This is a genomic window from Erwinia sp. AnSW2-5 (assembly GCF_045107195.1).
GTDB lineage: Bacteria > Pseudomonadota > Gammaproteobacteria > Enterobacterales > Enterobacteriaceae > Erwinia.
The window spans coordinates 1-47,212 of record NZ_JBJGXA010000040.1; the positions used below are offsets into that span (position 1 = coordinate 1).

Below are 47,212 nucleotides of genomic sequence, written 5' to 3' on the forward strand. Positions count from 1 at the left end.
AGGTCAGCCCCTACGGCAGAATACGGATTAGTTTGGTGAAAAACAGGCAAAAAAAAAGTCTGAACGTGAGTTCAGACTTTCTCTTGAAATATGGTGGTGAGAGAGGGGGATCACTCGCGCCATCCCTGGCGCTCGCCCTGCGGGCAGCCTGCGGCTGTGCAAAACGGCTATCCTGCCGTTTTGTCGAACCCTGACGAGGGTTCTTCACTCCCTCTCTCCACGGAATTACATGCAAAAAAAAGTCTGAACGTGAGTTCAGACTTTCTCTTGAAATATGGTGGTGAGAGAGGGGTTCGAACCCTCGATACGTTGCCGTATACACACTTTCCAGGCGTGCTCCTTCAGCCACTCGGACACCTCACCATATTGTTGCCACAACCAGGTTGCTGACGGGCGCTAATGTAGGGAAAACTGCGGTTGCGGTCAACACTCATTCCAGAAATATGAGTGCGTTTAGTCAGTTTTAAATCACTTTGCTGTTTAAAACGGCAGTGGGAAGGTGTCATCCGCTTTTGCGGCGGGCTGTGCGCGGGTAACGGCATCAAAATTCGGCCCTGTGCAGGCAGGCGGGTCAACGCCGGGCTAAAGTTTCACTTGCCAGCCGTCGCATTTTCCACGAGCTTAAACAAAAAACAGGAGAAAAAACGTGGATATCATTTTTTATCATCCCTTTTTCAAGGCAGAGACCTGGATCAATGGATTGCAGCAGCGCCTGCCTCACGCCCGCATTCGTCAATGGCAGGCGGGTGACAACGGCCCGGCCGACTATGCGCTGGTGCGCCAGCCGCCCGTTGAGATGCTTCAGGGGCGTGAACTCAAGGGCGTATTTGCGCTGGGCGCGGGGGTGGATGATATCCTTGGCCAGCTGCGCGAGCACCCGGAGATGCTGGCAGCGGACGTGCCGCTGTTCCGACTGGAAGATACGGGAATGGGGCGTCAGATGCAGGAGTACGCGGTGTATCATGTGCTCGGCTGGTTCCGCCGCTTTCCTGAATATCAGAAACAGAAAACCGAAACGCTCTGGCATCACTTGCGTAACCGCTCGCGCCGTGAGTTCTCGGTCGGCATCCTCGGCGCTGGCGTACTGGGACGCAGCGTGGCGCAAAGCCTGCTGGCATGGGATTTCCCGGTCAGCTGCTGGAGCCGTTCACCGAAACAGATCGACGGCGTAACCAGTTTCCACGGCGAGCAGCAGTTAGGCGACTTCCTCTCTTCTACGCAGGTGCTGATCAATCTGCTGCCCAATACGCCGCAGACCGCAGGGATCCTCAATCGGCAACTGCTCAGCCAGCTTAAACCCGGTGCGTTTCTGCTGAACCTGGCGCGTGGTGCTCATCTGGTGGAAGCCGATCTGCTGGCCGCAATGGAAGCGGGCGAGGTCAGCGCCGCCGCGCTGGACGTGTTTAATCACGAACCGCTGCCCGCAGAGCATGCTTTCTGGTCGCATCCTGATATTGCGATCACGCCCCATAATGCGGCTGTAACCTTACCCGACGAAGCTATGGACTACATTACGCAGGCAATACTGCGATGTGAGAATGGCGAGATGCCGCAAGGGCGCGTGGATATCAGCCGCGGCTATTAATTTAAAGGAGAGAATCGATGTATCCAGTTGACCTGCATATGCACACTGTTGCCAGCACCCATGCCTACAGCACGCTGCGTGACTATGTGTTACAGGCACAAACCTGTGGCGTCAAACTGCTGGCGATCACCGACCACGGCCCGGACATGGCCGATGCGCCACACTACTGGCACTTCGTTAATATGAAAGTGTGGCCACGCGTGATTGATGGTGTTGGTATACTGCGTGGCATAGAAGCGAATATCAAAAATAATCAGGGTGAGATTGATTGCAGCGGGCCGATGCTTGACTCCATCGATATCATCGTGGCCGGTTTCCATGAACCGGTGCTGGCACCGCAGGATAAAGCGAGCAATACCGCAGCGATGATCGCCACAATGGCGAACGGACTGGTGCATATCATCAGCCATCCGGGTAACCCGAAATATCCCATCGATATTCAGGCGGTGGCCGCAGCGGCGGCGAAGTATGATGTGGCGCTGGAGCTGAATAACTCCTCGTTTACCACCTCCCGGGTGGGCAGTGAACCTAACTGCCGTGCCGTGGCCGCCGCGGTGCGTGATGCCGGTGGCCGTCTGGCGCTGGGGTCGGATTCGCATACCGCGTTTACCCTCGGTCACTTCGATCACTGCCTGCGCATTATGCGCGAGGTGGATTTTCCAGAAGATCGCGTGTTAAATGTCACACCACGTCGCCTGCTGGACTTTTTACAACAGCGCACCGGCAGGGAAATTGCCGAATTCGCTGATTTGTGACGGTGTCACATACTACCTCTAACGGAACTGAAACACATGAATGAGTTTTCCATCATCTGCCGCATCCTGGGCTCGCTGTATAATCGTCAGCCTGAGGATGCGCTGCTGGTCCCACTGTTTACCCTGCTGCGTGAAGGCAAATTGCAGCAGCACTGGCCGCTGGAGCAGGATGAACTGTTAACACGCTTGCAGCAGAACAGCGATCCTGCGCTGCTGACCGCGGATTACAATGCGCTGTTTGTCGGCCCGGAATGCAAGGTGTCACCGTACGGTTCTCAGTGGGAAAATGGCCCGCAGGAAGCCGATGTGCGCGCGTTTCTCAGCCAGCGCGGGATGCCGCTGACCGACGCACCTGCCGATCATATTGGTGCCTTGCTGCTGGCATCGTCCTGGCTTGAAGACCAGTCTGAAGCTGATGAGTTTCAGGCGCAGATCCAGCTGTTTGATGAGTTCCTGATGCCGTGGGTCGGCGCTTTCCTCGGAAAAATGGAGGCGCATGCAGGCGCCGCATTTTACCGCACGCTGGCGGCCATCAGCCGTGAAGCGTTGCAGGCGATGCGCGATGAGCTGGAAGATGAGCAGGAAGATGAACAGTCGTAAGCGCCAGGCAGCATGGCACAGGTCGAGGCATGCCTCGACCCTACGGTGAAGTGATAATCATGTAGGGGTCAGGCATGCCTGACCCGTGCTGACCACTCCGCTGCAGCAGAACCGAACGGCGAAGGGGCTGTTGACCAGTTCAGCGGTGTGCCCGGTAACCAGAAGGGCGCACGCAGACGGTAAGCAATCCCCCAGCGCGAAATCAGTGCTTCGGCGTCTTCGTCCTGAGTCTGTCGTGGGCCGAGGCCAGCAGGCTGCGCATCCTGTGGGTAGGGCGCATCCGTCAGCAGGCAGGCAGTGCGCGCCAGTGACAGACGGGCAGTAAACCCGGTGTTATGCAGCAGGCGCTGACGTAACCCTTCCAGTACGGCGGCCGCCATCATATACCCGGTGGCGTGATCCAGCGCCTGCACGGGTAACGGCACAGGCGCATCGCTGCCCTGCCACAGGCGGCCACGCTCGGCGATGCCGCAGGCCATCTGCACCAGACTGTCAAAGCCACGGCGGTTGCGCCACGGCCCGGTCCAGCCCCAGGCATTCAGGCTGACATCCACCAGTCCCGGCCTGATGCGTTGCAGCGTTTCCGTGTCATAACCCAGATTACTGAGCGCATCGGCGCGGTAACCCTGCACCAGCACATCGCTCTGGCTGAGCAATTGTTCAAACTGCTGCCGCCCTTCACTGGACTTCAGGTCAAGCCGCGCGCAGCGTTTCCCCAGGCTGATCTCCTCTTCCAGCGCAGGCTCCTGCCAGCCGGGTGGATCAATGCGTAAAACGTCTGCGCCCAGCCCGGCGAGAAAGCGGGTGGCAACCGGCCCGGCAATGATGCGCGTCAGGTCGAGCACCCGAACGCCAAGCAGCGGGCGGGCGGAAGGCAGACGCCAGGCCGGTGCCGGGCCGCAGGCCTGAAGGGTTTGTTCGATAAGCGCTTCCCGGCTGACGCTCTGGCCCTGAGCATGCTGCTGCCATTCGCTGAAACTGCGTAGCGCCGCAGCGCAGCCTCCGGCATCCACCACCGCCTGCTCCAGATCGCTGCTTTTCCATGTGGCTACGGTTGCCGCCAGCTGCTGACGATCGGCGTGCTGACCCAGTACCTTTTCCATGGCGGCACGGTGATGCGGGGCATTGGTGTGCAGGCGCAGCCAGCCGTTCTCCGTGGCGTAATCACCGGCAAACGGATCCCACAGCGGCGGCATCGGACGATTGACCGGGCGAACGGCACTCTGGAACCAGCGCGAGGCCAGCGTGCCGTCAACCTCCAGCGAAGCGGTATTTCCTGTCAGACTGGCTGCGGCCTGGGCTGCCAGCCCGATACTGGTGGCGGCCAGTTCGCTGACCGGGTAAGCCGACACCAGCGCCCGGTCGCCACGGAGGGTGAGTGCGGGCAGCGGTGTCGTGGTGTTACGCAGTCCTTGCCACAGCTGTTGCCATAACGCATCGCTCAGGCGGTTATCCATCTCACTCTCCTTGCAGGTTTTCAGGAACGGGTACGTTTTTTCCGGTGGCGGTCATAACGAAAACGCGGTAAACGCGCATGCATTTTCAGGTTGCGCAGGTTAATCACCGCAATTGCCGTACCGGCGATCACCAGCAGCGCACCGATCGCTTTGAAACTGTTAATGCTGTCGCCCAGCACCACCACGCCCATAATCACCGCCAGCACCGGCGTCAGCAGCGAGTACGGCATAATCAGGTTGACGTTGTAATGCTTCAAGAGGCTGTACCACAGCGAGTAAGCCACAATGGAAGAGCCAATCGCGCTGAACAGAATGCCAAACCAGCCACGCCATGAAGCGTGTAGCAGCAGAGTGATCTGGTCAGATTCGACCACCCAGGAGGCGCATCCCACCAGCGGAATAGCGAAGAATGAGAGCCAGCCGGTCAGCGTCAGCGGGCTGATGGCCGGGGATTTTTTCACAATCATATTGCTGATGGCCCAGCCGAAGGCGCTGAGTAACAGCAGCACCAGCACCCACCAGTTGGGGATGGTCGGGCTGCCGGCCAGCACCACCACGCCGCTGAGTGAAATCGTAATGCCCAGCAGTTGTACCAGACGCAGTTTTTCTTTCAGCAGCACCATCGCCAGCAACATAGCGATCGGCGTACCCAGCTGCACGATCACCGCCGCCGTTCCGGCATCGGTATAGTTCAGGCTGACAAACAGCAGGGCGAAATGCATAAAGCCGAAGGTAAAGCCGAGCGGCACCAGATAGAGGAGCTGCTGACGGGTGATGCGGGTAAAGGGCACGAGGATTAATGCCACCACCACAAAGCGCATCGTGATCATCAACAGGGGCGGCAGGTCAAGCAGCCCCCATTTAATCGCGATGTTATTAAATGCCCAAATGGACACCACCAGCAAAATCAGCAAAAAATGACGCAGAGCCACTGCACAGTCCTTAGCAAACGAAGTAGTCCTGATCATCATGGCATGAAATGCACCAAATGAGGCGCTGAACACCGTGATTTTTTTAGCAGCCTGTGGCGCAAAGCGGAGGGAAAACGGCAGGCTTAACCCGATGCTTTGTTTAAAGAATGCCAGAAAATGTTATGAGACAGTTTCGTGACAAGCTGCCATGATAATCACCGGGGTGAGCGACTCCGCCGGGATTTGAGGATTGAGCAAGATGACAGTGAGACTTCCGTTAGCCATTATCCAGCTTGAAACACCGCCACAGGCGGTCAGCGCCATTGTTGGGGAGCAGAAGCAGTGGTTCGTTGACGCGCTGGATCTGTCAGTGGATGACTATATCGTGGTACGCCCGGATCTTGGGGAACCTTTACCGCTGCTGGAGACGATTTCTGCGGCGATTTTGAGCGGCTCCTGGGCGATGGTCACTGACCACGCCGACTGGAGTGAGCGTACCGCTGCCTGGGTCCGCCATGCGGTGGCAGAACGGTTGCCGCTGCTGGGCGTCTGTTACGGACATCAGTTGATGTCTTATGCGCTGGGCGGTGAAGTCGGGGATAACCCTAACGGCTGGGAACGCGGCCTGACGGCACTGGAAACGCGCGCGGAGAGCCATCACGATCCGCTGCTGGCATCGCTGCCATCGCAGTTCTCTGCCTGGCTATCGCACCGTCAGTCGGTGCTGACGCCGCCGCCGGGTGCCCAGGTACTGGCAGCCTCTGCGCAGGACGGTTGCCAGATTATTCGTTACTCGGCGCAGGCATTATCGGTGCAGTTTCACCCGGAATTCACCGCAGAGATCATGACGGCTTGCCTGAAAAACAGTCTGAAAGAGGCGGAGATCGACCCGCTGGTGCCTGCGGATGCCGAACCGGAGTGGCCGCGTCAGTTACTGCGTGATTTCTGGCAGCAGGGGCTGCCGCTGGCCAAACGCGCCTGACCCATTGAAGCCGCCGGGATGGCCCTATCCCGGTGGCAGCACCCTCTCTTTCGGCAATAATGAACACCCTGTGCGCTACCTCACACCGCCTCGCTAAAATCCTGATTTCCTTTCGATGCCGTCACAGTTTATTGCTGCGCAATCTGACAATCTCACGCTTATCGATAATGTTAATGATGAGTTATTTTATTGTTAACAGATAAGTCGCTGCGGCGATGTCTTTCAACAGGAGAGCGATGATGCGCTATGCATATCCGGGCAGTAAAGAGTCACTGATTACCCTGAAGCAGCAGTATGGCAACTACATCAACGGAGAATTCTCCGCGCCAGTTAACGGTGCTTACTTCACTAATACCTCCCCGGTCAATGGATCGGTGATAGGCGAATTCCCCCGGTCAGATAAAGACGACGTGGAGAAAGCACTGGATGCGGCGCATGCTGCGGCTGATGCCTGGGGAAAAACGTCGGTGCAGTCGCGTTCTCTGACGTTGTTGAAAATTGCCGATCGTCTGGAACAACATCTGGAAACCCTGGCGGTGAATGAAACCTGGGACAACGGCAAGCCGGTGCGTGAGACGCTGGCCGCTGACCTGCCGCTGGCAGTGGACCACTTCCGCTATTTCGCCGGATGCCTGCGTGCGCAGGAGGGCACAGCGGCGGAGATTGATGAGTTTACTGCCGCCTACCATTTCCATGAACCGCTGGGCGTGGTGGCGCAGATCATTCCGTGGAATTTCCCGTTGCTGATGGCGGCGTGGAAACTGGCACCCGCGCTGGCGGCGGGCAACTGCGTGGTGCTGAAACCGGCCGAACAGACGCCGTTATCGATTACGCTATTTGTTGAGCTGATTGGCGACCTGCTGCCAAAAGGTGTGCTGAACGTGATCCACGGCTTTGGCCGCGAAGCCGGTGAAGCGCTGGCGTCCAACCCGCGCATCGCCAAAGTCGCCTTTACTGGTTCCACCGCCACCGGCGGGCATATTCTCGAACTGGCAGCAAAAAACCTGATCCCGTCCACCGTGGAGCTGGGTGGCAAATCCCCGAACATCTTCTTCGAAGACATTATGCAGGCCGAGCCGTCCTTTATTGAGAAAGCTGCCGAAGGGCTGGTGCTGGGCTTCCTCAACCAGGGCGAGGTCTGTACCTGCCCGTCCCGTGCGCTGGTACAGGAGTCGATTTACGAACCCTTCATGGCCGCAGTGATGAAACGGGTGAAAACCATCAAACGCGGTGACCCGATGGATACCGATACCATGGTCGGGGCGCAGGCTTCACAGCAGCAGTTCGATAAAATCCTCTCTTACCTGGATATTGCCCAGAAAGAGGGCGCTGAAATTCTGACGGGCGGCGGGGTGGAAAAACTGGAGGGTGATCTTGCCACCGGTTACTACATTCAGCCAACGTTACTGAAGGGGGACAACAGCATGCGTGTCTTCCAGGAGGAGATCTTCGGGCCGGTGGTGGGGATTACCACCTTTAAAGATGAAGCCGAGGCGATTGCGATTGCCAATGACTCTATTTACGGCCTGGGTGCGGGCGTCTGGACGCGTGATATCAACCGGGCTTACCGCGTAGGGCGGGCGATTAAGGCCGGACGCGTATGGACCAACTGTTATCACCTCTACCCGGCACATGCGGCGTTTGGCGGGTATAAAAAATCAGGCATTGGTCGTGAGACGCATAAAATGATGCTCGATCATTACCAGCAGACCAAAAACCTGCTGATCAGCTACAGCATCCAGCCGCTGGGTTTCTTCTGATTCACCTGGCCGGGGTTCCCCCGGCCATCTTCACATCCTACTTTCATCCATAACTAGCTGGCGTGACGCTGATTAATCAGCTGTGGGATCTTCTCTTTGGGCACGGCTTCAGAGAACAGAAAACCCTGAAGCTGGTTACAGCCCGCGTGGGCCAGCGCGGTCATCTGCCCATTGGTTTCCACCCCTTCGGCGGTCACAATCAATCCCATCGCATGGCCCAGCTTCACCACGGATTCGATAATGGCGCTGGAGTTACTGGTTACGCCGAGCGACTGGGTAAACGAGCGATCAATTTTGATTTTATCCACGGCAAAATTACTCAGGTGGTTGAGGCTGGAGTAACCGGTGCCGAAATCATCAAGGGCGATGCGGAACCCGGCTTCGCGCAGTTCATCGATAATCCCCTTCGTGGTTTTTTCATCGTCAATCAGCACCCCTTCGGTGATCTCCAGCTCAATATGTGACGGGGAAATCTGCTCTTTCCTGACGATAGCCTTGATGCGGTCGACAAAGCCGAGTGAGCGAAACTGCAACGGGGAGACATTGACGGCAATGGTTAAATCCGGCCACAAGCGGGCAACGCGGCAGGCTTCACGCAGCACCCATTCTCCGAGTTGAGTGATCAGCCCAATATCTTCCGCTATCGGGATAAATTCCGTCGGCGAGATCATGCCATGAAGCGGATGCTGCCAGCGTATCAACGCTTCCAGGCCCACGACTTTTCGCCCGCTGATATCCATCAGTGGCTGATAATAGACGTCAAGATCGTGTCGGGTCTGCAATGCATGCCGCAGGTCGGTGCCAATCTGTTGACGTGTTTTAAGGGATTCATCCATTGACCTTTCAAATATGCGGTACCGTCCGCGCCCCTGATTTTTCGCTTCATACAGCGCGATGTCGGCTTTACGCATCATCTCCATCTGTTCTGTGGCATCGTCAGGGGCCAGTACCACGCCAATGCTGATGGCCACCCAGGTTTCATTCCCCAGCAGAGTAAAGGGCTGGCTCATTGCGTCGATAATTCTCTGACACAGCACAGCGGCCTCCTGTGCTGATGCAATGTCTTTTTGAATAATGACAAATTCATCGCCGCCCAGGCGGCCCACGGTATCAATATGGCGCACCAGTCCGTTCAGGCGATGGGCGACCTCAATGATCAGCTCGTCACCGGCCTGATGCCCATATGTGTCATTGATGATTTTAAAGCGATCAAGATCGAGCAGCAGTAGCGCCACTTTATCCTTCTGCCGGGAGAGCCGCACCAGTGCCTGGATCATACGCTCTTCGACCAGTGCGCGGTTGGGCAAACCGGTCAGGACATCATGAAACGCCAGATGCTGCGCCTGTGCTTCGCTGGCACCCAGCTGGAGGAGGGAATCGGAGAGACGCATCGATGAGACCCACAACCGACGTATCATCAGAATACAAATCAGGGTGATCACCAGCGATACCAGCAGTATCAGCGGTGCCATCACCTTCAGCATACGTGAGCCGGGGCGATCGGCCTGCCATTGCAGATTGCCGATAGGGAAGCCTTCGAGAGAGGTCAGTGGAAAATGGCCGGACTCGGTCACAGGGGTGAGGCTGTCGGTAAAATGCAGGTCATGTAACAAATGGCGCTGTGTCAGTGTTTCCAGCCAGGTGCTGTCGAGACGGCGAATACTCAGCATCGAATATTGACCGCTGTCGGCGGCATCGCCGCTAATCTGCCCGATAGCGACAATCGCCGGGGCATTATCAATCAGCGCGTAGCCCACCCGGTCCCGGCGACCGCTATTGGGGGTGTGGGAGGGCAGCAGGCTTTGCTGAAACGGACGAACGGGGTAAGCAATGTGGCCAAACTGCTCCACGGGTACATTACGGCCATCCTCCCACAGATAGACGGGCTTGCCTGGGGCATCCAGCAGATAGATGAGTTGATGGTCAAACATGGTGGACAGCCAGGCACCGACATTCTCATTCAGCCATTCAAGGTCGTGCGTATCTTTTGCCAGACGGTCGGCCAGCGGTTGCCACTGCGTGAGGCTGCGCTGTTGTTTGAGCATATCGCTCAGGTTTTGTGACATCGTGCTCTGGATAATGTGCTGCTGCTGGATGGCTTCTTCGTTATTGGTCCGTGCGCTCGCCCAGTACAAGGTAAAAATGCCAGCACTGAAGGTGATAAACAAAACGACAATCAAAGGGAGCAGCACCTCTTTAATGAAATGCTGACGAAAATTGTCAGAAATCTTCATGATTTTAATCATCCAGGTTGCTCTTGAGTGTGACCGGAATCTCTTTAATGATGCTAGCATAAATGACACATTGCGCGGCTTCGGCGGCCTGGTGATTTGACGCGGGATTGATTTTTTAACCGATTGCTTGTTCAGTTTGTGTTAAGTAATAAATAAAGTTTATTAGTATTGCGAAAATAGGGGGGGTGGCGTCAGGTCTGTGCCTCACAGGCCCGGTATTTGGATGATAACTGATGTGGGGGAAAGGTCATCCGCTCTGCTCTCTTCACCGATGATAATGTCAGCATAACCCTTAACCGATATTTTTATCCTCTCTGCTGATGCTTTGTTGAATGAAGTTAAAGGGTTTTTCAATCGGAATTGTCTGTTTTTTAATCCGTTGCAATCGTTTTTATTCCCTTTCTCACTGGGGTTTTTTCGTCGCCCGGCAGCAAAAAGTGTAAAGAACCCTTTCATCAGATCGATCGGCTGTCCGACGGCCTGATAGTCTCTGCATGGCTAACATAACGATTTTATTAGGAAACAGGACCAGAGAAACCCAGCGCATTGACTCCTTACTAAGATAATCCTTATTTCGGTGTTACTGCGTGAAATATTCATTGCCTAAGATTTATCCTGGAGGCTGCACAGGTTTACAGGCGGTTGATGCTGTAGCAATGGTGTTTATTACTCGATGGCGTTGCGAGGAATTCATTAATTATTGATGAATGAATGTTTTAATATGTGACTTAATTCATTAGCCGTTGATGAACCGTTTATAAATAGATTAATTAATGATTGCTCATGTCTTGTTTACCTTTCGTTTGGCTTTTTCTTATGTGATTCTAATAATGTTCCAGGTATTTTCCTAAACCCTTGTTGTGCTCTGAAGGTACGTTGATCTTTACTGTTTTCTGGTGTTAATTAAACAGGTTCCCAAAACGGTGAGACAAATGTGATGACGCAAAAAAATCTGTCGGTGATTATCCCTGCGTATAACGTGGCGAATTATATTGTCGAGTGCATTGATTCGTTACTGGCACAAATCCCTGCGCCGAATGAATTAATTATCATTAATGACGGTTCGACGGATGACACCCTGGCGAAAATAGAGAAACGCTACGCCGGGGAAGAGCAGGTACGGATCTTCACCATCCCTAATGGAGGATTAGGGATGGCGCGTGACTACGGCATTGCGCTGGCGCAGGGGAACTATATCTTCTGTTGCGATCCTGATGATGTGGTCTGTGAAGGGTTCTATCAGGAGTTAAGTCAAACTATTTCACTTTATCCGGAGCTGGAACTGTTCTGTTTTAATTCACTGATGTTTGAAGACAGCGATCCGACACGTATCTATCCCAAAGTACAGCATCATCAATTTGGTTTATTGCGTGCGCAGGATATTTTCCGTGGTCTGCTCAATAGTGGTGCTTATACCTCGGCCACCTGGAATTATGTTCTGAAAAAAGAGATCATAGACCGGTTTCATTTGAAATATATTACTCGTCTGCATGAAGACCACAGTTTTACCGTCGAAGCATTTATGCGCTGCCGTATTGCCTGGGTGAGTCGGCATCTTTACTATCGGCAACGTATTCGCAGTGGGTCACTGACGAATAGCCATAAAAATGACAGTTTTTTTCGCCAACGCTATGACGCCTTTCTCGGCTCCTATGAGAAATTAGTCAAACTGACCGAGGGTGTGAATGAAAAGACCGAACTTCGTCGTCTTTATCTTATTCACTCATTCAGATTAATGATCCACCTCTCCCTGGCCAGCGGGCAGCGGGTTCCCGACTATGTAATGAATGCGATTTCGTATTTTGGCAGATCGCTGAAGCCGGAAGGGGCGGTCAACTGGCTGCTGTTACGACAGCCCGAATTATATTCACAGCTCATCAGGTTAAAGCGGAGTCTGCGTAAGGCATGAATGGAATCTCACACAGGATCAGAGACTGATGGCTAAAGTAATCGATAAAAGTCTGCTCATTAATGTGCTTTCGCTGCTGGCCTATCGCGGGACGTCCTTTATCTTCCCGCTGGTGACCCTGCCGTATTTGGCGCGGATCCTTGGCGTTGAACATATGGGGCTGCTGGCGCTGGGCCTGGCCTGCGTGATGTATTGCAGCACCGTTTCCGACTGGGGATTCAATGTTTACACCACCAAGGACATTGCTCAGCATCGCGACGATAAGCAGCGCGTGACGCAGCTATTTTGGTCGACGTTTAATGCCAAGCTGATGCTGGGCTGCTCAACGCTGGCGATACTGCTTCTGGTCACCTGGCTTAATCCGGCGTGGCACACGCTGTTCTATATCGTACTGGCGAACTCCACGGTGCTGTTTGGTCAACTGCTCTCTTTCGGCTGGCTGATGCAGGGGTTCGAAAAACTGGGTAAAACCTCGATTATTTCCACCCTCGGGCAATTCTGTTCCATCCCCCTGACGTTTCTGCTGGTGAAGACGCCGGACGATACCTGGCTGGCGGCGTTGATCCCCGGCGTGGTGGCCTTTATTACCGCTATCATCACCATCAGCCTGGTGGTGCAGATGCGGGTGATCGGTTTCTACCGCTTTGAGCCGCGCGAGATTATGCAGCGCATCAAAGACAGCCTGCATGTGTTTCTGGCGATCTTTGGTGCCAACATGTTCAACAACATTAACGTGCTGATCCTCGCCAGTCAGACCAGCACCTATATGGTGGGGCTGTATAACGGCGCCGACCGCCTGAAGAAAGCCGCTAACTCGGTGCCGGAACAGATAGGCAATGCGTTCTTTCCGCGCGTCAGTCATCTGTTTCATAAAGACCGTGCCGCCGCGATTGCAGCCACGCGGAAAAGCATCAGTCTGTCGTTTCTGATCAGCCTGTTTATCGTGGTATTCACCTTCTTTTTTGCCGATTATGTGGTGCGCATCCTGTTGGGGGCGGCGTTTCATGATTCAGCGAATGTGCTGCGCGTGGTGGTCTGTGGCTTTATCTTTGGCAATATCAGTTACCCGGCCGGGCTGCAAATCCTGATCCCATACGGACTGGCGAAGCAGCGTATGCATGTGATGTTTATTGTCGGGCTGATTAACATCCCGATCTGCTGCCTGCTGGCATGGCAATATGGCGCCATTGGCGCGGCCAGTTCGCTGGTGCTGTCGGAGTTCCTGGTGTTTATCGGCATTCTGCGCATTATGGTGAAGCACGATATTCTGAAGGTCTATCTTGCCCGGCCAGCGGGATTTAAGCAGCCGGGCAATGAACAGGCGTGAACCTGCGTCAGTCACGAGAGATCGGTTACCTGGCACTCTTTTTGATAAGATGGCGTTTTTTAACCGCACGAGAGGGAGGTTGGCACAGGCTGCAAATAAAACTCCCTGGTGGCTGATAGGTATGGTTAATGAAGTTGCCGCCACAGTATTTGCAACTGGTTAATTCCAACATATGGCTTTCAACGAATCGAACCAAAGTCCAGGCACGTGTCAGCGTTAATAACGGCTTCTCGTCCTGTTGCGGACACTGCTCAAGATAGAGGCGGTATGCTTTAATAACCGCTTCCACACCCGTACATAACCCACTTTTTACCATGTACTGCCAGGCATTACAGAACACAGACGCATGGATATTTTGTTCCCAGGTCATAAACCAGTCGGTAGAGAAGGGAAGCATGCCTTTGGGGGGAGGCGTGCCACGCAGTTCTTTGTATAATCTGATTAAGCGGCTGCGACTAAGATGAGTTTCACTTTCTAACATTTGTAAGCGTGCACCCAGGATAATAAGCTCCATCGCCAGCTGAATATCGCGCGCTTCCTGTACCATGCTTTTTTCTGCCATTGCTTCGCTGCCCTCTATTTTACTGTTTTATTATCTTTCGATAGATCGCGCAATAAACGGCTCGATAACAAGATACCCGCATGGATCTGTTGTAAGCCGTCCACGCGTGATTCCTGTGTGAGCCGGCGAATAGATTGAGGGTCACGAAATCGAAACTGGCACACCAGTTGGCTGGTTTCTGCCAGCCTGATCATTTCAGGCATATTCAAGCCTGCAAGGGCATCGGCCATTAACTCATCGATACCCAGGCGGAACATGGCCGACGCTTTTTCCTTATTAATTAAGCGCTGGGCGAAAAATAAATAAGACAAGTTAATGTCGTGAATTTTTTTGAGTAATTCCGTTGTACCCATATTTTTTCCTGACTGACGCTTTCAACGTATACGGCTTAAGCCGCTACCCAGATACAATGTTGGTTTTAGTTGTCGCTACTGAAAATTCATTGCATAGAAATGCCCTGGCCCTGGTGACGGCCGTTTATTGCAAGAGCCTCAGTGTTTTCTGTCATCATTTTTTTAAAGTGACAGTCAGTGGGCTGAATTAAAGGGTTTTTCCCTTTTTTTTGGAATTATTATTGGACTCATTGCTAATTAATTAACTGTTTTCACACATTTTCCTTGCGAGAAAAATACTGCCCTTAACCTTTCAGTATTTCGTGGCAATTCATGCTAATTAGAATTTTATGTAACGTATTGTGGTATCAGTAAGGGGATCTGCAGACAAAATAAGCGGAATTGAACGGCGAGTTAAATCGGGTGGGCGGATCTTATGGACGGTTCACACGCTGGTGCAGAAGGAATGTTTGTACTCTGAATGTGATACCGACGTTATGACGGTGAGGATATTTATCTTTCCTTTCCCGGCAAAGATTCTTTCCTCTGCCGGGGTCGATCTTAGCGACGCGCTGCCTGAGCCAGTGCTTCCAGTTGCACGGTCAGATGCTGACGGGTGCTTTCATCGGTGATGGTATCGCTAGCGGCATCAATACGACTGGTGGCCTGACCAATCATAATTTCCGGTTTATTCAGCACCTGGGCGTTAAGAAAGACCATGCTCTGACGCAGATGATACTGCGCACGCGCGCCGCCAATCATCCCCGGAGAGGCGCTCTGTATCGCCACGGGTTTGTTGGCAAACGGGTTTTCCGGCAGGCGCGACAGCCAGTCGATGGCGTTCTTCAGCGCACCTGGTACCGAATAGTTATATTCCGGCGTCACGATCACCACGCCATCGGCGTCAGCAATCGCTTTACCCATTTCCAGAACGGCTGCCGGGATGCCCTCATCCTGAATGTCGGCGTCATAGTGTGGAAAGTCGGCAATTGAGCCAAGTGCGTGGATCTCAACCCCAGCGGGCGCCAGTGCAGGCAGGCTGCGTGCCACAACCGCATTCAGTGAGGCTTTACGCAGACTGCCCAGCAGGGTGACAAACGTCAGTGTGGTGTGTTCAGACATCGTATTTTCCTTTGATCAGTGTGAGAACTGTGAATAATAAAGCGCCATCTGGCGCGATCTTTCAAGGATTACTGGCGCACGCAGTCAATAAAATGAATCATTCTGTGCCGGGTAACGGCGCAAGGATTGTCATCGCGCGCCCGGAGGTATAGTGTTAGCACACTATTCATGTTTATCATCATCGGTGAATATTACCGGTGCGTGACCCGCTAAACCGAGGTTGTTTTGTCCAGCTATTCTCCAGCCCAGCGCCCAAGACGCTTGCGTCAGTCTGCTTCTCTTCGCACCCTGTTCCAGGAAAATACCCTCAGCCTGAACGATCTGGCTCTGCCGATCTTCGTTGAGGAAGGTCTTGACGATTACAAACCCATTGCCGCGATGCCGGGCGTAATGCGTATTCCTGAAAAACGTCTGGCGTATGAAATTGAGCGCATCGCTAAAGCGGGCGTGCGGTCGATCATGACCTTCGGGATTTCCCATCATACGGATGCGGATGGCAGTGATACCTGGAATGAAAACGGCCTGGTGGCGCGGATGTCACGTATTTGCAAGCAGACAGTACCGGAAATGATCGTGATGTCCGATACCTGCTTCTGCGAATACACCAGCCACGGTCACTGCGGCGTGCTGCATGACCACGGCGTGGATAATGACGCCACGTTGATTAATCTCGGCAGGCAGGCGGTCGTTGCGGCGGCGGCGGGTGCTGATTTTATCGCGCCCTCGGCGGCAATGGACGGACAGGTGGCAGCGATCCGCCACGCGCTGGATGCCGCAGGCTTTACCGACACCGCGATTATGTCTTACTCCACTAAATTCGCCTCTTCCTTCTACGGTCCGTTCCGTGAAGCGGCAGGGACATCGCTGAAAGGGGATCGTAAAACCTACCAGATGAACCCGATGAACCGCCGTGAAGCCATTCGTGAGTCGCTGATTGACGAAAGCGAAGGTGCGGATGCGCTGATGGTGAAACCGGCAGGCGCTTATCTGGATATCCTGCGCGACGTGCGTGAGCGTACGCAGTTGCCACTGGCGGCTTATCAGGTGAGCGGTGAGTACGCGATGATTAAATTTGGAGCGCAGGCTGGCGCGATCAATGAACTTGATGTGACGCTGGAAAGCCTGGGGGCGATCAAACGCGCGGGTGCCGATATTATCTTCAGCTACTTCGCGCTGGATCTGGCCGAGAAGAAAATTCTTTCCTGATAAAACCGGGGCCAGTCTGGCTGGCCCGGTTTTTCTCGCTTACTCGACGCGCAGCACGTCGGAAACCAGCTTGACTGACTCAATATTAGAAAAATTCACCACATCGGCCACAAACTCCTCGCCGTGTTCAGCGATAACCTGTTCAAACGTCGCAATATCCGCACAATAAATATGACAGGCCGCGATAAACGGCGCGTTGTTATCCAGCGGCGTATCAATTTCATAGCTCAGGCAGCGTTCGCCCATCCGTGATTTGATCAGCGGCAGGTGTACATCGCGGTAATAATCATGGTCGAAACGGGCATCGGCCTGACGTGGGTAAAGTACGCTGAATTTGATCACTCATTTATCCTCTGGTTACGCAGCCACATCGGATGCTAAGAAAAGGATTATAGCCAGTGCCGGGCGAAGCGGGTTAGCGCATTGAGCCTGCGGGGGGTTAACGTGCTCTGAGCGTCCGCTGGATAAAGTCGTCGATATCCTGGGCTGCAGCGTAATGGGTGGCAACGGCGGGGGAGATGATCAACTGATCGGCATAACCATTCAGCATGGCCCCCAGCTGGCGTGTTACTTGCTCAGGATCGCGGTGGGTAAATTCCCCGTCACGGATGCCATCACGGATGATATCGGCCAGCATCGTCTGCCACTGCGCCATCATCGTCTGCGTCATCGCGGCCCATTCGGCGTCGTGGATGGCGAGCTGCCACAGGGAACTGTAGAGCGGCCAGGAGGCATCGGGCGTGGCGGGCAAATAGTTAACCACAAAGGCTGCCAGCCGTTGTTCTGCCGTCAGGCCGCTGATGTGCAGGGCGAAGTTATCCTGATCCTGCTGCATAAACAGCGACATTGCCTCTTTACACAGCGTTTCCCAGTCGCGGAAGTAGTGATAAATATGACTGCGTGAAAGGCCAACGTGTTCGGTCAACTCACGCGTGGTGACGCGTTCTATGCCTTTCTCCGCAAATAGCGCAATCGCGCCCTGAAGAATTCTGGTGCGCAGCGCTTCCCGGGTCTCTTTCATGATCTGTCCTGTGTTGACTTTGAGCGGGTGCTCAAATAGACTTCTTTCCAGTTTTGAGCGACCGCTCAAGCGCAATCCTACCAGAAAAGAGCACCATGCAAACCTGTAAAATACCGGAAACCGTTGTGGCTTCCGGCAGTGCCGTTATGACCCTGAAACGACTGGGGTATCGCCATCGTAAGAAACTGATCTTCACCTTACTGCTGGTGGTGGCAGAGAACCTGATGTATCTCCTTTATCCGCTGCTGGCCGGTTTTGCCATCAATGCCACGTTGCAGGCGCGGCCGCTGCACGCGCTGCTGTATGCCCTGATGGTGCTGGTGATGTGGGCCATCGGCGCGGCACGACGCAGCGTGGATACACGCACCTTTGCCCGCATTTATGCCGAACTGGCGGTGCCGGTGATCCTGCAACAGCGCGAGGATAAACATTCACACTCCACCATTGCTGCGCGCGTGGCGCTCTCAAGGGAGTTTGTCGATTTCTTTGAGAAGCATTTGCCGATGTTGATCACCAGCATCGCCTCCATTACCGGCGCAGCGGTGATGTTGCTGGTGATTGAGTTCTGGACGGGTATCGCCTGTCTGGCGATTTTGCTGTTCTTTTCGTTGTTCCTGCGCAGCTACACGCATAAGAACGAGCTGCTGTTTGGCCGACTGAATAACCGGCTGGAGCGTGAAGTCCGCTTTGTCAGCCATGCCACCACGCCATCGCTGGTCCGGCACTATCGGGTGCTGGCGGGACTGCGCATTCGTCTGTCCGATCGTGAGGCGCTGGGTTATCTCTCCATCGGCGCGCTGGTGGCACTGCTGTTTGCGTTCACCATCGTGCATATGGCGAACAGCGGCGGCAGCGATGCCGGGCATATCTACTCGGTGATGACCTATATGTGGATGTTTGCCATGAGTCTGGACGATGGTCCGCAACTGCTGGAGAAGTACTCCCAGTTGAAGGATATCGGCAAGCGGGTGAATACCGGGCAGGTGTAAGCGCGATCAACCGGACTCTCTGAGCACCAGCTCACCCGAGACAACAATGCGCTGAGGAGGCAGGTCGCTTTGCTGGATTTTACGCAGGATCAGCGCGGCGGCCTGTCGGCCCGTTTCATCGCTGGCAGAAGAGACGTAAGTAAATGAGGGGGAGCTGAGGTTAATCTGCAACATATCCTCAAAGCCAAGCAGCGACACTTGCTGGGTCAGAAACACGTCTTTCCCGACGGTGCGGCCCACCTGATGGATACCGTTCAGGCAGCCAATAATGGCATGTGATGAGTGGCACAGCAGGGCGGTGATCTTGTTATTACTTTCCAGTAAGCGCCGGGTCGCCAGGCGGGCTGCATTGGTCTCTTCCTGGCAGGACGGCGTAAACTCTTCTTTATAAGGTAAGCCGTAATGCTGTAACGCCATGCGGTAACCGGCCAGGCGCTGAGCGCGGATCTGGCAGCTCTCTTCCCCCCCGATGTAAGCAATATTGCGATGTCCACGCTCAATCAGATAGCGCGTGGCCTGGGCGGCGGCCTGGCGGTTATCGCGCATCACCAGATCGTACTGCCCTTCGATCATCGCCTGAGAAACGGTGACCAGCGGCAGCGAACAGTGGCGAACGGGATCGGGTAAGGTCAGCCGGGTGGCATTCGCCGTGAGATAAATAACCCCTGCCACACCCTGGCGGCTGAAGGACAACAGGCACTGGACCAGGCGCTCTTCATCATCCTGAGGGTGAGCAAGAAACACCATGTAACCCTGCTGCTCCAGCGCCTGAACGATGCTGGTGATCACTTTCAGGTTAAAGGTATCGCTAAAGTCACGGACGATCAGGCCAATCAGATTGGAGGTATTGGCGCGCAGGTTAGCGGCGGCAACGTTATGGACGTAGCCCAGTTCCGTGATGGCCTCTTTTACCTTTTCAATGGTTTGCGCTGAAATCTTTCCTTTTTGACGGAGTACCAGCGACACCGTGGAGACTGAAACTCCCGCCAGTTTTGCCACATCAATGATGCTGACCTTCTTCATTGCAATCCTTGTAAAAAACGCGTCTCCCGTAGCATACAGGAGACGACGATTTGTGCCAGTTACCGCCCGGTTAGCTGGGTCATTTGCTGGGCAATAAACTGCGCCCGTGCGCCGAAGATCACCTGAATACCGTTATCCCCGACAAACACCACGCCGCGAGCGCCCAGGTGATACAGCCCGTCTTTATCCACCAGTTCGCTGTCTTCCACTTCCAGGCGCAGTCGTGTAATACAGGAACCGACGCTGCCAATATTTTTGCTGCCGCCCAGCAGGCCGACGATCTCCGTTGCCAGCTCGATATCGCTCTTATCCCCGGCGTTAGCGGTGATATCGGCGCGGCCCGGTGTTTTAACGTCCAGACGGCGGATAACAAAACGGAACACCACGTAGTAGATCGCCGCCATCGGCACACCGACGATCACGGCGCTGAGGAAGTTCGTCTGGAAGCCATTAAAGGAAGGCAGAATGCCGAAGGAGATATAGTCAATCAGCCCGGCCGAGAACGATTTAGCGATATGCGCATGCAGCAGGTACATACACATATAAGAAAGACCCGCCATCACGGCGTTAAACACATAGAGGATCGGGGCGACAAAGATAAAGGTGAATTCTACCGGTTCGGTAATACCGGTCAGGAAACAGGTCAGCGCGGCAGAGAACAAAATACCGGCGGCAATTTTTTTGTTTTTAGTATTGGCTTCATGGTACATCGCCAGACACGCGGCGGGCAGGGCGAACAGCATCAGCGGGAATTCCCCCTGCATAAACTTACCGGCATTCTGATAGCTGTCGCTGCTGAAGGATTTGGTGCCTTCTTCCAGCATCTTGAACCAGATAGTCTGATCGCCGTGGATCAGCTGCCCGGCCTGGGTGGTGTAATCCCCGAACGAGTACCAGAAAGAGGGATACCAGATATGGTGGAGGCCCAGCGGGATCAGCGCGCGTTCGACCAGCCCAAAGATAAAGGTCGACAGCGCCTGGTTATCCCCATTGACGACAATCGACAGGGCATCAATCCCGGCCTGGATATGTTGCCAGATATAGGGCAACACCAGCCCGAGCAGGAAAGAGAGGAACGCGGTGGCGATAGCGACAAAACGCTTACCGGAGAAGAAACCGAGAAACTCAGGCAGCTGTAAGGTGTGAAAACGGTTGAAACACCACGCTGCGAGTACGCCGCACATCAGGCCGCCGAACACCCCCATTTGTAACGTCGGGATGCCGATCACCATCGCGTATTTTCCGCCGCTGGCCGCCATTTCTGGCGTAATCTGCATCACGGTGCCAATTGTCATATTGGTGATCAGCACGGAAACCGTGGCAGCCAGCGCGGCAATACCGGATTCAGACGCCAGACCGACAGCCGAACCGACCGCAAACAGCAGCGGTAGGTTATCGAAGATCACCCCACCGGCATTCATCATCAGCGGCAGATGGAATTTATCCCCGAAGGCCAGCAGCAGCCCCGCAGCGGGCAGCAGTGAAATGGGCAGCATCAGTGCGCGGCCTATCATCGACAGTTTTGAAAGCGATTTAACGAACCCGGTAAAAAAACGCATGGTGTCTCCTGCTGGGACAAGTTTTTAAGGTTTTAGTGTGCGTAATTAAAGTCAGTAGAACGTTTTAGTAGAACGTTCTACCTATAGTTGTGCAGTACGTTTATTTCCGCAACGAAAATGTCACATCGGGTCAGATCAAATTGTTATTTTATGACGCAGCTCTGAAAAGAACGGCGTCGGGGCAGGAGGGAAAAGGGGGATGTCGGGGAAGGAAACCGTGTTAGCGCCTGGCCATTTGCACGGCGATGGCAATTGAGCTGGTGGCGATCATCACCAGAAAACCGCCCACGGCGATCATTGAAGCGAAACCAAACTGATTAAACAGCAGCAGCCCCGCGATACCGCCCGTCAGGAATGAGAGGATGGTGATCAGATGGGTAATAAACTGTTTGCGCTGAACGTTGACCTCTTTTGACGGGTCGCGCCTGAACAGGGTTGCCAGCAAAGAACCCAGCGCAATACCGGCATCCGTCAGCGTGCCGGTAATATGCGTGGAGCGCACGCGGCCGTTTGAAAGCTGCGTGGAAGTGGCGTTATGGATCCCCATTAAAAAGCCGAGAAACACCAGCACCTCGCGATTATTGGCCGAGGAGTAAAACAGCAGTTCGAACGCCGACATCATCATGAGCAATACCCCTTCGGTTAGCAGGATAAGGCTGAAGATGGTGCGGATATTGTTTCTGATACCGACGATCACCATCATGCGGGCGGTGACGCAGCCGATCACAAAAGCGGTAATGATGGCGAGGAGAAAGGTCAGGTCACGGATATCCACGCGGGAGATTTCCGTGGAGAGCTGAGAGGTGTTACCGGACATATGCGAAGGAAAGACGCCGAATGCCCCGAGCGCCATCGCGTTCAGTAGCCCGGCGCTGGTGGCCAGCACCAGCGCCAGATAGCGGTCTTCAGTGTGTCGGCGTTCGCGCTTGCGCTTGATCATCATGTTTAACATTGTCGCCCCTTATGTTGCCTGCTGGCGCTTCAGTTGGACTGATGGCCTGTTTTTCTCAAAATGTTTTATCGCAATGTTTAACGCAATGTAGCGCATTGGCGTTGAATGTGTGCGCACGATAAACCGACTGGCTGATATTCCAGACAGGTCCGATGCTTATTCTGTGGTTTCCTTTATTTAGTTCAATTTTCGTCAATAAAAATCCGGCAGTTTGGCCGGGGTTTCTATTCTTAACCCTGCACTCATGCACAGGGCAACCGAATGTGCGCGGGGACACATCTGGCGTAAACGCCGGTTAATTTCCTGCTGATTTTTCCCGTCTGCACCGCAGGTTTTTTGTTCATGTGCCGATAATAATGGGGGAAGGAATTCACATTGTCAGGGGGAGGCCGAATGATCATAAGCATTACGGTGAATGAACTGCAAACGGGGATGTATTTGTACAAGCTGGATGTGTTCTGGCTAAAGCACCCGCTGGTACGCAATGAGATGCTGTTGTCTGATGCTGACCATATCTCTGCTATTCAGCAAAGCGATGTTCGTGAGGTGTGGATCGACCTGTCCCGTGGGCGCGGCCCTGAGGTGAAAACCCCTGAAGTGGTCTCGTTGCCGGAACCGGGCGAAGAGGTTCCCGCCGTTTACCAACCGCAGCCTGTTGCCGAAGATGCGCCGGTGAGCATGCAGAGTGAAATGGCACAGGCACAAAAAATCTGTCTGGCCGCTAAAGGTTCGGTGATGGCAATGTTCAGCGATGCGCGGTTGGGCAAAACCATTAATGCAGAGAGCACCGTTCCGCTGGTGAATGATATCGCCGGATCGCTTAACCGCCATCCAGCGGCCTTACTCAGTGTGGTGCGTCTGAAATCCCATGACGACTATACCTACCTTCACTCCGTGGCAGTCTGTGCACTGATGTTGTCGCTGGCATCACAGCTGGAACTGGACACCGAACAGGCAAAACGCGCCGGGATGGCGGGGCTGCTGCATGACGTTGGCAAAGCAGCGATACCGCTGGCAATCCTCAACAAGCCCGGCAAGCTGACGGACGAAGAGTTCGAGACGATGAAATACCATCCGGTAGCGGGGGCGGAGATCCTGCGCCTGAGCGGAGCCGAGGAAGATTTGCAGGATGTCGCATTGCATCATCACGAGAAAATGAATGGCAGTGGCTATCCGCACGGGCTGCGCGCTAATGGCATCAGCCTGTTATCACGTATGGCGGCCATCTGTGATGTCTATGATGCTGTCACCTCTGAGCGTCCTTATAAAGCAGGCTGGAATCCGGCCAGCGCCATGCACCAGATGGCCAGCTGGCCAGGGCACTTCGACCGCAAGCTGCTGTACGCCTTTGTTAAAGCCGTGGGCATCTACCCCGTTGGTTCCCTGGTGCGGCTGTCGTCCGGGCGTCTCGGCGTGGTGATCGAACCCGGAGAGCACTCGCTGCTGCAACCTAAAGTCTGCGTTTTTTTCTCACTGAACAGCGGAAAACGACTCACGCCGCACATCATTGATCTGGCCAGTCTGCGCTGTGCAGACAACATCGTGGGGCCAGAAGAGGTGAACCGCTGGCCGGAGTTAGATGTGAATTCTCTGTGGCAGCAGCCAGTTAGATCCTGATTTCTGGCGGTATCTGGAAACCCCGCTATACTTTTAGCTGATGTTGTCTGCACTGAGGGCCGACGCATGAGATTTTCTGCCCTCGACCACGTCTGACGACAGGTCCCGTTTACCCCTTACGTCAGGCACGCTGTCCCCCTCATTGTCAGCAGCATCTTCTGAAACCATCACTCAGGAGGAATGTGTGACAACGCAAACAGATTTCGTTCCCCCATTACAGGCAAATACCCGTTACGCCTTTTTCTTTGATGTGGACGGCACCCTGGCCGCGATTAAGCCGCGTCCCGATGAGGTCTCGATTCCGGCGCAGGTGCTGGACGATCTCAAACGGCTGGCACAGCGTTGCGAGGGGGCCGTGGCACTGATCTCCGGTCGTCCGATCGATCAACTGGATGCGCTGGCATCTCCGCTGGTATTGCCGATGGCGGGTGTACATGGTGCGGAAAGGCGCGACAGCGAAGGGCGTATTACGCGCATCGCTCTTGACCCCGCCACCGTCAGTACGCTCAGTCACGAACTGACTTCGGCGCTGGCCGCTCTGCCCGGTACTTCACTGGAAAATAAAGGCATGGCGTTTGCGCTGCACTATCGTCAGGCACCAGAGCATCAGCAGGCGGTGGAACAGCTGGCGGCGGCGTTGGTTGCGCGGTTCCCCGAACTGGTGCAGCAACCCGGCAAGTGCGTGGTGGAGCTGAAACCCCAGGGCGTGAACAAAGGTGCCGCGATTGATGATTTTATGCAGCAGCCTCCGTTTGCCGGGCGTGTCCCGGTGTTTCTCGGAGATGATTTGACCGATGAGGCAGGGTTTACCACGGTCAATGCCCTGGACGGCATATCCATTAAAGTCGGTGCCGGCCCCAGCAGCGCGCGGGGGCATCTTAGCGATGTTGCTGCCGTTTATGTCTGGCTGGAACAGGCACGATTAAAACTAGATGAAGACGTTTTAACGTCAGAAAGGAGTTAAGGTTATGAGTCGCTTAGTTGTTGTATCTAACCGTATTGCTATCCCGGATGGCAGTAAGGCCAGTGCAGGGGGGCTCACCGTCGGGATTGTCGATGCGCTGAAAACCACAGGGGGCGTCTGGTACGGCTGGAATGGAGAGATTAATGAAATTGGGGAGGATGACGACGAGCTGAACATGCTTGAGCAGGATGGCATCACTTACGCCTCGTTTGGTCTGAACCAGAACGATTATGACCTTTATTACCTCCAGTTCTCGAACGCCGTGCTGTGGCCTGCCTTCCATTACCGCCTGGATCTGGTGAATTTCCAGCGCGAAGCCTGGGATGGCTATCGTCGTGTCAATACCCAGCTGGCGGAGCGCCTGAAGCCGTTATTAAAAGAAGACGATGTGCTGTGGATCCATGATTACCATCTGCTGCCGTTTGCCGCGGAACTGCGCAAGCTGGGCGTGAATAACCGTATTGGCTTCTTCCTGCATATCCCGTTCCCGACGCCGGAAATCTTCAATGCGCTGCCACCGCACGCCGATCTGCTGGAGATGATGTGCGATTACGATCTGCTGGGCTTCCAGACAGAAAGTGACCGCATCGCGTTTCTGGAGTGTGTGTCGTTACAGACCTCACTCGCGACGGAAGGGAAGCAGCATCGGGCGTTCGGTAATCGCTTCGCCACCGAGGTCTATCCGATAGGGATCGAGCCAGACAGTATCAAAGAGATGGCTGAAGGCCCGTTACCGCCGAAAATGGTGGCGATGAAAAAAGATCTGGGTGATGCGCAGAACATCATTGCCTGTGAGCGGCTCGACTACTCGAAGGGATTGCCGGAGCGTTTTCTTGCTTATGAGGCGCTGCTGGAAAATTACCCGCAACATCATGGGAAAATCCGCTACTCACAGATTGCACCGACCTCACGGGGTGATGTGCAGGCTTATCAGGACATACGCCACCAACTGGAAACGGAAGCAGGGCGCATCAATGGTAAGTACGGCACGCTGGGCTGGACGCCTCTCTACTATCTGAACCAGCATTTTGACCGCCGGCTGCTGATGAAGATATTCCGGCTGACGGATATCGGCCTGGTGACACCGCTGCGTGACGGGATGAACCTGGTGGCGAAAGAGTATGTGGCGGCGCAGGACCCGGACGATCCTGGCGTGCTGGTACTGTCGCGTTTCGCCGGGGCCGCCAATGAGCTGACGTCGGCCCTGATCGTGAATCCTTACGATCGTGACGAAGTCGCTGCTGCACTGCACCAGGCAATGACCATGTCGCGCACGGAGCGTATATCGCGTTACAACGACATGATGACCGTACTGCGCCAAAATGACATCACCCACTGGCGAGAAACGTATCTGAAGGATCTGCGGGCGTTGCCGCAGGAAGGGCGGGTGCAGGAAAAGGAGAGTAACGTGGCTGCCTTTCCTAAACTTGCCTGATCAGACGGTCCAGCCTAAATAAGAATTGTTCGTAACAGGGGGCAGTGCCCCCTGATGTTTCTGCTCTCCGCTTAACCTTTTCTGATCACCACATCGCTATTTATGCGGTTAATTGTGGAAAAAACACCCATTCGGCTCACAGAAAGTAAAATAAATCTACTTTTCACTAAAGAAATTCGACCGTTTGTCGATACTCATAGGGTAATTCCTAAAACTACACCAAAACATTCACATCGCTTATGTAATGCTTATTTACATCTACTGTCACAGGCTGAACATAAGGCCCAGGCTGCTTACAAAGCGTTATCACTTCCTGTCAAAACCTTGCGCTATGTCACATTTTTGACTTCATGTAGCGATCAAATATTCACCGTAAGTAACTAACGATACTCACCTGTCTTGTAGTGTTATTTAGCATTAAATTCTTTTTGTTTTGGTTATTTAGGTTTTAAATTCCAGATAGTGCCGCTTCGCCTCACCCGCCTCGCTTTAATATACCAGGTCGTTCGCTTTTGGACTGGTAATGGTTACTCACTGTATAGAATTTACAAAAAATGACCGAAATGGTTAGTTAGTGAGCTAATCAACAGCATTGCTGATGGTTTTTTGGGAAGTATTTGCCTTAAAAGTGTGACCTGCGTCACACTTTATCTAAAATTCGGCTGGCTTCTCGTTGTATCCCACGAATAGAGGGGATAGAGTTGCCTTGTTTTCGGAATAGTCTTAAAAGAATGTAACAAGAAGTCACGGACGGAGTCAGGGAAGAGAGGGCTCAGGAAAGGCCACTGGCAAAATGAGTTCATGATTATTTCCTGGCTTGGTTTCCCGAAAAACAAGACAGCTTATTTATACGTTTGGCGTTTGCCACTAAATTTTTTGCCATCTTTAGATTTACCAACCAGCAACCATGGTAGCGGCTTAAGCCGCACACGTTAAAAGTAGTGTCAGTCAGGATGGAAAAAAATGGGTACATCAGAATTACTCAAACATATTTACGACATCAATTTGTCATACTTATTGCTCGCACAACGTTTAATTAACCAGGAAAAAGCTTCTGCAATGTTCCGTCTGGGTATCGATGAGCCAATGGCCGATGCTCTTGCAGGTTTAACATTGCCTGAAATGGTCAAGCTGGCCGAAACCAATCAATTGGTGTGTCAGTTCCGTTTCAACGACCACAAGTCAATTAGCCGTCTCACTCAGGAATCTCGCGTGGACGACTTACAACAGATCCATACCGGTATCTTGTTATCCAGTCGTTTATTACGTGATGTCTCGAAAGATGATGAGACACCGAAAAAGAGGGCGGCGAGCTAATGGGTGAGAAAAGTATTGTTCAGGAAGCGCGCGATATTCAGCTGGCGATGGAACTCATCACCCTGGGCGCACGCTTACAAATGTTAGAAAGCGAAACGCAGCTGAGTCGCGGTCGCTTAATTAAACTGTATAAAGAGTTACGCGGAAGCCCACCACCAAAAGGCATGCTGCCGTTCTCTACTGACTGGTTCATGACCTGGGAGCAGAATATTCATGCTTCCATGTTTTGTAATGCCTGGCAGTTCATGGTTAAAAGCGGATTGTGTACTGGCGTAGAAGCGGTGATCAAAGCTTACCGTCTCTACCTGGAACAGTGCCCGCAACAGGACGAGGGCCCGCTGTTGGCGCTGACACGCGCCTGGACCCTGGTCCGGTTTGTTGAAAGCGGCATGCTGGAATTAACCGGTTGCAAATGCTGCGGCGGAAGCTTTATTAACCATGCGCATCAGCCCGTGGGTAGCTTCACTTGCAGCCTGTGCCAACCGCCATCTCGTGCCGTAAAAAGACGTAAACTTATCGTAGAAACTGCCGATAACAATTCACAACTGCTGGATGAACAGGTTAAACAAGCCGTTTAATAGTGTTCGCCACGTGGAGTGAATCCAGCAGCGGTCTTTGACCGCTGCTTTTTTTTTGCCCCACGCCTGGTGTTCCCCCTGATTATTCTGGCTCCCTTCCACCCACACGTTTGCAGCGTAAGGATTATTTGTGCTGATTATATTGGGTTACATCCTTGTCCTCGGGTCGGTGTTAGGCGGCTTCGCAATGGTCGGCGGCCATCTTGGCGCGTTATACCAACCCTCAGAGGTGCTGATTATTGCCGGTTCCGGTATCGGTGCATTTATCGTTGGTAACAACGGTAAGGCGATCAAAGCGACGTTGAAGTCGCTACCGATGCTGATGCGTGGCGCGAAATACAATAAAGCTGTTTATATGGATTTGATGGCTCTGCTGTATCGCCTGATGGCCAAGTCACGCCAGCAGGGGATGCTGTCGCTGGAGCGCGATATCGAAAATCCGCAGGAAAGTGAGATTTTTGCTAATTACCCGCGAATTATTGCCGATAAAAGATTAGTGGACTTCATTACCGACTATTTACGCCTGATGGTCAGCGGCAATATGAATGCCTTTGAGATTGAAGCGTTGATGGACGAAGAGATTGAAACCTACGAACACGAGTGTGATGTCCCGGCAACCGCACTGGCGACAATGGGTGACTCACTTCCGGCATTTGGTATCGTTGCAGCGGTTATGGGGGTTATTCATACCCTGGCTTCTGCGGACCGACCGGCAGCGGAATTGGGTGCGCTGATTGCCAATGCGATGGTGGGAACCTTCCTCGGGATTTTGTTAGCGTACGGTTTTATCTCACCGCTGGCGGGTGTATTACGCCAGAAGTGTGCAGAGAACACCAAGATGATGCAGTGCATTAAAGTCACGCTGCTTTCCAGCCTCAATGGTTATGCTCCGCAGATTGCGGTGGAGTTTGGTCGTAAGACGTTGTACTCAACCGACCGACCGTCGTTTACCGAGCTGGAAGAGCATGTGCGTAATGCCAAATCCACTAAGCAGACTTCGGATCAAGACGCATGAAGCATAACAATCACCCCATTGTGCTGGTAAAGCGGAAAAAGTCGAATAAGCATGCCGGCTCGCACGGTTCATGGAAAATCGCCTACGCCGACTTTATGACGGCAATGATGGCCTTTTTTATGGTGATGTGGCTGATTTCAATCTCAAGTCCTCAACAATTGATTCAGATTGCCGATTACTTTAAGACGCCGCTAAAAGTGGCATTAACCGGCGGGCAGCGCAGCAGCGATAGCACAAGCCCAATCCCTGGCGGTGGCCAGGACCCGACGGAAAAGATCGGTGAAGTTCATAAAGTCGTGGATATGGATGCACAGAAACGCAAGCTGGAAGAGATTCGTCTTAACCGCCTGCGTGAAAAGCTGGACCAGCTGATCGAAGCTGACCCGCGACTGCGTGCTCTGCGTCCGCACCTGATTATTAACATGGTGGAAGAGGGGCTGCGTATTCAGATTATCGACAGCCAGAACCGCCCGATGTTTAAAACCGGGAGTGCGGAAGTGGAACCTTACATGCGCGATATATTGCGCGCCATTGCACCGATTCTGAATGACATTCCGAATCGGATCAGCCTGGCGGGCCATACCGATGATTTCCAGTATGCCGGGGGCGACCGCGGCTACAGTAACTGGGAACTCTCTGCCGACCGCGCCAATGCTTCACGGCGCGAGCTGGTTCTGGGAGGACTGGACGGTGGCAAGATGCTGCGCGTGGTGGGCATGTCTGACACCATGAAACTGAAGAATCGCGGCGGAAACGATTCGGTCAACCGACGTATCAGTCTGCTGGTGTTAAATCATGACACTGAAAAACAGATTGAGCGTGAAAATGCCGAAAGTGATTCGGTACAGATTACCGAGGCAAGTAGCCTCAAACAGATAGCGGCGCCGGAAGTTCCTTCCACTGCCACAAAAAACCAAGACCCTCAACACCCACAGGCTGAGCCTGTCAGTACCCAGGCGCCGGTAACTTCGTTACCTGCTGCTCCGGCACCGACGACCCAGACCGATCGCGACTCACAGCCGAGGTGATACCGTGAGCATGGATATCAGCGACTTTTACCAGACGTTCTTTGATGAAGCCGACGAATTGTTGGCGGACATGGAACAACACCTGTTGGGTCTTGACCCGCAGGAACCAGATTCGGAACAGCTTAATGCTATCTTCCGGGCGGCCCATTCGATTAAAGGCGGGGCGGGTACTTTTGGTTTCACTGTGTTACAGGAAACCACGCATATTCTGGAAAATATTCTCGACGGTGCGCGCCGCGGCGAAATGCAGCTCAGTACCGATATCATCAACCTGTTTTTGGAAACCAAAGATATTATGCAGGAACAGCTAGATGCGTATAAAACCGCCTCGGAACCCGATGCCGCGACGTTTGCATACATTTGTCAGGCCTTACGTCAGCTCGCGCTGGAAGCCAAAGGCGAAGCTCCGGTTACCGAAAACGCTGCTGTTGCAGCGGGTGGCGCGGCAACCGTTGCGGCCAGCGGTCTGCGCATTAAACTGACCGGGTTGAAGACGAACGAAGCCGATCTGATGCTGGAAGAGCTGGGTAACCTGGGCACGGTTTCTGGTGCGGTCAAAGGTGATGATTCACTGGAAGCCACACTCGACTCCTCTGTCGGTAAAGACGATATCGTTGCCGTGTTGTGCTTCGTCATTGATGAATCGCAGATCCACTTCCCGCAGGCTGATGTGGTGGATATCGCCAGCGTCATGGCTGAAGCCCCAGTGGTTGAGGCCGAAGCGGAAGCTGACGTAGCCGCAGAGCCTGAGCTGGCCACCGTCAGCGACATTGTGCAGCTTAAGCGTGAACCGGCGAAGAAAGTCGCCAATCCAAAAGTTAACGAATCCACCAGCATCCGTGTGGCGGTTGAGAAGGTCGATCAGCTGATCAACCTGGTCGGCGAACTGGTGATTACCCAGTCAATGCTGGCCCAGCGCTCCGGTGAACTTGACCCGGTCAACCACGGTGAGCTGCTTAACAGCATGGGCCAGCTGGAACGCAACGCCCGCGACTTGCAAGAGTCGGTGATGTCGATTCGTATGATGCCAATGGAATACGTCTTTAGCCGCTTCCCGCGCCTGGTGCGTGACCTGGCCAGCAAGCTGGGTAAAGAAGTTGAACTGACCCTGATGGGCAGCTCGACCGAACTGGATAAGAGCCTGATCGAACGTATCATCGACCCGTTAACGCACCTGGTGCGTAACAGCCTCGACCACGGTATCGAAACGCCGGATAAACGCCAGGCGGCAGGCAAACATGCGATCGGTAACCTGACGCTGTCTGCGGAACATCAGGGCGGCAACATCTGCATCGAAGTAACCGATGATGGTGCTGGCCTGAACCGTGAACGTATTCTGGCGAAAGCCTTGTCCTCTGGCCTGCCGGTCAGCGAATCCATGAGCGATGAAGATGTCGGCATGCTGATCTTCGCCCCGGGCTTCTCGACTGCTGAGCAGGTGACGGATGTTTCCGGCCGTGGCGTCGGAATGGACGTGGTAAAACGTAACATCCAGGAAATGGGTGGCCACGTTGAAATTTCGTCTAAACAGGGCAAGGGCACAACGATCCGTATCCTGCTGCCGCTGACGCTGGCTATCCTTGATGGCATGTCAGTGCGCGTGGCGAATGAAGTGTTTATCCTGCCGCTGAATGCGGTCATGGAATCACTGCAACCGCTGGCAGACGACCTGAAAGCGCTGGCAGGCGGTGAACGCGTGCTGGAAGTGCGTGGTGAGTACCTGCCACTGGTTGAGCTGTGGAACGTCTTTGAGGTCCAGGGGGCTAAAACCGAAGCCACGCAGGGGATTGTTGTCATCCTGCAAAGCGCCGGAAAACGCTATGCGCTGCTGGTTGATCAGCTGATTGGTCAGCATCAGGTGGTGGTGAAAAACCTGGAAAGTAACTATCGCAAAGTGCCGGGCATCTCTGCTGCCACCATCCTTGGCGATGGCAGTGTAGCGCTGATCGTCGATGTCTCAGCACTGCAGTCTCTGAACCGTGAAAAGCGTGTGGCGGGAGCCGCAGCCTGACAATAACTGATTAAGGGTAGCATTATGACTGGAATGGCCACTGTCACTAAACTCGCTGGCGAAACCGTGGGTCAGGAGTTCCTGGTGTTTACACTGGGTGACGAAGAGTACGGTATTGATATCCTGAAAGTTCAGGAAATCCGTGGGTACGATCAGGTAACACGCATCGCCAACACCCCGGCGTTTATTAAAGGTGTAACTAACCTGCGTGGCGTCATTGTTCCGATTATCGATTTGCGCATTAAGTTTGCGCAACCCGATGTCGAGTACAACGACAATACCGTGGTGATTGTTTTGAATCTGGAACAACGCGTGGTGGGTATCGTTGTTGACGGCGTGTCTGACGTGTTGTCCCTGACGCAGGATCAGATCCGTCCTTCCCCGGAATTCGCCGTTACCATGTCGACAGAGTATCTGACCGGTCTGGGGGCACTGGGTGACCGTATGCTGATTCTGGTCGACATCGAGAAGCTGTTAAGCAGCGAAGAGATGGCACTGATGGATACACTGCGTAGCGCGTAATATTCTGCGTTTTCGTAGGTTAAAAAAGAGGCGGATCGGTGATTCGCCTCTTTTAGTTACTAAACTCCTTGCAACATAAAGATCCCCGTTTGCTAACCGATACCTCAATTGTTATTCCATTTATTTTACCAAGGGTTCACTTATGTTCACGCGTATTAAAGTCGTCACCAGCCTGATTCTGGTGCTGTTTATCTTCGGCATATTACAACTGGCGGCGGGCGGCTTGTTTATCAATGCGCTCACCCATGACAAAAACAGTTTCGCCGTGTCGAAAACAGCGAATGATAACGTCTCGCTGTTTACCGATGCGTGGGTCACGCTAAACCAGACGCGTATCACGCTGAACCGTGGGATGCTGCGTATTCAGAGCGAAGCAGCTAACAGCGGCAGCAGTGCGTCGTTAGGCACGCTCAGTACCCAGGCAAAAGAGCAGCTGATTGCTGCCAGTAAGTCGTTTGATGCCTATAAGGCCATACCGGAAACTCCGGGCCTTGACGTTCAGGTAACCGAACGTCTTGAGCAGCGTTATGGCGAGTACGTCAATGCGTTGGTAGCGATGACACAACAGATGGAAAACAAACAGCTGGATGCGATGTTCAAACAGAATATCGAACAGAAGCAGGTTGCCATGCAGGGGGTGTATACCGAATGGCGTAATTTGCAGAATCAGCTGAGTGCGCAGGGTGCCGAGCAGAACCAGAAAGCCTATGAAAATATGCTGTGGACCATCGCCGCCGTGATGGCGCTGGTGATCGCACTGATTGTGCTGTGCTGGTTTGGTCTGCGTACCATTCTGATCCGTCCGTTGCAGGCAACCATCGCCCACATCCGCAGTATCGCATCGGGTGATCTGACGCAGAAAATTGAGGCAGAAGGCCGCAATGAGATGGCCCAGCTGGCGTCCAGTCTGCATGATATGCAGCAGTCGCTGGTGAAAACCGTCAGCGTGGTGCGCGATGGTTCAGATGCGATCTACACCGGTGCCAGCGAAATTGCCGCTGGTAACAATGACCTCTCATCCCGTACCGAGCAGCAGGCTTCTGCGTTGCAGGAAACGGCGGCCAGCATGGAGCAGTTAACCTCCACGGTGAAGCAGAATGCCGAAAACGCCCGTCAGGCGTCTCAGCTGGCACTCAGCGCGTCAGAAACCGCGCAGAAGGGTGGCAAAGTGGTGGATGGCGTGGTGAAAACCATGAACGACATCGCCGGTAGTTCGAAGAAGATTGCCGACATTATCAGCGTGATTGACGGCATTGCCTTCCAGACTAACATCCTGGCACTGAACGCAGCGGTGGAAGCGGCGCGTGCGGGTGAGCAGGGTCGTGGTTTTGCGGTGGTGGCAGGGGAAGTGCGTAACCTGGCCCAGCGCAGTGCGCAGGCAGCGAAAGAAATTAAAGGGCTGATTGAAGATTCTGTCTCCCGTGTGGACAGCGGTTCTGCGCTGGTCGGTACAGCCGGGGAAACGATGACGGATATCGTCAATGCGGTGAGCCGTGTAACGGACATTATGGGTGAGATTGCCTCAGCCAGTGATGAGCAGAGTCGCGGTATTGATCAGGTGGGTACGGCGGTGAATGAGATGGATCGCGTAACGCAGCAGAATGCGGCGCTGGTGGAAGAGTCTGCAACGGCTGCGGCATCACTGGAAGATCAGGCCAGCCGCCTGACGCAGGCCGTTGCAGTGTTCCGTATTACCCGTCAGGGCAGTGTGGTTGCAGCACCTCTGAAGCGCCCGGTATTGAAGGGCACGCCAGCCCGTAAGGTGCCCGCCGTTGCTGCGCCTGTGTCTGATTCAAATTGGGAAACGTTCTAACCACTACATTTCTCCCGTAGCGGGTCGATCATCTTTTTCGATCGACCCGTAATACAAGTCCCCATCGTGTTAATGGTTTACATCTGCAACGATAACAAAACGTTTCATAGTGATTAATTCCTCGCCAACCACATGACTGACTGGTTTTTTGACGCTTTTGCGACATAAAGATCTGAATGTTCCCGCCGATAACAGCTGCGTCAACTGGCTAATAAGGAACATTATGTTTAAGCGTATGAAGGTCGTCACCAGCCTGATTTTGGTTCTGGTGTTTTTTGGTTCATTGCAGTTAATCACTGGCGGTTTGTTCTTCCAGGCTCTCAAAGGCGATAAAGACAACTTCGCCGTCTCCCAACAGCTTCGTTTGCAACAGTCTGCACTCAACCAGTCCTGGATCGCTCTGATTCAAACGCGTAATACCCTCAACCGTTCGGGCATTCGCTATACGCTGGATGCGAACCGCGAAGGTATCAGCGATGCTGTCAAGAAGCTGCTGGCCGATGCTCAGGGGCAGTTGACCTCCGCTGAAGAAAACTACGCGCTGTGGAATTCCCGCCTGTCAGAAGAAGGGAAAACAGCCGAGAACGTGCAGGCCATTCAGCAGAACTATCAGATTCTGCATGGTGCACTGAGCGAACTTATCCAGTTTATGAATGCGGGGAAAATTAACGAATTCTTTGACCAGCCAACCCAGGGTTACCAGGATGGCTTTGCTCATGCCTATTACGAATGGCTGGCGAAAAATGATGCACAGGCTGCGGCCGGGGCAGATGAAAACCTGCGCTCATACGGCCAGGCTATCTGGATCCTCGGCAGTGTGCTGCTAATCTCACTGCTGGTGATTTTCGGCGTCTGGAGCGGTATTCGTCATATTCTGTTGCGTCCGCTACAGACCAGCATTGACCATATTCGTCGTATCGCCAGTGGTGATTTAACACATCCGATTGCGGTGGAAGGGCGTAACGAAATGGCGCAGCTGGCATCCAGCCTGCAACATATGCAGGAGGAGCTGGTGAAAACCGTCAGTGTGGTACGTGACGGGTCGGATGCTATCTATACCGGGGCCAGCGAAATCGCTGCCGGTAACAATGACCTCTCATCGCGTACCGAGCAGCAGGCTTCAGCTTTGCAGGAAACGGCGGCCAGCATGGAGCAGTTAACCTCCACGGTGAAGCAGAATGCCGAAAACGCCCGTCAGGCGTCTCAGCTGGCACTCAGCGCGTCAGAAACCGCGCAGAAGGGTGGCAAAGTGGTGGATGGCGTGGTGAAAACCATGAACGACATCGCCGGTAGTTCGAAGAAGATTGCCGACATTATCAGCGTGATTGACGGCATTGCCTTCCAGACCAACATCCTGGCACTGAACGCAGCGGTGGAAGCGGCGCGTGCGGGTGAGCAGGGTCGTGGTTTTGCGGTGGTGGCAGGGGAAGTGCGTAACCTGGCCCAGCGCAGTGCGCAGGCAGCGAAAGAAATTAAAGGGCTGATTGAGGACTCTGTGTCCCGCGTGGATACCGGCTCTGTGCTGGTAGAAAGCGCCGGGGAAACCATGAATGATATCGTCAGCGCGGTGACCCGCGTGACCGATATCATGGGTGAGATCGCCTCCGCCAGCGATGAGCAGAGCCGGGGTATTGACCAGGTCGGCGCCGCCGTGAACGAAATGGATCGCGTCACCCAGCAGAACGCCGCGCTGGTGGAGCAGTCCGCATCGGCCGCTGCATCACTGGAAGATCAGGCCAGTCGCCTGACGCAAGCGGTGGCGGTGTTCCGCATCAGTCGTCAGAGCAGCGCGCCATCCGTTATGCTGAAGCGCCCGACACTGACCGCTTCACCAAAACAGCCTAAGCTGGCTGCACCTGCTTCCAGTGACAGTCACTGGGAAACCTTCTGATAATCTGATCACCCTGAACAGCAGGTCGGGCATGTCCGACGGATTACCGCTGTTAACACGGGTCGGGCATGCCCGACCCCTACAAAATGTCGTCCCGTGTTGATGGTGTGCATTGCATGTCGTCGGTGCGACCATTTTCTCCGCTCACCTTGTGATGGTCGACCGAAACGGATGGTCGACCACTACGGGTCAGGTATTCACATTCCGTAGGGGACGACCATTTTTTCCGGTCGTCCCGTGTTATCTGGCTCCTCACCAGGACAAACCTTTCCCGTTTATCTGCATTCGCCGATAAAGATCCCCGCGTAATTGCCGATAAATCTCTCAGCAGTAGCTATCCAACTGGGGAACGGTATGTTTAAACGTATGAAAGTAGTGACCAGCCTGGTGTTGGTCTTGGTAATTTTTGGTTCATTGCAGTTGATTTCCGGTGGCTTATTTTTCCAGTCTCTGAAAGGGGATAAAGAAAACTTCAGCCTGACACAGCAGATTCGCCGGGAACAGGCAAATCTCACCTCTGCATGGATAGCACTGGTACAGACCCGCAATACACTCAACCGTGCAGCAACGCGCTATTTGCTGGACGATAAAGGCCAGGGGTCGGGTTCAACCGTCGCTGACCTTGTCACGCTGGCTAAAACGCAGCTGGCGACCGCAGAACAGCAGTTCAATGAATATAACAGAGAACTGCCAGCGGATGTTCTCAGCCTGCCGCACGTGCAGGGTGTGAACGAGAACTATAAGATCCTGCACGGTGCGTTAACCGAGCTGATCCAGATGCTGACCAGCGGAGACTTTAAAGGTTTCGTTGACCAGCCAACCACCGGTTTCCAGAACGGTTTCGAAAAAGCCTATGACGTCTGGTTAGCCAACACCGACTCCCTGCTTGCAGCGGGTTCCGCACAGAATGAGAGTGCCTATCAGCGTGCTATCTGGGTGTTGCTGGCTATTCTGATCATCTCTCTGGTGATCATCGCCACGGTCTGGACGGGTATCCACAAGATTTTGTTACGTCCGTTAAACTCCAGCATCGACCATATTCGTCATATTGCCAGCGGCGATCTGACGCAGAACATCGATGTGGAAGGGCGTAATGAAATGTCACAGCTGGCAATCAGCCTTCAGCATATGCAGCAGGAACTGATCAAAACCGTTAGCGATGTGCGTGACGGCTCTGATGCCATCTATACCGGGGCCAGCGAAATTGCGGCAGGGAATAACGATCTCTCCTCGCGTACCGAAGAGCAGGCTTCCGCGTTGCAGGAAACGGCGGCCAGTATGGAGCAGTTGACTTCAACGGTGAAACAGAACGCCGAGAACGCCCGTCAGGCCTCTCAGCTGGCACTCAGCGCCTCAGAAACTGCGCAGAAGGGCGGCAAAGTGGTGGATGGCGTGGTGAAAACCATGAACGACATCGCCGGCAGTTCGAAGAAAATTGCCGACATTATCAGCGTGATTGACGGTATTGCCTTCCAGACCAACATCCTGGCCCTGAACGCAGCGGTGGAAGCGGCGCGTGCGGGTGAGCAGGGGCGTGGTTTTGCGGTGGTGGCAGGGGAAGTGCGTAACCTGGCCCAGCGCAGTGCGCAGGCAGCCAAAGAAATTAAAGGGCTGATTGAGGACTCCGTAGCACGCGTCGATACCGGCTCAGTGCTGGTAGAGAGCGCCGGGGAAACCATGAATGATATCGTCAGCGCGGTGACCCGCGTGACCGATATCATGGGTGAGATTGCCTCCGCCAGCGACGAGCAGAGCCGTGGCATTGACCAGGTTGGCACCGCCGTGAACGAGATGGATCGTGTCACCCAGCAGAACGCCGCACTGGTAGAACAGTCCGCGTCGGCCGCTGCATCGCTCGAAGATCAGGCAAGTCGTCTGACTCAGGCCGTTGCTGTGTTCCGAATTCGTAAAGAAAATGTCATCTCGGCCGTTAATAACAACAGGGGCAAGGTTTCTCCTCTGCTGACACCCCCGGCAGCAACGCGTAAAGCGCTGCCGCCGGGTAACTCAGATGATAACTGGGAAACGTTTTAAACCGTCTTAAAGCAAGTCATGTGATAAAGGGCCAGCCCGTTTTAACGGGCGGCCCGATAAAAAAGACGTTTTTTTGTTGCCTGTATCAGGTGGCATTACCGGGGAGTGCGCAATGTTAAGTCGTTTACGTATATCTGGCACGATTATCGCCCTGCTCGGTCTTTTCTGTCTGATGCAGATTATTGCCAGTGGGTTGTCTTTCAACTCGTTTCGTCTGGATGCGAACAATATTCATCAGGTAGAGATTAGCGGTGACCAGCGTGATGCGCTGGGTGAAAGCTGGGCAGCACTGCTCAGTACCCGCGTGACATTGAGCCGTGCGGGAACCCGCGCAGCACTTAATCTGCCCCGCGATCAGGTGGTGAGCTTGATGGCCAAAGCGCAAAGCGACCTCGATCAGGCCGACAAAGCGTTTAAAACATTTAAAGCCATTCCGGCCGTTACACCGGAAGGTGAGGCGTTAGAAAAAGGGATTGCTGACACCTATGACGCCTATTACAGCGAACTGGCGCAGCTGATCGCTTACCTGCAAAACAATCAATTGCAGGCGTTTCTTGATTCACCTACCCAGGGTAAACAGGACAAATTCCAGGTGCAGTACAGTCTCTGGATGAAACATATTGATACATTGCGTGACCATGTAGGGGCCGCCAGTAAAGGCTTCTACTCGCAGTCGAAGGTGATTTTCGTCGTCGCGGTCTCGCTGTCACTGCTGGTGACACTGGCCGGTCTGTGGTGGGCGAAGCAGGCACTGATTGCACCCCTGGCCCGTATGCGTAGCCATTTTGAACGTATCGCTTCCGGTGACCTGAACGGAAAAGTGGAATCAGGCGGCAGCAATGAGCTGGGGCAGCTGTTTACCAGCCTCCAGCATATGCAGCAGGCGCTGGCCTCTACTGTGCGTGATGTGCGCGACGGCAGCCGTGCCATGCAGACCGGTATTCAGGAAATTGCGGCCGGAAACAACGACCTGTCAGCACGTACTGAACAGCAGGCGGCATCACTGGCGCAGACGGCGGCCAGTATGGAGCAGCTGACGGCGACGGTAGCGGCTAACGCAGATAACGCGCGTCAGGCATCGGACCTGGCACGTGAAGCCTCAGGCACTGCCCATAAAGGTGGCTCGCTGACGGGCAATGTAGTTACGACGATGAACGCCATTGCGGGCAGCTCGAAGAAAATTGCTGATATCACCAGCGTGATTGATGGTATCGCTTTCCAGACCAACATTCTTGCCCTCAACGCTGCGGTAGAAGCCGCCCGCGCCGGGGAACAGGGACGCGGTTTTGCCGTGGTGGCGGGTGAAGTTCGTAGCCTTGCCCAGCGCAGTGCGCAGGCCGCTAAAGAGATTAAATCACTGATTGAAGAGTCGGTAAGCCGGGTCGATCAGGGGGCTAAGCAGGTGGCCTCTGCCGGGGAAACGATGGATGAAATTGTCCAGTCAGTGAACCGGGTGAACGGCATTATGGGCGAAATCGCCGCTGCCAGCGATGAGCAGCGACGCGGTATTGAACAGGTTGCGCTGGCTGTCAGCCAGATGGACCAGGTGACCCAGCAGAACGCCGCACTGGTCGAAGAGGGCGCCGCAGCGACGGGCGCACTGGAAGCACAAGCAGAATATTTGACGGCCGCAGTCAGCCGTTTCGCACTGGATGAGCGTACAGAGTAAAGAGCGGTCCTCAGGCCTTCAGGCTGGCGGGAACGAGACACCCATAATATCTTTATCCGCGCTTTGCAGGATGGCTATATGAAGAAATCAACGTTGTCAGCTCCACCGGAAAACGCAACGCTGCTGTCGCAGATGGTACAGCGCCTGCCGTTATCCGATACGCATTTTAAGCGTATCAGTCAGCTTATTTATCAGCGAGCTGGCATTGTTCTCGCCGATCATAAGCGGGAAATGGTCTACAACCGCCTGGTGCGCAGGCTGCGCACGCTGAATATTGACGATTTTGGTCGTTATATGGCGTTGCTGGAAAATGACCCTAACAGCGCTGAATGGCAGGCGTTTGTGAATGCCCTGACCACTAACCTGACGGCCTTTTTCCGCGAAGCGCATCATTTCCCGATTCTGGCAGAGCATGCGAAACGCCGTACAGGCAATTACAGCGTCTGGTGTGCGGCCGCGTCGACAGGAGAAGAGCCTTACTCTATCGCCATGACGCTGGCTGAAACGCTGGGCACCGGTCCGGGTAAATTCCAGATCCACGCCACTGACATCGATACTCAGGTGCTGGAAAAGGCGCTGGCGGGTGTTTACCGTCAGGAAGAGCTGCGTACGCTCTCGCCTCAGCAGCTGCAACGCTATTTCCTGCGTGGCACTGGTCCTCATGAGGGCATGGTGCGTGCGCGCCCGGAGTTGGCCAATATGGTCACCTTTGCTCAGCTTAATTTGCTGGCCAATGACTGGGCGCTACCGGGACAGTTTGATGTGATTTTTTGCCGTAATGTGATGATCTATTTCGATAAAGAAACGCAGGAAAAGATCTTACGACGTTTTGTTCCGTTACTGAAACCTGGCGGCTTGCTGTTTGCCGGTCACTCAGAGAACTTCAGCCAGATTAGTAAAGAGTTTTATCTGCGTGGCCAGACGGTCTATGGACTGACTAAGGAAAAATAATGAGTAAAATCAGAGTTTTATGTGTTGATGATTCGGCGTTAATGCGCCAGTTGATGACCGAGATTATCAACAGTCATTCCGATATGGAGATGGTGGCTTCGGCGCCGGACCCGTTGGTGGCACGGGATTTGATTAAGCAATTTAACCCGGATGTGCTGACGCTGGATGTAGAAATGCCGCGTATGGACGGCCTGGATTTTCTGGAAAAGCTGATGCGTCTGCGCCCGATGCCGGTCGTGATGGTTTCCTCACTGACCGGGAAAGGCTCTGAAATTACGCTGCGGGCGCTGGAACTGGGTGCTGTCGATTTTGTGACCAAACCGTCGTTGGGTATTCGCGAAGGGATGCTGGCCTACAGCCAGATGATTGCCGACAAGGTACGCGCGGCTTCCCGTGCCCGTCTGCATACGCGTGGGCCGCAGCCTGCCCCGGTGATGCTGAAAGCCGGGCCATTGCTGAGCAGCGAAAAGCTGATTGCCATTGGGGCCTCTACCGGGGGAACCGAAGCGATTCGTCACGTGTTGCAACCGTTGCCCGCGACCAGCCCGGCTCTGTTGATTACGCAGCATATGCCACCGGGATTCACCAAATCCTTTGCCGAACGTCTGAACAAGCTATGCCAGATTACGGTGAAAGAAGCGGAAGACGGTGAGCGCATCCTGCCCGGACATGCTTACATCGCGCCGGGAGCGATGCATATGGAACTGACGCGCAGTGGCGCAAACTATCAGGTCAAACTGAATGATGGACCGCCGGTTAATCGTCACAAACCGTCGGTTGATGTGTTGTTTAACTCAGTGGCGCAGTTTGCCGGTCGTAACGCTGTTGGCGTGATCCTGACCGGTATGGGTAATGATGGTGCTGCCGGGTTACTGGCGATGAATAAAGCCGGTGCCTGGACCATTGCCCAGAATGAAGCGAGCTGTGTCGTATTTGGCATGCCACGAGAGGCAATTGCCCTCGGGGGAGCCAGTGAGGTGGTGGATCTTCACCAAATCAGTCAGCATATGCTGGCAAAAATTAGCGCCGGACAGGCGTTGCGTATCTAACGCGGTCCTCGCGGGCTACACATTACGGGAGTAGGTATGGTAGATAAAAATATGCGGTTTCTGGTGGTCGACGACTTCAACACGATGCGTCGTATCGTCCGTAACCTGCTGAAAGAGTTGGGCTTCAATAACGTTGAAGAGGCAGAGGATGGTGTGGACGCGCTGAACAAGCTGCGTGCAGGCGGTTTCGACTTCGTGGTGTCTGACTGGAACATGCCGAATATGGATGGTCTGCAACTGTTGCAAACCATCCGTGCAGACGGTGCGCTGAGTAAGTTACCGGTATTGATGGTGACGGCAGAAGCGAAGAAAGAGAACATCATTGCGGCTGCGCAGGCGGGTGCCAGCGGCTATGTGGTTAAACCATTCACAGCGGCTACCCTCGAAGAGAAGTTAGGTAAGATCTTCGAAAAACTGGGTATGTAAGGAGCTGAGATGAACACTATTCCGAAACCAAATGTTGATGCTGCTTCGGCACAGGACATTATCTCTAAAATTGGTTCACTGACGCGTATGTTGCGCGACAGTTTGCGTGAGTTAGGTCTTGATCAGGCCATCGCAGAAGCGGCAGAGGCGATCCCAGATGCCCGCGATCGCCTTGATTATGTGATTCAAATGACCGGCCAGGCGGCAGAACGTGCATTAAACTGCGTCGAGGCTGCACAGCCTCGTCAGACAGTGATGGAGAAAGGGGCGAAAGCTCTGAAAGTTCGCTGGGACGAATGGTTCGAGAACCCTATCGAGCTGTCAGATGCCCGCTCTCTGGTTTCGGATACTCGTGGTTATCTCGACGAGGTGCCGGAACATACTGGTTTCACTAATGCCCAGTTGATGGAAATCATGATGGCTCAGGATTTCCAGGACCTCACCGGGCAGGTGATTAAACGTATGATGGATGTGATCCAGGAAATTGAGCGTCAGCTGTTGTCGGTCCTGATGGAAAACATTCCAGACCAGAGCATGCGTGTTAAGAAAGATGCTGACAGCCTGTTGAACGGCCCGCAGATTAATGCGGCGGCCCCCAATGTGGTGGCAAGCCAGGATCAGGTTGACGATCTGTTGGACAGCCTCGGCTTCTGATAACAGGGGCAGAGCCTTTCTGCCCCTGCCTTCAAACGGTGTCCCGCCATCCTGTGCGGGCACTGTATTTTGCCCATTCCGTAAATAACCCCCTATTTACACGTTTACTCGTGGCATTACCCCTGCGCGAATTTGGCATTCTACCCTCAGTCATTCCGCACTGAAGGTTTGCTACCGTGTCTCAGGATAGCGATGAGGAAAAAACAGAGTCCCCCACGGCCCATCGACTTGAAAAAGCACGAGAAGAAGGGCAAATCCCGCGTTCGCGCGAACTGACGTCTATTTTGATGCTGGTGACCGGCCTGAGTATTTTATGGGCGGGTGGAGAATGGATGGGACGCAAGCTGGGCGCCCTTGTCGCCGATGGGCTGGTTTTCAATCACTCCGTGGTCAGTGACACCAGCCAGATGCTACGTCAGATAAGCGATCTGTTGATGCAGGCGGTCATGGCTATTTTGCCCATGATGTTTGGTCTGGTGGTGATGGCGATTGCGGCACCGATGTTGCTGGGTGGCCTGGTCATCAGCGGCAAAGCCATTAAGTTTGACGTCGGCAAAATGAACCCGATTAAAGGGCTGGGAAAGATGATTTCGGCCCAGTCAGCGGCTGAACTGTTGAAAGCCGTGCTGAAAGCTGTGCTGGTTGTCACGGTCGCCGGGTTGTATATCTGGCACCACTGGGCTGAGATGCTGCATCTGATCAGCGAATCACCGGTGACAGCACTGTCCGGTTCACTCAACATGATTGCCATGTGCAGCATCCTCATCGTGTTGGGGTTGTCGCCGATGGTGGGGTTTGACGTCTTCTTCCAGCTCTACAGCTATTTTAAAAATTTACGCATGTCGCGTCAGGATATTACCGACGAACATAAACAGCAGGAGGGTGACCCGCATGTGAAAGGGCGCATCCGCCAGCAAATGCGCGCCGCCGCACGCCGCCGCATGATGTCTGATGTTCCGAAGGCTGACGTGATTGTCACCAACCCGACCCACTATGCGGTCGCGTTGCAGTACGACGAGAAAAAAATGAGTGCACCGAAAGTGCTGGCAAAAGGCGCAGGGGAGATTGCCCTGCGTATTCGTGAACTGGGGAAAGAGCACCGTATCCCGATTCTCGAAGCGCCACCGCTGGCACGTGCGCTCTATCGCCACAGTGAAATTGGTCAGCATATTCCCGGGACATTGTACGCAGCGGTTGCTGAAGTGCTGGCCTGGGTCTGGCAACTCCGCCGCTGGAAAGTGGAAGGGGGGCTGATCCCGAAGAGACCTGTTAAATTGCCGGTGCCGGACGCGCTGGACTTTGCTGGAGAACAAAAATCTGATGGCTAATCTGGCCGCTAAACTGCGCTTACCGGGCAACTTGAAAGATACCCAGTGGAAAGTCCTTGCCGGACCGATACTGATCTTGCTGATCCTGTCGATGATGGTGCTGCCGTTACCACCGTTTATCCTCGATCTGTTGTTTACCTTTAACATTGCCCTGTCGATTATGGTGCTGCTGGTGGCGATGTTCACCCAGCGCACGCTGGACTTCGCTGCTTTCCCGACCATTCTGCTGTTCTCTACGTTATTACGCCTGGCCCTGAACGTGGCCTCTACGCGTGTTATTTTGATGGACGGTCATACGGGTGCTGCGGCTGCGGGCCAGGTCGTCGAAGCCTTTGGTCACTTCCTCGTTGGCGGTAACTTCGCCATCGGTATCGTGGTGTTTGTCATCCTCGTGATTATCAACTTTATGGTTATCACCAAAGGTGCCGGACGTATTGCGGAAGTGGGCGCGCGTTTTGTCCTCGACGGGATGCCGGGTAAACAGATGGCGATCGATGCCGACCTGAATGCCGGGCTGATTGGCGAAGAGGAAGCGAAAAAGCGCCGTTCTGACGTGACGCAGGAAGCCGACTTCTACGGTTCAATGGACGGTGCCAGTAAGTTTGTTCGTGGTGATGCCGTTGCCGGTATCATGATCATGATTATCAACGTGATCGGCGGCCTGCTGGTGGGGATACTCCAGCACGGTATGGATGCCGGTCATGCGGCGGAAACCTACACGCTGCTGACCATCGGTGACGGTCTGGTTGCTCAGATCCCGGCGCTGGTTATCTCTACCGCAGCCGGTGTTATCGTGACCCGCGTCGGTACCGATCAGGACGTCGGCGAGCAGATGGTCAGCCAGCTGTTTAACAACCCGCGCGTGATGATGCTGAGTGCGGGCGTTCTCGGCCTGCTGGGCCTGGTGCCGGGCATGCCAAACCTGGTGTTCCTGCTGTTTACGGCTGCGCTGCTGGGCCTGGCCTGGTGGATACGCGGTAAAGAGATGGCGCCGAAAAGTGCTGCTGCACCGCAGATGTCGATGACCAAGCAGCCAGAAAGTGCCGCCAGCGTGGAAGCGACCTGGGGCGATGTGCAGCTGGAAGATTCACTGGGGATGGAAGTGGGCTATCGTCTGATCCCGATGGTGGACAGCGCACAGGACGGCGAGCTGCTTGGACGTATCCGCAGTATCCGTAAGAAATTCGCCCAGGAGATGGGCTTCCTGCCGCCGGTGGTGCATATCCGCGACAACATGGATCTGACCCCGGCGCGCTACCGTATTCTGATGAAAGGGGTGGAGATCGGCAGCGGTGATGCTTATCCTGGCCGCTGGATGGCGATTAACCCTGGCACGGCGGCGGGTTCGCTGCCGGGTGAAGTGACCGTTGACCCGGCCTTTGGGCTGGAAGCCATCTGGATTGACAGTGCGCTGAAAGAGCAGGCTCAGATCCAGGGCTTTACCGTGGTGGAAGCCAGTACCGTGGTCGCCACCCACCTTAACCATCTGATAGGTCAGTACGCCAGTGAGCTGTTTGGTCGTCAGGAAGCGCAGCAGTTACTGGATCGCGTAACCCAGGAGATGCCGAAGCTGACCGAGGACCTGATCCCAGGCGTGATTACCCTGACCACGCTGCATAAAGTGTTGCAGAACCTGCTGGCTGAGCGTGTTTCTATCCGTGATATGCGGACGATTATTGAAACCCTGGCGGAACATGCGGCGGTGCAGACTGACCCGCAGGAGCTGACCTCGGTGGTGCGTGTGGCGTTAGGCCGTGCCATCACTCAGCAGTGGTTCCCGGGCAATGGCGAAGTGCAGGTGATCGGGCTGGATACCACGCTGGAACGTCTGCTGTTGCAGGCATTGCAGGGCGGTGGTGGCCTGGAGCCGGGTCTGGCTGACCGTCTGCTGGCGCAGGCGCAAACGGCATTGCAGCATCAGGAAGGCTTGGGTGCGCCGCCAGTGCTGCTGGTGAACCATCCGCTGCGCGCACTGCTGGCGCGCTTCCTGCGTCGCTCACTGCCGCAGCTGATGGTGATTTCCAATATGGAACTGACGGATAACCGCAATATTCGTATGACGTCAACTATCGGGGGTCATTAATGAAAGCGATGCTGTGGTTGCTGCTGACGTTACCGGGCCTGTCTGTCGCGGCGGATGGGGGCTGGCATGCCAGCGCCAGCGGCCCGTCGCTCTCTAATCGCGGTGTGCAGGCGTCATCACGCCCGCTCAATCCGCCCGAAGCGGTGGTCGGTGTGATGAATTCAGTGGCGTGGCGTTATACGCTGACGGCGCCCGCACCCGACGGGTTGCAGGTGCGTCTGTGCTCGGAAAATCGCTGTGTGCCGATCGAAGGGGGCAGCGGCAGCACTCAGGGTCTGACCAATGTGCCCGCAGGGGAGACGTTACGCTTTATTTATCAGGTTGAAGGTAAAGGGCGGGTGTTTCCGGTGCTGCATGTGCTGAGTAATGAAGTGATGGTGAACTACCAGTAAAGATTAACCCGTGGTGATAACCTTCAGCACGGGTCGATCGAAAAAGATGATCGACCCCTGAGGGATCCCCACAAAAATGAATGGCTGGCCGTCCGGCTTACCTCAATCTGGCCCCATCCCCGTAGGACCTTTGCTCGCTGTGAATGTTA

41 protein-coding genes and 1 tRNA gene are annotated in these 47,212 nt (G+C 54.2%); 30 read left to right on the forward strand and 12 right to left on the reverse strand.

Going from position 1 to position 47,212, the window contains the following annotated elements; all coding sequences use genetic code 11:
• Nucleotides 1-194, forward strand: a 194-nt coding sequence (locus tag ACFL9S_RS21880; RefSeq protein WP_405263975.1) for a hypothetical protein, incomplete at its 5' end; no start/stop codon positions are given.
• An 81-nt stretch (nt 195-275) separates the two neighbouring features.
• Here the strand turns inward: ACFL9S_RS21880 and ACFL9S_RS21885 are convergent.
• A tRNA-Ser gene (locus ACFL9S_RS21885) sits at nt 276-363 on the reverse strand.
• 283 nt (nt 364-646) lie between these two features.
• Between ACFL9S_RS21885 and ghrA the strand changes: the two genes are divergently transcribed.
• Genes ghrA through ACFL9S_RS21900 form a run of 3 tightly spaced genes read left to right on the forward strand, consistent with a single transcriptional unit; the run spans nt 647 to nt 2,940 of the window.
• A complete protein-coding gene (gene ghrA / locus ACFL9S_RS21890; protein WP_405263976.1) occupies nt 647-1,585 on the forward strand; it encodes a glyoxylate/hydroxypyruvate reductase GhrA in 939 nt (312 codons plus the stop codon).
• Between the two features lie 17 nt (nt 1,586-1,602).
• Complete coding sequence (locus ACFL9S_RS21895) at nt 1,603-2,340, forward strand: phosphatase (RefSeq protein WP_405263977.1); 738 nt, start codon at nt 1,603-1,605, stop codon at nt 2,338-2,340.
• Nucleotides 2,341-2,376: 36 nt separating this feature from the next.
• Nucleotides 2,377-2,940, forward strand: coding sequence for a molecular chaperone (locus ACFL9S_RS21900; protein ID WP_405263978.1), 564 nt, complete (start codon nt 2,377-2,379; stop codon nt 2,938-2,940).
• A gap of 68 nt (nt 2,941-3,008) precedes the next feature.
• Here the strand turns inward: ACFL9S_RS21900 and ACFL9S_RS21905 are convergent, their stop codons facing one another.
• Both ACFL9S_RS21905 and ACFL9S_RS21910 read right to left on the reverse strand, forming a co-directional pair.
• Nucleotides 3,009-4,397, reverse strand: coding sequence for a CoA transferase (locus ACFL9S_RS21905; RefSeq protein WP_405263979.1), 1,389 nt, complete (start codon nt 4,395-4,397; stop codon nt 3,009-3,011).
• 20 nt (nt 4,398-4,417) lie between these two features.
• A complete protein-coding gene (locus ACFL9S_RS21910; RefSeq protein WP_405263980.1) occupies nt 4,418-5,329 on the reverse strand; it encodes a DMT family transporter in 912 nt (303 codons plus the stop codon).
• A 238-nt stretch (nt 5,330-5,567) separates the two neighbouring features.
• On the opposite strand from ACFL9S_RS21910, the gene ACFL9S_RS21915 reads away from it, so the two are divergent.
• Nucleotides 5,568-6,290: a glutamine amidotransferase gene (locus ACFL9S_RS21915; protein ID WP_405263981.1), complete on the forward strand. Its 723-nt coding sequence runs from the start codon at nt 5,568-5,570 to the stop codon at nt 6,288-6,290.
• 239 nt (nt 6,291-6,529) lie between these two features.
• On the forward strand, nt 6,530-8,050 hold the full coding sequence (locus tag ACFL9S_RS21920; RefSeq protein ID WP_405264011.1) for an aldehyde dehydrogenase family protein: 1,521 nt from the start codon (nt 6,530-6,532) through the stop codon (nt 8,048-8,050).
• Between the two features lie 53 nt (nt 8,051-8,103).
• On the opposite strand, the gene ACFL9S_RS21925 is transcribed toward ACFL9S_RS21920, so the two are convergent.
• On the reverse strand, nt 8,104-10,284 hold the full coding sequence (locus ACFL9S_RS21925) for an EAL domain-containing protein (protein WP_405263982.1): 2,181 nt from the start codon (nt 10,282-10,284) through the stop codon (nt 8,104-8,106).
• Nucleotides 10,285-11,221: 937 nt separating this feature from the next.
• On the opposite strand from ACFL9S_RS21925, the gene ACFL9S_RS21930 reads away from it, so the two are divergent.
• The gene (locus ACFL9S_RS21930) at nt 11,222-12,193 is read left to right on the forward strand and encodes a glycosyltransferase (RefSeq protein WP_405264012.1); all 972 of its coding nucleotides are present in this window, start codon (nt 11,222-11,224) and stop codon (nt 12,191-12,193) included.
• 28 nt (nt 12,194-12,221) lie between these two features.
• Complete coding sequence (locus ACFL9S_RS21935) at nt 12,222-13,520, forward strand: flippase (RefSeq protein WP_405263983.1); 1,299 nt, start codon at nt 12,222-12,224, stop codon at nt 13,518-13,520.
• 25 nt (nt 13,521-13,545) lie between these two features.
• Here ACFL9S_RS21935 and flhC (ACFL9S_RS21940) read toward each other — a convergent pair whose 3' ends face one another.
• The 3 genes from flhC (ACFL9S_RS21940) to ACFL9S_RS21950 all read right to left on the reverse strand — a co-directional run bounded on the left by flhC (ACFL9S_RS21940) (nt 13,546) and on the right by ACFL9S_RS21950 (nt 15,536).
• Nucleotides 13,546-14,082, reverse strand: coding sequence for a flagellar transcriptional regulator FlhC (gene flhC, locus ACFL9S_RS21940; protein ID WP_405263984.1), 537 nt, complete (start codon nt 14,080-14,082; stop codon nt 13,546-13,548).
• Between the two features lie 14 nt (nt 14,083-14,096).
• The gene (gene flhD / locus ACFL9S_RS21945) at nt 14,097-14,435 is read right to left on the reverse strand and encodes a flagellar transcriptional regulator FlhD (protein WP_405263985.1); all 339 of its coding nucleotides are present in this window, start codon (nt 14,433-14,435) and stop codon (nt 14,097-14,099) included.
• Nucleotides 14,436-14,975: 540 nt separating this feature from the next.
• On the reverse strand, nt 14,976-15,536 hold the full coding sequence (locus tag ACFL9S_RS21950) for an NADPH-dependent FMN reductase (protein WP_405263986.1): 561 nt from the start codon (nt 15,534-15,536) through the stop codon (nt 14,976-14,978).
• Nucleotides 15,537-15,761: 225 nt separating this feature from the next.
• On the opposite strand from ACFL9S_RS21950, the gene hemB reads away from it, so the two are divergent.
• Nucleotides 15,762-16,742 (forward strand): porphobilinogen synthase, encoded by a 981-nt coding sequence (gene hemB / locus ACFL9S_RS21955; protein WP_405263987.1) that lies wholly within the window; start codon nt 15,762-15,764, stop codon nt 16,740-16,742.
• 39 nt (nt 16,743-16,781) lie between these two features.
• Here the strand turns inward: hemB and ACFL9S_RS21960 are convergent, their stop codons facing one another.
• Both ACFL9S_RS21960 and ACFL9S_RS21965 read right to left on the reverse strand, forming a co-directional pair.
• Entirely contained in the window at nt 16,782-17,084 is a 303-nt protein-coding gene (locus tag ACFL9S_RS21960) for an EthD family reductase (RefSeq protein WP_405263988.1), read from the reverse strand.
• Between the two features lie 97 nt (nt 17,085-17,181).
• Nucleotides 17,182-17,763: a TetR/AcrR family transcriptional regulator gene (locus tag ACFL9S_RS21965; protein ID WP_405263989.1), complete on the reverse strand. Its 582-nt coding sequence runs from the start codon at nt 17,761-17,763 to the stop codon at nt 17,182-17,184.
• Between the two features lie 95 nt (nt 17,764-17,858).
• Between ACFL9S_RS21965 and ACFL9S_RS21970 the strand changes: the two genes are divergently transcribed.
• Nucleotides 17,859-18,752 carry an ABC transporter six-transmembrane domain-containing protein gene (locus tag ACFL9S_RS21970; protein WP_405263990.1) on the forward strand — a complete coding sequence of 298 codons (894 nt, stop codon included), beginning with the start codon at nt 17,859-17,861 and terminating at the stop codon, nt 18,750-18,752.
• 6 nt (nt 18,753-18,758) lie between these two features.
• On the opposite strand, the gene malI is transcribed toward ACFL9S_RS21970, so the two are convergent.
• The 3 genes from malI to ACFL9S_RS21985 form a co-directional block, all read right to left on the reverse strand.
• The gene (malI, locus tag ACFL9S_RS21975; protein WP_405263991.1) at nt 18,759-19,775 is read right to left on the reverse strand and encodes a Mal regulon transcriptional regulator MalI; all 1,017 of its coding nucleotides are present in this window, start codon (nt 19,773-19,775) and stop codon (nt 18,759-18,761) included.
• A gap of 59 nt (nt 19,776-19,834) precedes the next feature.
• A complete protein-coding gene (locus ACFL9S_RS21980) occupies nt 19,835-21,334 on the reverse strand; it encodes a PTS transporter subunit EIIC (RefSeq protein WP_405263992.1) in 1,500 nt (499 codons plus the stop codon).
• A gap of 220 nt (nt 21,335-21,554) precedes the next feature.
• A complete protein-coding gene (locus tag ACFL9S_RS21985; protein ID WP_405263993.1) occupies nt 21,555-22,286 on the reverse strand; it encodes a YoaK family protein in 732 nt (243 codons plus the stop codon).
• A gap of 393 nt (nt 22,287-22,679) precedes the next feature.
• Between ACFL9S_RS21985 and ACFL9S_RS21990 the strand changes: the two genes are divergently transcribed.
• From ACFL9S_RS21990 to ACFL9S_RS22085, 20 genes are all read left to right on the forward strand, one after another.
• Nucleotides 22,680-23,903 carry an HD-GYP domain-containing protein gene (locus ACFL9S_RS21990; protein ID WP_405263994.1) on the forward strand — a complete coding sequence of 408 codons (1,224 nt, stop codon included), beginning with the start codon at nt 22,680-22,682 and terminating at the stop codon, nt 23,901-23,903.
• Between the two features lie 184 nt (nt 23,904-24,087).
• Complete coding sequence (gene otsB, locus ACFL9S_RS21995; RefSeq protein WP_405263995.1) at nt 24,088-24,867, forward strand: trehalose-phosphatase; 780 nt, start codon at nt 24,088-24,090, stop codon at nt 24,865-24,867.
• Nucleotides 24,868-24,871: 4 nt separating this feature from the next.
• Nucleotides 24,872-26,302: an alpha,alpha-trehalose-phosphate synthase gene (gene otsA, locus ACFL9S_RS22000; RefSeq protein WP_405263996.1), complete on the forward strand. Its 1,431-nt coding sequence runs from the start codon at nt 24,872-24,874 to the stop codon at nt 26,300-26,302.
• 963 nt (nt 26,303-27,265) lie between these two features.
• Nucleotides 27,266-27,619 carry a flagellar transcriptional regulator FlhD gene (gene flhD / locus ACFL9S_RS22005; RefSeq protein ID WP_154750944.1) on the forward strand — a complete coding sequence of 118 codons (354 nt, stop codon included), beginning with the start codon at nt 27,266-27,268 and terminating at the stop codon, nt 27,617-27,619.
• A complete protein-coding gene (flhC, locus tag ACFL9S_RS22010; protein WP_405263997.1) occupies nt 27,619-28,197 on the forward strand; it encodes a flagellar transcriptional regulator FlhC in 579 nt (192 codons plus the stop codon). Before flhD (ACFL9S_RS22005) ends, flhC (ACFL9S_RS22010) begins: the two co-directional genes overlap by 1 nt.
• Before the next feature lie 130 nt (nt 28,198-28,327).
• Nucleotides 28,328-29,212, forward strand: a complete 885-nt coding sequence (gene motA, locus ACFL9S_RS22015; protein WP_405263998.1) for a flagellar motor stator protein MotA — start codon at nt 28,328-28,330, stop codon at nt 29,210-29,212.
• A complete protein-coding gene (motB, locus tag ACFL9S_RS22020) occupies nt 29,209-30,240 on the forward strand; it encodes a flagellar motor protein MotB (RefSeq protein ID WP_405263999.1) in 1,032 nt (343 codons plus the stop codon). Before motA ends, motB begins: the two co-directional genes overlap by 4 nt.
• A gap of 10 nt (nt 30,241-30,250) precedes the next feature.
• Entirely contained in the window at nt 30,251-32,251 is a 2,001-nt protein-coding gene (gene cheA, locus ACFL9S_RS22025; RefSeq protein WP_405264013.1) for a chemotaxis protein CheA, read from the forward strand.
• A gap of 24 nt (nt 32,252-32,275) precedes the next feature.
• A complete protein-coding gene (gene cheW, locus ACFL9S_RS22030) occupies nt 32,276-32,773 on the forward strand; it encodes a chemotaxis protein CheW (RefSeq protein ID WP_405264000.1) in 498 nt (165 codons plus the stop codon).
• A 142-nt stretch (nt 32,774-32,915) separates the two neighbouring features.
• Nucleotides 32,916-34,586: a methyl-accepting chemotaxis protein gene (locus ACFL9S_RS22035; protein ID WP_405264001.1), complete on the forward strand. Its 1,671-nt coding sequence runs from the start codon at nt 32,916-32,918 to the stop codon at nt 34,584-34,586.
• Between the two features lie 223 nt (nt 34,587-34,809).
• Nucleotides 34,810-36,477, forward strand: a complete 1,668-nt coding sequence (locus ACFL9S_RS22040; protein WP_405264002.1) for a methyl-accepting chemotaxis protein — start codon at nt 34,810-34,812, stop codon at nt 36,475-36,477.
• Between the two features lie 354 nt (nt 36,478-36,831).
• The gene (locus ACFL9S_RS22045) at nt 36,832-38,511 is read left to right on the forward strand and encodes a methyl-accepting chemotaxis protein (protein ID WP_405264004.1); all 1,680 of its coding nucleotides are present in this window, start codon (nt 36,832-36,834) and stop codon (nt 38,509-38,511) included.
• A gap of 112 nt (nt 38,512-38,623) precedes the next feature.
• The gene (locus tag ACFL9S_RS22050; protein WP_405264005.1) at nt 38,624-40,180 is read left to right on the forward strand and encodes a methyl-accepting chemotaxis protein; all 1,557 of its coding nucleotides are present in this window, start codon (nt 38,624-38,626) and stop codon (nt 40,178-40,180) included.
• A 78-nt stretch (nt 40,181-40,258) separates the two neighbouring features.
• Complete coding sequence (cheR, locus tag ACFL9S_RS22055; protein WP_405264006.1) at nt 40,259-41,131, forward strand: protein-glutamate O-methyltransferase CheR; 873 nt, start codon at nt 40,259-40,261, stop codon at nt 41,129-41,131.
• Nucleotides 41,131-42,180 (forward strand): chemotaxis response regulator protein-glutamate methylesterase, encoded by a 1,050-nt coding sequence (locus tag ACFL9S_RS22060; RefSeq protein WP_062746328.1) that lies wholly within the window; start codon nt 41,131-41,133, stop codon nt 42,178-42,180. Before cheR ends, ACFL9S_RS22060 begins: the two co-directional genes overlap by 1 nt.
• A 36-nt stretch (nt 42,181-42,216) precedes the next feature.
• Nucleotides 42,217-42,606, forward strand: coding sequence for a chemotaxis response regulator CheY (gene cheY / locus ACFL9S_RS22065; protein ID WP_133841764.1), 390 nt, complete (start codon nt 42,217-42,219; stop codon nt 42,604-42,606).
• Between the two features lie 9 nt (nt 42,607-42,615).
• Entirely contained in the window at nt 42,616-43,260 is a 645-nt protein-coding gene (cheZ, locus tag ACFL9S_RS22070; RefSeq protein WP_405264007.1) for a protein phosphatase CheZ, read from the forward strand.
• 176 nt (nt 43,261-43,436) lie between these two features.
• Nucleotides 43,437-44,588 carry a flagellar biosynthesis protein FlhB gene (gene flhB / locus ACFL9S_RS22075; RefSeq protein ID WP_405264008.1) on the forward strand — a complete coding sequence of 384 codons (1,152 nt, stop codon included), beginning with the start codon at nt 43,437-43,439 and terminating at the stop codon, nt 44,586-44,588.
• A complete protein-coding gene (gene flhA, locus ACFL9S_RS22080) occupies nt 44,581-46,671 on the forward strand; it encodes a flagellar biosynthesis protein FlhA (RefSeq protein ID WP_405264009.1) in 2,091 nt (696 codons plus the stop codon). The genes flhB and flhA overlap by 8 nt, the downstream gene beginning before the upstream one ends.
• The gene (locus ACFL9S_RS22085) at nt 46,671-47,063 is read left to right on the forward strand and encodes a flagellar protein FlhE (protein ID WP_405264010.1); all 393 of its coding nucleotides are present in this window, start codon (nt 46,671-46,673) and stop codon (nt 47,061-47,063) included. Before flhA ends, ACFL9S_RS22085 begins: the two co-directional genes overlap by 1 nt.
• The last annotated feature ends 149 nt before the right edge of the window (nt 47,064-47,212 follow it).

Bases quoted from the DNA above. Each gene is read 5' to 3' on its own strand.
- ACFL9S_RS21895 (WP_405263977.1), top strand. From the start codon at position 1,603: ATGTATCCAGTTGACCTGCATATGCACACTGTTGCCAGCACCCATGCC.
- ACFL9S_RS21900 (WP_405263978.1), top strand. From the start codon at position 2,377: ATGAATGAGTTTTCCATCATCTGCCGCATCCTGGGCTCGCTGTATAAT.
- ACFL9S_RS21905 (WP_405263979.1), bottom strand. From the start codon at position 4,397: ATGGATAACCGCCTGAGCGATGCGTTATGGCAACAGCTGTGGCAAGGA.
- ACFL9S_RS21915 (WP_405263981.1), top strand. From the start codon at position 5,568: ATGACAGTGAGACTTCCGTTAGCCATTATCCAGCTTGAAACACCGCCA.
- ACFL9S_RS21920 (WP_405264011.1), top strand. From the start codon at position 6,530: ATGCGCTATGCATATCCGGGCAGTAAAGAGTCACTGATTACCCTGAAG.
- ACFL9S_RS21925 (WP_405263982.1), bottom strand. From the start codon at position 10,284: ATGAAGATTTCTGACAATTTTCGTCAGCATTTCATTAAAGAGGTGCTG.
- ACFL9S_RS21930 (WP_405264012.1), top strand. From the start codon at position 11,222: ATGACGCAAAAAAATCTGTCGGTGATTATCCCTGCGTATAACGTGGCG.
- ACFL9S_RS21935 (WP_405263983.1), top strand. From the start codon at position 12,222: ATGGCTAAAGTAATCGATAAAAGTCTGCTCATTAATGTGCTTTCGCTG.
- flhC (WP_405263984.1), bottom strand. From the start codon at position 14,082: ATGGCAGAAAAAAGCATGGTACAGGAAGCGCGCGATATTCAGCTGGCG.
- flhD (WP_405263985.1), bottom strand. From the start codon at position 14,435: ATGGGTACAACGGAATTACTCAAAAAAATTCACGACATTAACTTGTCT.
- ACFL9S_RS21950 (WP_405263986.1), bottom strand. From the start codon at position 15,536: ATGTCTGAACACACCACACTGACGTTTGTCACCCTGCTGGGCAGTCTG.
- ACFL9S_RS21965 (WP_405263989.1), bottom strand. From the start codon at position 17,763: ATGAAAGAGACCCGGGAAGCGCTGCGCACCAGAATTCTTCAGGGCGCG.
- ACFL9S_RS21970 (WP_405263990.1), top strand. From the start codon at position 17,859: ATGCAAACCTGTAAAATACCGGAAACCGTTGTGGCTTCCGGCAGTGCC.
- malI (WP_405263991.1), bottom strand. From the start codon at position 19,775: ATGAAGAAGGTCAGCATCATTGATGTGGCAAAACTGGCGGGAGTTTCA.
- ACFL9S_RS21980 (WP_405263992.1), bottom strand. From the start codon at position 21,334: ATGCGTTTTTTTACCGGGTTCGTTAAATCGCTTTCAAAACTGTCGATG.
- ACFL9S_RS21985 (WP_405263993.1), bottom strand. From the start codon at position 22,286: ATGTTAAACATGATGATCAAGCGCAAGCGCGAACGCCGACACACTGAA.
- ACFL9S_RS21990 (WP_405263994.1), top strand. From the start codon at position 22,680: ATGATCATAAGCATTACGGTGAATGAACTGCAAACGGGGATGTATTTG.
- otsA (WP_405263996.1), top strand. From the start codon at position 24,872: ATGAGTCGCTTAGTTGTTGTATCTAACCGTATTGCTATCCCGGATGGC.
- flhD (WP_154750944.1), top strand. From the start codon at position 27,266: ATGGGTACATCAGAATTACTCAAACATATTTACGACATCAATTTGTCA.
- flhC (WP_405263997.1), top strand. From the start codon at position 27,619: ATGGGTGAGAAAAGTATTGTTCAGGAAGCGCGCGATATTCAGCTGGCG.
- motB (WP_405263999.1), top strand. From the start codon at position 29,209: ATGAAGCATAACAATCACCCCATTGTGCTGGTAAAGCGGAAAAAGTCG.
- cheA (WP_405264013.1), top strand. From the start codon at position 30,251: ATGGATATCAGCGACTTTTACCAGACGTTCTTTGATGAAGCCGACGAA.
- cheW (WP_405264000.1), top strand. From the start codon at position 32,276: ATGACTGGAATGGCCACTGTCACTAAACTCGCTGGCGAAACCGTGGGT.
- ACFL9S_RS22035 (WP_405264001.1), top strand. From the start codon at position 32,916: ATGTTCACGCGTATTAAAGTCGTCACCAGCCTGATTCTGGTGCTGTTT.
- ACFL9S_RS22040 (WP_405264002.1), top strand. From the start codon at position 34,810: ATGTTTAAGCGTATGAAGGTCGTCACCAGCCTGATTTTGGTTCTGGTG.
- ACFL9S_RS22045 (WP_405264004.1), top strand. From the start codon at position 36,832: ATGTTTAAACGTATGAAAGTAGTGACCAGCCTGGTGTTGGTCTTGGTA.
- ACFL9S_RS22050 (WP_405264005.1), top strand. From the start codon at position 38,624: ATGTTAAGTCGTTTACGTATATCTGGCACGATTATCGCCCTGCTCGGT.
- cheR (WP_405264006.1), top strand. From the start codon at position 40,259: ATGAAGAAATCAACGTTGTCAGCTCCACCGGAAAACGCAACGCTGCTG.
- ACFL9S_RS22060 (WP_062746328.1), top strand. From the start codon at position 41,131: ATGAGTAAAATCAGAGTTTTATGTGTTGATGATTCGGCGTTAATGCGC.
- cheY (WP_133841764.1), top strand. From the start codon at position 42,217: ATGGTAGATAAAAATATGCGGTTTCTGGTGGTCGACGACTTCAACACG.
- cheZ (WP_405264007.1), top strand. From the start codon at position 42,616: ATGAACACTATTCCGAAACCAAATGTTGATGCTGCTTCGGCACAGGAC.
- flhA (WP_405264009.1), top strand. From the start codon at position 44,581: ATGGCTAATCTGGCCGCTAAACTGCGCTTACCGGGCAACTTGAAAGAT.
- ACFL9S_RS22085 (WP_405264010.1), top strand. From the start codon at position 46,671: ATGAAAGCGATGCTGTGGTTGCTGCTGACGTTACCGGGCCTGTCTGTC.